The following is a 57,671-nucleotide window of genomic DNA, read 5'->3' on the forward strand; positions in this document are numbered from 1 at the left end:
TAATCTGAAAGCCTTCCCAGAAGGAAGATAGGAAAGTATTATTCGACATGAAAACGGTAGTTTGTGTAGGTTTTTGTTTGGCGACTAAACCATATCACTTACTACCGTTTTTGTTTTCAGTTCCCGCTAATCTGCGAAGAACCAAAAATAAGCGATTGAATGAGTCCAAAGCGCGTATTTTGGAGTGGTGGCAAACTGCCTGGCAGAGCGAGCAGGAGCAAACCCGCTTTTTTGATGAAGCGGTTATGTCACTACCAAACCTACCTCCACAATGTCGAAATTTTGAGGATGTTTTTGAAGCAATGGGTTTACAGGTAAAGGGAGTTAAGAGCCGGTTACTTGTCAGGGAGTGGTAGGTTGAAAAGGTTAAAGCAACCAATAACATCTGATATAGGAAATGCCACACAACCCTCCCACTTCCCGAGCAGGTGTTAAACTTCATAATACTTTCAGTTTATCCTGCCGGGAGTCTGTAATGTTGGCTACAGTGCAACGAATAACTACTTCAATATTAGTTACATTCAGGAAAGCTCGTAACTATATCAAGCTATTAGCGATTTCAATCTCGATAGTGTTTGGTCCACAATCACTTGCCGCAAAGCCTCCACTTTCCGTGGCAATTTCAGTCGATATGCCTCCCTATGTCATTAACCAGGCGATAAGCGGCTTGCAGGTCGATATCATCAAGCTGGCACTGGGTGGCTATGATGTTCGTTTTATGCAGATGCCGTTTGGTGAGATCCAGACTGCGGTTCAGAAAGGGATTGCAGACGTTGGTGTTGGTGTTCTGGAGGATGATAGCGGGGTATTCTACTCGGATCATTTCATTACTTTTGCCAATGTTGCCGTGAGTAAAAAGGCCAGTAGCAAAAAGATTGAACAGGTGGCTGACTTGAAGGGGCACCTAGTGTTGACCTGGCAGAATGCCTACTTGGAGTTAGGCGATGCTTTCGAGCAACTGTATTCACCCCAGTCGCCGGAGCGGGAGAATTATATCGAGGTTGCCGATCAGGCAGATCAGGTCCGAATTTTCTGGCAGGGCAATAACCGTATCGCAGTGATTGATAGGAGTATATTTACCTACTTCACCAAAGCGCTGGGGTACGCAGCGGATGATGTGACGTTTCATTATGTGTTCCCGTCCGTAACGAGCTTTCAGGCCAGTTTTAAGGAAGCCAAGATACGTGATAGCTTCAACCAGGCATTAGGCAAACTGTGTCAAAGCGGAGAGTATAATAAACTGCTGACTCGTTATGACGTGAAGCTGAAAAGTACGGTGTGTGAGAACGAACGCTCTAGTGAGTAAGCACGAGGCAAGAAGGTTCGAGCAGGTACTCAAGGCCGAACCTTCAGAATGTCTTTTCTATCTATCGGCGTCGAGGGTGCTTGCGTGACGATCTGGCTTTATAGGCAGATGCCGCCTTTGCCTGAGAAAGTAAAATGGATTCGACAGTCAGCTCCATAGGTTCTCTTGGCACAATACCGACGGGAAAAGTACGCTTGCGAGGTGGTAGTTCACGCTCTTCTGCGGTTGGCTTAGGCATTCGCTTGAAACGGGATAAATAAAACGCTTCTAATTTTTCACGTGCCCATTCTGTTTTACGAAGAAATTTCAGGCTGCCAGCAATGGTCGGGTTGGTATGGAAACAGTTAAAACGCATTGCTGTGTCGAGGATCTCCCAGCCGTAATGACCGACAAGCTCGGTCAGTAACGTTTCTAGTTTAAGGCCGTGGAGCGGGTTGTTTTGCTGTTCTTCTAGCATTGCTGTTCCTATGACAGATGTATATGGCGGGATCGGCGCACATTATACTGTTTACTAATGCTAAATAGATAGTGTTGTTTGTGGCGAGCTAAATGCGCGAGCGCTTGAATGGCCTTTTGGTTAGGCCATTCAATGCAATGAAGAATAAAGGCTACTCATATTATTTATACGTCGCCTCAAGTTGTTGCTGTGCAATTTCAAGTTGAGTCAATAGCATTGAAGCATCGCTGATTCTGTTGTTGCTGATCGCTTTGCGAATTCTGTTCTGGTAACTCTTAACCCGGCTAATACACTGCTGACGCGAAAACGCGTCTCGTAGTCCGCTTGCTTGATCCATTAGTACTTGAGCCATAACCACCTCGCTGAGTAACGTTGAAAAATGCATAGTGCTAACTGTTAATGGTGATAGTTAATCACTTTTTGAGGCGCCGAATTTCAGGGAAATGTCAAAACTGACTGTTTTCAATGTAAAGAAATGTATTTTGCAATTGCATACTGATGCATTTCTGAAGTAATGATTACGAGTGGTTACAAGGAAGAATGCCGTTCGTCTTAGAGAAATATAGCCATGCATTGAGGGTGGTTATGTAAATTGACGTAAACTAATTTGAAGCTAAGTAAAGTCGCTTATATAGCTGCAGGAAGTGGGTATTATGTATTTCATAGATACTGGCAATAATTGATTTCCACCTTCCTACTAGAAGCTACCGCTATGTTGAAATTTACACTGATACTTGTACTGCTTTGGTCTCCGGCCTTGTTGATGGGCTATGAAGAAATGGGAGACATCTTTTTTTGGCGCCACCAGTTAACAATGCTGTCGGGCATGATTGGGCTCGGTTATATGAGCTTTGCCGTACTGATTGCGGCAAGGTTTGATTGGGTTGAACGTCGGTTGAATGGGTTAGATAAAGGTTATGCGTTGCATAAAAAGTTGGGTATAGGTGCGACGGTAGCTTTAGTGTTGCACTGGCTTTGTGTCCAAAGTGCCAAGTGGCTTGTACAAGCAGGACTGCTGGCAAGGCCCGGAAGAGGCAGACCTGAAATCGACGGGGTGAACTGGCACCATATCGCCAGTGAAATAGGAGAAATCGCGTTCTATGTCTTCTTGCTCTTTAGTCTTATCAGCCTGGTTCAGGCTATTAGTTATAAACGGTTTAAATTTACCCATAAAATAGGTGGCTTGCTGGTCATCGCAGGCGTTATTCATACCGCTTTGCTGCTTGACTGGAATAGCCAGTCGATAGCGATGAATATCGCTATTGCCGGGGTTGCCGTTGTTGGTGTTTGGTGTAGCTATTTATCGTTAACCGGAAAGATTGGCGCGAGTAATAAATCACCTGGAGAGGTGGAGTCAGTTGAGCGATTTAATAATGATACGGAAAGCCCTGGCGTCATTCGGCTGGCAATTAAATTAGATTCATCCATTGAGTATCAAGAAGGTCAATTTGCTTATTTGAACTTTCATGATGGTGAAGCGCCGCATCCATTCTCAATTCTTAATTACAATGAGGAAACCCAACTCATTGAGTTTGGTATTAAAGACTTAGGCGATTATACCCATCAAATGGTCAATCAATTAACTGTGGGCCAAAAGGTGACGGTTGAAGGGGGGTATGGGTGTTTTCAGATACCGGAGAAAGCAATGCAAGTTTGGATTGGAGCCGGTATAGGCATTGTTCCGTTTATTTCCAGACTGTATTGGCTGGCACGAAAAGCTAATCAGGAAAATAGTCAGTATAAAAAAATTCATCTTTTCTACTGTGTCAATTCGAGAAAGGAAGCGTTCTTTGAAAAAGAGATTCTCTTAATTTTAAGAGGCTTAGATTTCATTGAGCTTGAAGTGCTTGATGCTGATAAAGGAGAGTTCCTTAGTGTAGAGGCTATCCTGGACAGAACGAATAGCAATACGTTTGATGTTAGCTTTTGTGGGCCCACGGCATTTGGTGAGAGATTGAGTACGGGGTTAGCTGTCGCAGGGATTGGACCCGAGCACTTTCATTCCGAGATCTTTAAAATGCGCTAACGTGTGTTGTGGGTATATACCCAAACCGTCTTAAGGCGGTTTGGGTTTTCTGGCATTGGCTTACGCAGAAGGCATCAGCAGCTGGCCAAGATAGCGAACAACATGGGCTGCATCTTGAGCGGCGCTGTTTACCTTGGCAATGATCGCCTGGGCACGCTCATCATCGTCTTTCAGGCTCGCCTTTACTTTCTCGTTCATGGCTTCGGCCATTTCTAGCTTCTGCTTGCAGTCTTGAAATAGTGCTGAAAGGAAGGTTAGTTCTACTTCGCCGCCCTCGGCAAACACCTTAGCCGCAATGCTATAGACAGTGTGAAACTTCGTCGCCATGTCTTTCTTGTTTTCCTGGCCTTCTTTTGCCCAGTCTGCCGCCCAACCTTTGAAGATAACTGCGATTTGTGGGTTCGGAGCGATGTTTACTTGTTGCATTGGGTGTATGTCCTTGGGGATTGGAAGAAAGGGAATAGTAAATGAGTGAAAGGGGAGTTTAAAGCCATAACATTTACTCACGTGCCCGGCTGGACAAAAAGTAAACGTTTATGGCTTTGGCTGGCAATTGCTATTTAAAACTGGAAATAAATAAAGGCAGCCTGATCGGAGCCAAGAGCCGCCATCAGGTAAATGAACACTACGGTGACAGCGGCATAGCCGTATTCCGGGATCCGGACGGCAGATTTCATTAGCTGATCACGCCAGCGAATTGGCGTGAAGTGAAGTAAAGCTGCTAACAGAAGGGCTACGCCCGCAACAGGAGCTATTGGCATGCCCGTACTTGTGGCACTGACGATTGTCTGAAGATAGTGCCAGCTGGCTTCAAGATCATCGGCTCTGAACAACAGACGGGTCAGGGTGATGATGGTGAAAATTTGTAGGATCCGAATAACCAGCGACACACCACGAAATACAACGGGAGGCAGGCCTTGTTGTGCTCTCATGCGGCTGCGATAGTGTTCGATGCCGACAAGGCTGCCGTGGATCAGCCCATATATGACGAAGTTCCAACCTGCGCCATGCCAGATCCCGATGGCGACAAACACAATCAGTAAGTTGAAATAGATATTGCTCCAGCGCCAGTTTTTGATGGCTTCGTACAAGTAATCTCGAAAGAACGAGGACATGGTGATGTGCCAGCGTTGCCAGAAATTGGCCACACTGGTTGCCATGTAGGGGCGATTGAAGTTGATGGGTAGTTTGAAGCCCATCATTTTAGCTACCCCGATGGCAATATCGGTATAACCGCTGAGATCCATATAGACCTGAAAACTGTAGGCAAACAGTGCTATGACAAGAAAGAGTGAGGAAAAGCCTGATGGATTGCCAAAGGCCGGATCCACGATGTGCAGTGCGAGTATGTCGGCAATCATTATTTTCTTGATAAGCCCACGGATGATCAGGGTTAACCCTTCCATCATATCCTGGCCACACAGCTTTTGGCTCGATTCAAGCTGGGGCATAAAGTAGGAGGCCCGGACGATAGGGCCTGAGAGCAGCTGCGGGAAGAACGCCATAAACAGGGCGAAATCTTTGAGGGAACTGGGTTTTGCTAATCGCTGCTGATAGAGATCAAGTGGATAGGTTATAGCCTGGAACGTCATGAATGAGATGCCAATCGGCAAGATAACGTCGACAAACGGACTTCGACCGGATAGCCCGAAAAGCTGAAGAAAATCGTACAGGGATTCGATGAAAAAGTTGCTGTACTTGAAGTAGAACAGAATCAGCAGGCTACTGCTAATGGCACCCGCCAGCGCGACTTTCTTAATCATTTTTTGCTGGTGGTGCATAATCATATGCCCAGCTAGATAGTTGATCCCGGTAAGGAGCAATAGCAGAGCTGAAAAACGCCAGTCAAACGTCATGTAGAAGTAACAGCTGATGATGAGCAGAAAGCTTTTTTTGTGCTCGTTCTGGCGCTGCAGTGCCGCGCAGCCGATCAGTGCAAAGAGCGCAAAAATGAAATAGGACAGGGAGGTAATTGCCATATTAACGCTCCACCAACTGGCTTGCTAATTTGTCATTCAGTGTCTTCGCCACATACTGTTCACCCTTGTAGGTAAAATGCCCGCCATCAACAAAATACTGACTGCCTCCGGGCATCAATTCTGCGAGATCGACAAAGGGTGTATTGTATTGCCGGGCAACGGATCGGATTTGATCGTTATAGATCTCCCCGACGCGGATAATGCCATTCAGGTCCAGGCAGTGATAATAATACAACGAGGTCGCGGCCAGGCTTTCCTGTTGCTCTTTGGCAACGTTGATATAGGAGCGGGCAACCGTAACCAGAACAGGCTTGATCCCTTGCGCGATGATGCTTTTAACAAGGGACTCTATTCTGTTGCGATAATCAGTGGGGTTGATGGTTTCCGGATCGAGTGAGCTAACGCTGGTGGCCTTCGGCGTTCTGAGAAAGATGGTGTTCTTCTGGATCATGTCTTTGCTCATCAGCCAATTAGGTAGTGTCGGGTAGCCCAGCGGCTGTAATACGTTCGGTGACTGAGCCAATTGGTTACTGTTGTTTGCCCCTTTTTTGGGGCACAGCATCGTTATATCGTTAAACCCCGGGTAGATAATAATTGCCGAGGGCGATAGCTTGTAGACAATGTTTTCAGTAATCAGGTGGGTTTCGCTTAGTGAACTGCCTTCTATCCCGGCATTGATAATATTCACCGGGCGATGCTGGTATTTATCTTTAATTGCGCTTGCCAGTAGTTGAGAGAAAGTCTGTTCATTGGATTTGGCATAGATGCCAGCAACCGTTGAGGCACCGACAACGGCATAACGGATTTCGTCAGGCAGGCGCTCCGGGGGGATTTCGGGGCTACGTAAACCATATGAGTTAATAACCATGCGGTCTTGTTGTGTGTTTGTATCTTTGATGACGAGGTTCGGGCGGTAGGTACGCGTATGAAGTTTGTCGTCGACCACAATGGCACTGTTATCTGTTAATAACGATAGGACGTTGCGTCCGGTTTTAATATAGGTGCGGATATGCAGAAAGATCTCGCCGAACAACAGGATACCGATGATGAAACAGATCGTCAGCCAGGCTCGGGGCTGGCGCTGTTCTGCTATCGGTGTTGTCTGGAGTGGAGATTGGCCGATCTCACGAAAATCTTCCAGCTCACTGACGGTCATAGCTTCCCAGTTGTCGGGAAGGTGCCCTAGATATCTTTCAATTGCGACAGATACCGCAACGTAGCACAGTGAGTCACCGCCCAGGCTTAGGAAGCTATCACCTTCCCGGATGTCATCGTTACCGAGGATGTCACTATACGCCTGATAGAGATTGTCATAATGCTTGTTGTTGCCTGTGGCTGGTTCAATAAGGGATGTTAGTGAGCGATTGTCGACTTTACCTGAAGGGAGAAGTGGATATTCGTCCATCTCTTTGACAATGAAAGCGTTCGTGCCAAGTTGATAGCGGTTGGTCAGCACATTGATGATTGCCGAGCTGGAATGCTTCTGTAACGTCGCGATCAGCAGTGCTGAGTCATTGCCGACAACGACGGTAGAGAAGCCTGACTTTTGCAGGAAGAGCTCAACCTCGTCAAGACTGATACGCAAGCCGTAAAGCTTACAGAATCGGTTCATTCGACCAACAATACGGTAAAGACCTGCAGCATTTCGGCAAGCCAGATCACCTGTTCGCAATAGCTCAAGCTCGTTGCCTTTGGTTAAATCGCAAGGGCTGGTGGCATAACCCATCATGACATTGGGGCCTTGATAGACCAACTCTCCGCTTTGCTCGGGGCCGTGAATTTCCTTTTCTTGCTCATCGATAAGTGAAAAGTGCCCGCCCGGTATGGCTATGCCGATACAGTCCCGGTTTTGCTTAAGCTCATGAGGCGGCACATAGGCCATGCGTGGTGAAGCTTCAGTCTGGCCATACATCACAATCAGGCGTTTGCGTTGCTGCTCGCCCCAGCCGAGATATTGAGTGATGATATTTGTTGAAAGCCGTCCTCCCGCCTGGGCGATATATTGCAGTGATGGAAATTGTTTGTCTCTGAACCGGATTCTCTCCAGTAACTCGAATGTATAGGGGACGCCATAAAGGCTGGTTGCTTGTTCTTCATGGAAGAACGCCCAGAATTCCGGTTCGGAAACAGAACGTTCTGTTAACAATAAAGTAGCGCCAACAGCAAGGTGAGAGTTAATAACAGACATACCGAATGAGTAATGAAAAGGCAGTGTGGTAATGGTTGTCTGTCTGGTGTCCAGCTCTAGGTATTGGGCTATCGAACGGGCATTCGCTTCTATGTTTTCTTGTGAAAGTCGAACCAGCTTGGCACTGCCGGTGGTACCGGATGTCGATAACAGGACGCATAGATCAGGGTGAAGCTGCGCTTGCTTGTACTTAGGGTTTTTCTCAAGTGTCCAGCTACCAATAGGAGTTTGTCGGTAGACGGCAAATGGATTGAAGGTGTCGAGTATGTTGGTGTCTTTTTCTGTCGAGCCAGCGGCAACCAATATGACCGGGTGGCGTGCCCGTAATGCGCCTAGATAGGCGATTAATGGGTGTAACTCATTCAGCGTTTCGACGATGAGCAATTGTCGGTGTGAACCTAAGCTGTCAGCGAAGGCATCAACCTGGTCGGCCAGTTCGCCATAACTCAGTGTTAAGCCTGTGTCTGTGACGATAGCGGGAAGATCGCCATAGTGCCTTAACGTATCTACGAACAAATTGCGTCCTTTCACTGCTGAGTAGCATTAATTTGTCATAGCCTAAGCATAGGACAAGATGCTAATAATTCACGGTAAAAAGGGAATCGGCCAATATGCTGCCATTACGTAAGGGGTGAAATAGCATTAACCTGATGCAATAGTAGTATTTTTTTGACCTAGGTTTGATTTAGGTATGGTTTTACTTAATCTTTTTTGCAAGCTACCCTGTAACGGACTACTGTTATTATAACCAGTGTGTTTGGAGGTGCTTATGATTGAAGTTAACTTCGAACTGGCAAAACATGCCTATGGCAAGGTTTTAAAGTATCCATATGGCGGAGAGTTAGCGCCGTATGAATATATGTCGTTAAGGGTATTTCGCTGGGATTTAGGTCGTGCCGGGATGCCTATCGACAGGGCGTTTGATTTACGCCTGATTGCTGCCGGATACCGCACTATCGCGACTAAGCCAGCAAGGGCCCACCGTCCACTACCGCCTTGTGTACTCGAAAAAATGAGTGAGAGCTGGAAAAGAGATCATGGTTATTGCAAGACTTGAAATAAAAAGGGCTTTCGAACAGAAAGCCCTTGGGAAGTTAGCGTCTTACTTGATGCGCTTGAAAGTCACGACTTGATAGTCGAGCGGTGTAAGCGCCGGCCGCTCATTGGCAATGAAGTCGATAACTGACTGGGCGTCGGTATTACAACGGACGTTATCTGCCTTGCAGTCCGGTCCCTGGGTCTTGTAGCGAACTTTATATTTTCCACCAACGTCCTCGATATTCTTCACTGTAAAGCCTGTTAGCTTGCCGTCGACATAGGCAAGATCAACGCGGCCTGAGCTGTTTTTCTGTGCCTTGAATAGCGGTGTCCAGCCGTCATTACCTGCTGCGTTGTAGTTGTTGATTGCAACGTTGTAGGTTTTGTTGTCATCAAGTGCTGTCCAGGTTGGGTTTTCAGCTGGTCCCGTCATTACTTCAACATAATCCAGCTTACCAGCCTGGTTAGCGATGGTTTCTGAGTATTGATAGCGAATATGGCCGCCGTACGGGAACTTGCCGGCATGTGAACCTTCAGGCAAGGTAGCGGAAATAGCGCCTTCGATGAGAGCTTTGATATCAGCCCCCTTCACCGGCAGCACTGACATGAAGTTTGAGAATGGTAGCATTTCGAGTGAGACGTTGCCTTCACGGTATTCACCAGCTTCGATATTGGTACGGATACCACCAGCCCCGATGAGGGCAAAGTCGACTCTCATCCCGGTGACTTGCTGAACTTCTGCGGTATTCGCCCAGTAGTACTGCCCTTCGGCAATAATTGCAGCAACATCCGAGCCGTGTTTGTCTGTTCCACGATCACCCGGGCGGCGCTCGTGGGTAATTTCTTCAGTAACCTGAGCAATCACGTTTCCGTACGCCTGGTCGACGGCTGGCTTGTACTTGCTGTCTATCAGACCACGCATCGCCGGTTCTTCCTCGGTGATGGTGATATTGTCTTCGTCATCGATGAAATCAACCACTTTGGCTGTATCAGCCTTATTGAACTGGCTTTCCGTTTCTCGGGTCGGGGAGTGGAAGTATTCGTCATTGCTCAGTAGGGTATTGAGACCGTTACAGGCTGTTACTTCGCCATTGGTATCGAAACTAACAGCAAGTCGGCCAATTGCCTGCGCATATTGGCCGGCCTGAACCACACAGGTTTGGCTCTGGCCATTGGGGTTTTGTACCATCTGCGCATAGACACCATTGTGGTCATGGCCGAGATTGGTGAAATCGCCAAGGAGTGTGTGCGAGTGACCGCCGACAATTAGATCGATACCGTTTACTTTCGATGCGATCTCCAGATCAACGGCATTACCAATGTGGGTGAGGGCAACAATGTTATTGACTCCCTTTTCTTTAAGCATATCGACAGTGGCCTGAGAGGATTCAACCATGTCATGGAATATCACCTTACCGGTATTCGGTGCCAGGTTAGGCATGTCGTCAAGGGCGATACCGAATACTGCAACCAGGTCTTTATCCCGAGGCAGATTATCCAGATCATTGATCACTGCTTTGCTGTTTCCGTCGAAAGCGAAGACAACAAAAGGTTTAAGGTTTGTTTGATCTTTTAGATCGGCATCGTGGCTGGTATCGATATTAGCGGCAACAACCGGGAAGTTGATATCACTGATGAACTGGTTGAGCTTGGCATTGTTCAGGTCGAACTCGTGGTTGCCCAGTGCCATAGCATCCAGGCCCATTTTGCTTAGAAGCTCGGCATTCATAGCCCCTTCGTTGAGCTTGAAATAGGCACTACCTTGCCATGCATCGCCGCCGTGCAGGAATAGAAAACTGTTGTCTTGTTGTTTGGCAGCCTGTTTGTATTCTTCAGCCATCGTCTGCAGGCGAGGGAAGCCACCAAACTCGTTATAAACCAGTGTTTCGTCGGCTTTGAAGCTGGATTTAACCGGATCGAAATTTGAATGCGTGTCGTTGATATGGGCAACGGTCAGCGTGAAGGCATTGTCCGGTTGGTTAGATTCTGATTGGTTCGTGGTTTGTGCACAGCCGGTCAGTGCCAGCGTGACAGATAATGCGACGAGAGGCTTAGAAAAGGTCATATAACTACCTAAAAAGTAAAACTCAGATAAAAAAATGCCCCGCAAATGGCGAGGCGGGCGCAATATAGCCAAGATTATTAGTATGAGCAATGACGAAATACATACAGTTGCATTATGAATAAGGCGAAGGTTATGACAACGTTTGCGTAGCTAACTGATAATTAATAGGTTGTCGGAAGAAAAGCCATCAACGGGCAGCAAACTTAATAAAACTCTGCTGATTTAACTGTCGGGAATTTAACCGCCTTGCTGAGTGGTTATTGCTCGTTAGTTCTGTGCGAGGATTTTGCTTGCGATGGAAATGGAGCCAAAAAGAAGTATGCCAAGGGTGGCTTTATACTAAACCATAACCATCATCACATTCTGTGACTGCGGTTTACTTTTGATTGCACATTTAGTGACGTAGCCAGTACAAATAAATTATTGATAACAATCACTTTTCAGCAGTTTTCCCTCGACGTATATTCCCGTTAATTATATTGAAAATACCATTAGCAAAGAGATCAGCATTATTACTGAAAATATTAATAATGCGTGACTAGCTGTCCGGTACCATTTAAAGGAAGAACCATGACGGGAAAGAAACCATTACAGCATTTGATGTTGGGGATTGCTGTGCCTAGCTTACTGGCAATAAGTTGCTCGGCCTTTGCAGAGGTCGAACATATTCGCTATCAGAACAGCGAAAGCTACCGATTGGAAGCCGCCCAGATATTCAGAATGCGCAAAGCAATTCCTGAGGTGAACCTGCGCAAAGCTCTGAAGCCGATGATTGGTAAGACATATTATAGTCAGCAAGCCTTTCTTTTATCGCTCACTGAGAAACTCGGTGATGATGTTGTCGCACAGCATCAAACGAGAATTCTCGATAAGGCCCGCCAACCGGTACGTGATTTAGCTATCGATGTGCTTGATGATGATGTTCTTCATATCGCCTTTAAAGCGCAGTCTAAAGATCAGGCGCTACCTTCCACCGAGTTAATTAAGCTTGATGAATTTAGCGGACCGTCGGCACTAAACCGTATCCAAGGTGGTTTTGAAACGGCCAATTTGAAGGTAGGTGTTGATCCGCAAACCCTCTGCATGACGGTTACATCGAAAGCAAAAGGCCTGCTTAGCGAGATTTGTCCTGAGAAGAGCAATAGCTTTACCCTCAATTCAGAAGGTGATTATCAGCTAAACGGGCTGGGACAGGAATTTCATGATCCTGGTGAGCTTAATGCTAACTGGCTTGGGTTTAAGCGCCAGGGCGGCAATAAGATGGAAGGCTACCAGGGCGGTGGTACTGGTAACACCCAGTTTCCTGTGTTGTATGCATTGAACTCCAAGCAGCAGAATTACGCGTTGTACCTGGATACGGTGTACTCAGCGAGCTGGGATTTCACCAAAGCACCTTGGAAAGTATCACAGCTTGAAGGTGAGCCGAGCTTTTTGTTCATGGCTGGTGATGATTTGCCTGATCTCAGACAGCAATATATGGCGTTGGTGGGGAACCCGCTTGTACCGCCGCGTAAGCTGTTTGGGATGTGGCTGTCGGAATATGGTTTTGATAACTGGCAGGAGCTTGATGATAAATTAAGTACGCTAAAGCAGCAGGACTTTCCTATCGACGGTGTGGTCATGGATCTGCAGTGGTTCGGTAACGTCGAAGCATTTAGCGCAACCAGTCCGATGGGAACGCTGACCTGGGATCTCGAACACTTCCCGGCACCTGAGCAGAAAATTAAGGCCCTCAAAAAGCAGGGCGTTGGCATGATGCTGATAGAAGAGTCCTATGTCAGCGATGGTTTGGAAGAGCATGCAGACCTAGCCGAAAACGGCCACTTAGTGATGGGCCCACAATCCGATAAGCCTATTGACTCCGATCCCAATGGCTACGGTTATTGGTGGGGCAAAGGTGGCATGATCGACTGGACTAATCCAGAAGCGGGTGACCATTGGCACGACTGGAAACGTAAACCACTCATCGAGATGGGCGTGATTGGTCACTGGACTGACTTGGGTGAGCCTGAAATGTATAACCCGCTAAGCGTATATGCTGGTGGGAAAAAACAGAATGATGTCCACAATATTTATAATTACAAGTGGCTGGAAAGTATCTACAACGGCTATCAGCGCAATGAGACTGACGTTCGTCCGTTTATGATGTCGCGCTCAGGGGCGCCTGGTATTCAGCGCTTTGGGGCGACTATGTGGTCGGCGGATATTGGTACCAACCTCGAGAGCCTGGCCACTCAGTTCAGCATGCAGCCAAATATGGTGCTGTCTGGAATCGACTACTACAGTTCAGATATTGGTGGTTTCCACCGCCGTGCGCTCAGTGTTTTGCCTGAAGAGCAGGAAGCGGCTCTGGATGAAACCTATACACAGTGGTTCGCCTATAGTTCTTTGTTTGAGGTGCCTGTTCGCCCGCACACCGAAAACCTATGTAACTGTAAAGAAACGGCGCCGGATCGTGTTGGTGATCTTGCAAGTAACAAGGCCAGCATTAAGCTGCGCTACCAGTTAATTCCGTACCTCTACTCATTAGCTCACCGTGCCAATATTGCCGCAGAGCCGGTTTATCCGTCAATGGATTACTACTTCGGCGGCGATCCTATGGCCAAGAATCTTCCGGCCCAGAAGATGATGGGTAAAGACTTGCTGGGGGCTGCTATTGCGAAAAGAGGTCAAACAGCGACAGATGTCTACTTACCGAGTGGAACCTGGTTTGACTACCGCACTGGTAAACAAGTTGTCAGTAAAGGGGAGTGGTACAAACAGCTTCCTGTTATCGATAATGACGTGCTGAGCTTGCCACTATTCGCTCGCCAAGGTGCTATTATTCCGGTCAATGCACAGCAAGAAATGCCATTAACCAGTGATGTGCCGGTCGTTCTTGGAGCAAGAATTTACGGCAGCAATGGTGAATTTACGCTTTATGAAGATGATGGTGCCACCAATGCATACCTTAAGGGAGAGTTACGTAAAACAACTCTGAAAACAAAAGCGATGACCAATGGTGTTCAGTTGCTGATTTCATCTGAAGGTGAGTATGCAAATGCACCGGCGGCACGCCCGGTACATGTCGAATGGTTTGGTCTGGAAGGCCAGGTGAAGGCAGTGAAACTCAACGGCAAGCCGATGACTGGGTGGAAACAGCTAAAAGGCGGGGTAGTGATAGAAAGCGCTGCGTTGCCGGTAGAGAAGCAATTAACCGTTACGGTAGAGTTTGAGTAATCCTCAGTAACTCCGTCGAACAATAAAAGAAAAAGCCAGCATTTGCTGGCTTTTTGTTATTTCAAGCAGGAGAAAAATTATCTCACTGTATTATTTATTGTGCTGGTTTACTTAGTCGCTGAAGCCGCAACAGGCTCGGTACCTTCTGGGTGCCATGCACCATCCAGCTCGTCTAGCTCAGGGAACTTAGAACGGTCAAATTCAGGTGTCTTACCGGTTTTAAGCTGCTGCTCGTAGTCTTTAATCACTTTGATTGCTAGCTTAGACAGTAGTACCAGAGCAATGATATTGACAAGAGCCATCATGCCCATAGAGGCATCTGCAAGGTTCCATACTACCGGCAGGGAAGCGACAGAGCCGAACATTACCATAGCAAGAACAATCAGACGGAATACAAACAAGCCTTTTTTGGTATTACCGTTAAGGAACATGATGTTTGTTTCTGCATAGGTGTAGTTCGCAATGATAGACGAGAAGCAGAATAGCAGAATAGCTGCTGCCATAAAGTAAGTCGTCCAGCCACCAAGCTCATTGGTTAGCGCTTGTTGTAGTAGACCGATACCTGATGCGGCATCTGGCTGATCCATTACACCTGACAGCATGATCATCGCTGCAGAAGCTGTACAGATCACTAGTGTATCTGCAAATACGCCAAGCATTTGCACAAAGCCCTGAGACGCAGGGTGGTTAGGGTTTGGTGTTGCACTTGCTGCTACGTTAGCAGCAGAACCCATACCGGCTTCGTTTGAGAACAAACCACGTGCAATACCACTCTGCATCGCTTGTGCGATAGTGTATGCCACACCACCTGCCGCAGCTTCCTGCCAGCCAAATGCACTCTTAACAATCAGAGCGACTACTGCAGGAAGTTCAGTAATGTTCATCACAACAATAATCAGAGCGATTGCAAGATAACCAATTGCCATTACCGGCACAATACGAGCTGATGCAGCGGCTACTTTACGTAGGCCACCCATGATGAAGAATGCAGAGGCCGCGACAATGATCACGCCCATTACAGTTTCGTCAAAACCGAAAGAGTGGTTTAGGGCATCTGTAATCGTATTGGCTTGTACAGCGTTGAACACTAGACCAAATGCAATGATCAGGCACACCGAGAAAAGCGAACCCATCCAGCGCATACCCAGGCCTTTTTCCATGTAGTAAGCCGGGCCGCCACGGTATTGACCGTCAACGTCTTTGGTTTTGTAAATCTGAGCCAGTGTTGATTCGATAAATGCAGTCGACATACCGAACAAGGCAATAACCCACATCCAGAAGATAGCGCCTGGGCCACCTACCGTTAGGGCCACAGCGACACCGGCCATGTTACCCGTACCGACACGGGCTGCCATTGAAGTACAAAATACTTGGTACGAGCTGATGCCGTTATCAACATCTTTGCCGCTTTTAAGGACAGCAACAGCGTGCTTGAACTGGCGGATTTGAATGAAGCCTAGCCGTAAAGTGAAGTACACGCCTACTGCAACCAGTAGGTAAATAAGTAGCCAGCCCCATAAAACACCATTAACTTCGCCGATTACAGCCAGTAGGCCATCGTTTAGCGATGTTAACCAAGTTTCGTTAGTTACACTCATAAAATTTTCCTGTATATCAGGCTCAGCCAAGTAAAGCTGGCTGAGCGAACCGGAACGTCCATATATGTGACAGTTCTTGAATACGATTCTGGATTTATATTTTTTGTTGCTCACAAATGCATCAGTATCAGTAACTTGTTGCATTCACAATTGTGAAACATAGAATCGGATGTATTGCCCAAAGAAGGCGCTGCAAGTTAGCACGAAATTCTTTGAATGCAGTGTGATCTTGCTCACGCTTTTCAAATGAGATTTGTGGTCAGTAAGCTTACAGAATACCAGTCTGTAAAAATTATCCATTAAATTCATGTGGTTAGATTTGCGTGGCGATTATAATTATTTGTAATTATGTACACCGTTCAATATCATCAAAAGAGCGATTTAACCTAAATTTAACTTAATTTGTAGAAAATTTAACTGATTTGACGTCGCTGAATTTTAAGAAAAATTAACAACTGTTTGAATCTTGTACGAAAAACACATGGGCAAATCTCCAATTAGGAGCTTTGAGCAATTGAATAGCGAGTTAATAACTATTCTAATGAAGTTTTGAAAGGGAAGAATGAGCAGCTCCCGGGCTGGGAGCTGAACTAAAGAGGGGTAATAAAGCGAGAAAATTAGAAAGGGTGTGTTGTTAGCTTTATATAGGTGTAAATATCAGTGCATGTAAGCAGGCTTTTGCAGGTGTTGGTAATGTTCTTCGGCTGGCTGAAGAACTTGAACACTCTTTATCTCATCAATCTTTGTACACTTGTGACCACAAATACAGATATAGACATCATCTTCAGTGATAAGGAACTCATCAGACTGTCCGCACTTACTACAAGTTGGATTGATTTTCATTATTGTCTCCTCAACGTCTTACCTGGCTATAGTACTTTGATACAGATCAATTGCATATCATATGAAATTGAAAATTGGATTCATCGCAAGTTTTTGACCGTTAGCACATAACTTTCATTTGAAAATCACCCCAGTTTGGTGTTCGTGAAAAAGAGGGGGTAGTTTTCAGCGAGGTGGTTCGAGAGAAGGGTTATTTACAGGAAATAAAAAATGACCCTTTGGTCGGACATACTGGATTCGAACCAGCGACCCCTACTCCCCCAGAGTAGTGCGCTACCAAACTGCGCTAATGTCCGCCAAAAGGCCATTATATTCAGAATCTTACTAACGGCGATAAGGTTAACAACAAAGTCCGTTTAAAGCAAAATCAAAATATTGATCGGTATAACAGAAATAAGAAAAGGGGTGCTGTGGTTACAAGTTCGCCATCTTCCCTCTATTTATTACCTGCTTCCACTGTATATAGGTGATTGCCACTATATGGTCCGCTAGCTGGGTAAACACATAGCTTCCCCTATAGCGAGGTAAAGGAATAGAAGGTGAGGCAGAGGGTGATAAAAAGCTAACATGCCTGTATGAATTCTATGAAACAGTGCTAAATACAAAGTGTCACCTGAGCCAAATGAGGGGGGATTATCTGAAAATTATATTGCGTTATTGACCATTTGGCTCACTGTTGACGAAAGGGAATTGTTACTTTTATTAATAGTAGCTGTTGCTAAATGGCTGCTATTGAACCAAAATATCAATGTCACTCTGAGTAACGACTTCGCGATAGGGCATTTCGCTCGCGGAATTGATGTTTTTGTTTAAAATTGAGTTCACAAGATCGCTTTCTAGAGGTATTATTTGCCTGTTAAACTGTCTTGCGGGCCACATGTGCCGTCAATTTCCATTATAATTAGAGTGTGAATAGATATCGCAATCGTTACTGATGTTAATTGACAGACAGTTGCCGACCTCTACGATTCCTTTGAGGTTGTTTTCTTTTTTGAGCTGAAAGTATCAATTGCCCGGCTATTGCATATAGGCTAAATAAATCTTGTATTGGTTTTCCATACAGAAGCCTGAGTAATAACATGCTGGTATATGATTTAAGAGGTATGTTTCATGGATAGTTTTGCAGCTGCTGAAAAAGCACTGACCGCAATGTTAAAGAACGTTGATTCAACAACGGGTACGATTAAAGAAGAGCGTGTTGATTATCGTCAGATGTTAATTGATTTTGCTGATGAAGTGCCAGGACGCCAGAAAGCCGTTATTAAACGTATTCCACTTCAAAAAATTAATGATCTAATTGCAGTATTGCATGAGTTTAAAGACGAAGCGCGCCAAGTTCGTATGACTGAGATTCTGGCATTGATGGAAAAAGATGGCGTTCATCCAGAAGATTTGGTCGAAAAAGAAGAGTAATGCATAAATAGCATTATATCATTATCAAACTAAACACATAACCGCTCGATATTCGAGTGATGGATAGGTATGACATTCAGGCAGCGCATCATATGTGCTACTGAGTGATAGGATTCTTTTGTCTTAAAAATATAATTGCTTATTAACATAGTGATGCCATGCATTAAGAATCTCTACCTGGTTGGGGAGCATAAACTTTCTTTCGTTTGAATAATGCGATATTTATCATGAATACCATTGCCTTAAACAGAGGTGATCAATAAGCCTTTAGTATTGTTTTCTGAATTTTCAGCTCGAATGAGAAAGCATTGTTAAGCAGTTATTCAGTGTCGAATTTATGTGCCTTGCTTTGAATATGCCAAGTCGGTTCGCCTTGGCTATTGCTTGCCTGTATTCCATTTCTTTAGCTCGTTACCGAGTGAAGCACTATATCCAAGTCATTCTCACTGCAGCCTGTATTTTGAGATAGTTTGGGTATATTCAGTTGGCGCTTATTCTTTCTACTTTTCGTTTGGTATCATTTTCAAACTGAATACAATCAATCTGCAATAGGTAGATCTCGTGGGAATATTGATCAAAGCTGAACGGCTATATAAGTCATATCAGCAGCATCAGGCGCTACATAATGTTAGCTTTGAGCTCCATACTGGCCAGATATTTGGTTTATTGGGGCATAATGGCGCTGGAAAATCGACGTTAATCAAATCGCTGCTAGGGACACAGGCATTTGACGGAAAGTTATCCGTATTCGGTCTCCATCCGCAAAAGGATCGGGTAAAAGTGGTTAATGATCTGGCCTATATTTCTGACGTGGCGGTATTGCCTGATTGGATGACGGTAAAGCAGATCTTGAAATATATGGCGGGTGTTCATCCTTCATTTGAGCGACACATTGCTGAACAGTATTTGAATGACACCGATATTCACTTTTCGGCTAAAATCGCAAGCTTATCCAAGGGAATGAAAGTCCAGTTGCACCTGGCAATCGTGATGGCAACAAATGTCAGAGTTCTAATTCTTGATGAGCCAACGCTCGGCTTGGACTTGATGTACAGAGAAGTATTCTATCGCAGTTTAATGTCGTGGTTCAGGGATGGTGAACGGGCATTGATTATTGCGAGCCATGAAGTTGCGGAAATAGAACATTTGCTTACTGATGTTTTGGTACTGCGAAAAGGAAAAACGGTTCTTCAGGCAAAGGTCGATGAGCTTGAGTCTCGTTTTGCAAAGCTGACTGTTATCCCAGAAACATTGGATGCAGCTTTATCATTGGCTCCACTTTATCACAGGCCGGGAAGCAATAAGCATGAATTGATATTCGAAGCTACCGAACGATCAGAGCTTGAGTCTCTGGGTGAAGTATCGTCTGCAAGCCTGGCAGATATATTTATTGCTACTCAGCAGGAGGTCAGACTGTGAGAGCTCTACTACATCTGCTCGAAAAAGAGTTGATAGAATATCGTATCGTCGTAAAGTTACCGCTTTTTATCGCATTGTTTGCCATATTGAATTTTGCATTGCTAATGAGCGGTGACAACGTTAGTTTCTATATTCAATCTTCGGGAGCCGGGGAGTGGGTGCTAGGGACTGACTCGCTCGGTTTTGCCAGTTATGTCGGCAAACTCAATGAGGTTGTTGCCGGTTGTGTTTATATATTGCTTTTCCTGGTTTATGTTCCCAAAACTTTACGTAAAGAGCGTAATGAAGGCAGCTTAATGTTCTGGCGTGCCGTCCCCGTTTCTGATCATCTGGCCATTGCCGCAAAATTACTGTTTGCGCTTGTGATTATTCCACTCATTACATCCATGCTGCTGCTTTTTTCTGATGTACTTGTTTGGTTACTGGCGAAGCTATGGATGCCTATGGCTACGATGGTGTCTTTTGCGATAACTGTTCCTGACATGCTTTGGCACTGGTTTGGTTTTATCGGCAGGGTAACATTGATGAGCTTGTCTTTATTGCCGATAGCTTGCGTGTTGTTGGTTGTGTCTCAGCTGATATCTTACCCAATGGTTGCGGTTGTGGTGGCGGTAATAGCGATAAAAGTCATGTCCTATTTAGTATTCGGTACGAGTGAAATTGGTGATTTTTTGAGTGATATTTACTCACTGCCTCTGACTATCCTGACCGATGAGAATCCGTTAGATGCCTATCTGAGTTTAGGTATATTGACCCACTTAGCTCTGTTGCTGGTAAGTGCAGGATTATTTCACCTGTGTAGCAAACAGAGATCGACAGATGACAGTGCTTTCAGCATGTTGTTCAGTAGCCTGAGTCGGACGAAATAGACGGGTATAAAAACGGAGAGCAACGCTCTCCGTTTTTGATTACGGTATGTAGAAATGATTACGCAGCAACAATGTTCTTAAGGTAATCGACTTCGTTTTTATACTTTCTGACGTTGCGAGAAAGTGTTCCCTTTGGAACATCGAAGCGCTTCTCAGCTTCATAGCTGGACAAGCCGTCAAAGATCACCGCCTCAACAGCGATGCGCTGATTTTCTGATTTAAAAATCCGCTGAGCAATTATCTTATATTGGGTACGGTTCATTGTAATACTCACTAGGTATATTGCGTTCTCTGCATGAATACCGTGGCAGAGAATATGAAATACTTTATAAAAATGAGATTACCAGCCTAAACCCTAACAGAACCTTAATCGATTAGCCGAAGCCCTGTCGGTAATGCATCCCCGAATACTCGCTTGGTTTCAGCCTCTGTAAGTACTTTTACTTCCGAGACCATCTGAATCCAGCTATCCGGAGCCTTGCTTGCCTTTAGTTTGGCGATGACATCGGCACGGTTCTTATCGTCAATATCCAGAGCGCGGTCACCTGTCATTCTGCACATCATAACAGCGGCAAAAGCGATGTTTGGATCTTTGCGCCAGTCGTAATCCATAAGCTCGGGCAAACAGTAGGCGACATGCTGTGGCGTCAGCAGGTTATGCGCACTGCCATAAAACGGACTGCGGCTTGCGATACGCCCGATGGCCCACCAGTGCGCCTGAGAGTATTGGGCCTTTTGCAGACGTCCAAAGATCCACTCGATAAGCTGCAGCTTCTTCTCAAAAGGTAGATGCTCAAGTGTGGCTGCAAGGCGGACCATATCTTCATAGCTACGCTCTTGAAGCTCTTTGTTCAGCTTGCTGTTGCGTGTTGCGCCAGGATTTATGTATTTGGCGATATCCTTAAAAATCACCAGTTGCTGCTCTTGGCTAAGGCCACCGGCTATACGACGCCAGAATGTCCACCAGTCGCTCCACGTCTGCGTTTTGCTGTCAAACTGGAGCCCGTGCTGGTAGAGAGCCCAAACTTGTTCCATTCGCCAGTCATCGGATGGGTAGCCAAAGCCTGGTCGCATCGCAAAACCCGTCAGCTTGAGCCAGTTTCGTTCATGAATATCTGAACGACGACGGCGTTTCTTACTTTCAAGCAGGGCATTAGCCAGTTCGCGCAGACAAGGCGTTTCCCAGTTGTCGCGTTTACCCAGCATTTTTTCAAGATTGCTACGAAGGGTTTTGATAGGCTTATTATCGGCATTTTTGGTGCTGCCACCGTAAACATGCTTAATCGCGCTGATAGCATCATCCATACGAGCTGGCAGAATAGACTCCGCCATGGTGGCGTCATCGCTACCACGGTTAAGCTTGGCTAAATCCTTGCGGATAGCAAACTCTACTTTCCAGCGTTTGCTGTCATCGTTCACGCTGACACATTCGATCTGCAGGGTGCCTACTTCGGTCAGCTGACATGCCAGCGTGACTTCTTCACGATCCTTTTGGTTTGCCGCCAGCTCGGCACGATCACGATCGCTGTCCAGCGTTGCAATGAATGGGGGGAGGGTAACGAAGCTGTCAGAGTCGATAGCAAACAGTTCACCGGCTTCAGTGTGGCTGTCATCGGTTGATGAAACAAGGTTAAAGCGAACCGGTTCCCCAAGCGTCAGGGCAAACTTGCGATCGGTTAAGCGTACCTCTGTGCCTTCATCGATCCCTTTGGGCAGGATGCAGATCCCTTGTTTGCTTTTTTTCTTGTCTTCAAGCATCAGGAAGAAAGATCGTGCAGAACCACCACCGATCTTTAGTTGCGCGCCGTGTCGTGCTTTAGCGTACGCAACAGCTCCATAGGCAACCGCAAGGTCAGGATGAGGGTTTTGAAGCTCAGTGACGCTGTCACCTCTCCAGTGGGAGAAGGTCGAGAGTACACGCTCAGACAATAACGGGCTGTTGAACACTCCACCATTAAGCAATACAGCGGAAGGAATTGCTGGCAGGCTTGCCGCGAGATCTGCACCATTGTTTTCAAGAGCTTCACGGCAGACTGAGTCATGCAGGTCAATAAATTGAGCCAGGTGTTTGCTGATTGCCGGATCGGCCGCATAAGGCAGGCCGAACTCGACCACAGCTGCCTGGCGATGACTTGGCTGATCACTGTATTCCGTTTGTGGGAAGAAACCGTCGAGTGCTATGCTGTGAACTTCCTCTCGGGTTAGCTCGATACTTTTCGAGCCACCGATCAGGCGAGAGCCGCTACCCAGCAAGGTGACTTTGGCCGATTCAGGTGCATTGCCTGAAAGCAACTGTTCTTTGACCTTACGGGTTTGTTGGATAAGTTTTGATAAGCCGGCTGCGCTGAGCTTCTTAGCACCACCGTGAAGGCGCTGTTCGGCTTTGTGGGCAAGAGCTAAATCCAGGTTGTCACCGCCAAGCATAAGGTGGTCACCAACGCCGATACGGTCAAGGGTCAGCTTTTCATTTTCTGTGCTGACCTTGATAAGGCTGAGATCAGTGGTACCACCGCCAACATCACACACCATCAGTAGCGGAATATCTTTAAGCTGAGCTTCGGCAGTGTCTTTGTTTTTTGCGTACCAGTCATAACAGACGGCCTGAGGCTCTTCCAATAGCAAAATTTTCGGTAGACCAGCCATTGCAGCGGCCTCTAGTGTTAAAGCGCGTGCACCTTCATCGAAAGAGGCTGGAACCGTTACTACAACTTCCTGATCTGCAAGCTTGGCATCTTGGTGGTGATAGTCCCACGCCTGTCGAACATGGTTCAGGTAGCTGGCACTGGCCACGACTGGTGAGACTTTTTCGACACTACTATTTGAAGACCATGGAAGAATGGCCTCGCTGCGATCGACACCGGTGTGCGAAAGCCAACTCTTGGCACTGACCACCTGACGGCCTTCCACTTTGGCACCAAGTTCGCGGGCAAACTCTCCGATAATGGCGTTGCTGATATCGCCTTTAACCGGTTGGATATCCCATGGCAATACCAGCTCTGATGGACTTATTTCACCTTCAGCCGGGTGATAGCGAAATGATGGCAGCAGAGGTTTGCGGGCAACTTCACCCGGCGCAATAAGCTGGTCAATTTCGAAGATGCTGATTGGACTTGTTTCGAGTTCGTCGGTGATAGGGGTATAAGCGACAACAGTGTGGGTTGTACCTAAATCGATACCGACTAGATAACGAGGGGAAGACATTGGTTACTCCGTTAAAATTACGGCGCATCTAGGATGCGCCGTAACAGGGTAGGGATTACTTTTCGCGAACGTCGAATTCGACCTGCCATTTCTGGCCGCCATCGGTAGGGATGGCTTCAAGGCATAGCGTGCCAAGCTCGGTAACGCGGGACGCAAGACGTACAGGAACAACTTCGCCTGCAGTACGGCCGTCTGAAACTGGCAGTGTTACCTGAATCGCTGGTAGTTCTTCCAGCTCTTCTGGCTGCCACCAGTCAAGGTGAGTACCGGCCGGGTCTTCACGGCGCACCGTTGAACCGAAGAACTTGAACTGTACCGGCTGGCCGATGACCAGGCCAAACTCGCGGCTTGGAACGTCAGCGTGAGTACCTTCTTCCATACCGAATGGTGCGACACACAGTGCCTCCAGAGGCGGTTCCATACCTGGGATTGCCGGCATAGAGCTTTCGATACCCACGTAGTAGCTGCTTGCAATACCACCGCGGATTCGAACGCCTTTACCTTTACGTACTGAACCGTAGTAAGAAGCACCGCTTGCAACAGCCAGATCAAGGTCTAGGCCTTCAAGCAGTTTAGCTTCGTTACTGCCACCCGCCGTTAGCCAGCTGTTAATGATAGACAGCAGACGCTGAGAAAGCAGCTCTGACTTCAGTACACCGCCGTTAAACAAAATAGCCGTCGGACGGATGAAGTCTTCATGCAGCTGGTCGTATTTTTCAAACAGCTCGTCAACAGCTGAAGACTGGCGACTCAGGAAGCCGGCAACATGACGTGATACGGCTGCATCTTGTGCGTATGGCAGGCCCATCTGAGTTAGGGCGCCGCGCTGCATTTCAACAGGGTGCTCTTCAATGCTGTTCTGTGGGAAAAAGCCTTCTACCAGTGTCTGCTGGACTTCTTCTTGTGTCAGCTCAGTCTGCAGCGTGCCGCCAAGAAGCTTGGAGCCACGGCTTGGGACAACAATTGGTACTGCCTGTAGCTCTGCATCACTTAGCAGGGCTTCTTTGGCATCACGGCAAGCGTGAGTAATTGCCTGGATCTGCCACGGCTGAAGCTGTTTGCCTTCCTGAGCCAGCTTCATCTTCAAGCGGTAAGCCAGCGCCAGATCCATGTTGTCACCACCCAGAAGGATGTGATCACCAACCGCGACGCGGTTCAATGTCAGGTTACCTTCTTCTTCGGTTACCGCAACAAGTGAAAGGTCTGTGGTACCACCACCGATATCAACCACCAGAATCACATCACCGACAGACACTTGGTCGCGCCAGGTGTCATCGTTATTCTTCAGCCAGCTGTATACGGCTGCCTGTGGCTCTTCTAGCAGGGTCATATGCTTGAAGCCAACGCTACGTGCCGCTTCTGCTGTCAGTTCGCGGGCTGCAGGGTCGAAGGAGGCCGGAACCGTGATGGTGACATCCTGATCAAACAGCGGCATTTCAGGGTGCTGGTTGTTCCAGGCTTCTGCCAGATGTTCAAGGTAGTTACGAGTGGCATCGATAGGGGATGCCTTTGCAACTTCTTCAGGGCTGTTTAGCGGCAGGAAAGCATCACGACGGTTTACACCACCGTGGCATAGCCAGCTCTTAGCACTGGCGATAAGGCGGATTGGTGTTTTGCTGCCAAGCGTTCGTGCCATTGCACCGACAATTGCTTTTGGCTGCGCATTCCATGGCAGGGCGGTATCGCCTTCTGCGAGTTCAGACTCGTGAGCCTGATACATAAATGATGGCAGCTGATCTTTTTCTTCAACATTACCCGGTGTGGTAAGTTGGGCGATCGGCATGACGTTGACTTTTGCTTCTTCATCTTGCAGATCGACATAAGACAGTACGCAGTGAGTGGTACCTAAGTCGATACCAACGCTAAAACGATGTTCTTGTGTATCTTGCATTACAGTTCTACCTCAGCGGCGGCTACAATACTTGCATCATGACCGTCTGCCAGCTTAGGCAGTTTAACATCGGTCACTTTCCAGCCGCGATGGATAAGGGTTCCGGTGAAAGGTGCTTCGCCAATAACATTACCAGTTAGGCGCACTTCTGAGGCGTTGAAGCCTTGTGGCAGGGTAATGCGTGTCTCTTCGTCTTCAGAACGAACAGGGGCAAAGCTGAAGTATTCGTTTAGGACTTTCTGGCCACCTTCGTGAATAACACGAGCGGCAGCGCCGATTTCTGCATCAGCAAAACCTTTCAGGTCTTCCTGCATGAAATCAATAAAACGGGCTTCTTGCTGAAGCAAAGAAAGAAGCTGAAGGGCTGCATCCGGAGTCGCTGTTTTTAGCTTCGGCTCAACTTCAACAATTTTCTCGACGATCTTTTCAACTTCTACGATCTTCTCTACAGGTTTTTCAACCTCAACGATTTTCTCTACTTCGACTTCTTTCTCGACAACTTTCTCGACTTCAACTGGCTTGCCTTTTTTGGCGATATATAAAACCAGTAACACTAATACTAGACCGCCTAACCAAGCGTGCCCCATATCAATTGTTGTCGGCATTGCCGATAAATCCACAGTCATTTTAGAAAAATCAAAAGCCATATCCGTCTTCTCTTTACAGTGAAAAATCGATTCACTATGAACAATTTGGGCTGAATACTAACATACTCATCCTGCATTACATCTAGGGTGGACCTTTTTTTACTTCAAATTATGCAAGAATTGATGCCTTAGATTAATTTGCAACCAATCAAGGGTTTGACATAACTCTGTCATTGTATGTATACCAAGATGTTATTCTACAACGCCCATATTAATATTCATGAAATCTTTGATTGCTTCCTTTCATTTTTAGTCTATTTTTCACGACTTTGTCAGTATTCTGCTGATCCCGTGGCTAATTTTGTTCAATCAGACTGAGCCGAGGTTGGCTTCATGGGGGCGTTTTGCGTAATTATGCGCCAGAAGCGGTGTGTATTTGGTAACCTGAGCCAGTGGAAAATCATTACAATGTGTGTTTTGTCCGGTTATTGCTATGTATTTTGGGTACACTTGCGGTAGATTTAGATAATTGCTTTAACGAACCATCAGGCTGAACTATGTCATCAGATTATTACGGCACCAGTGCCGCTTATGCCCGCAAAGAACAAGGTTACCGTGAAAAAGCGCTGAAGCTTTACCCTTGGGTTTGTGGTCGTTGTACCAGAGAATTTGTTTACTCCAATCTTCGTGAACTGACGGTACACCATGTCGACCATGATCATACCAATAACCCGGAAGACGGCAGCAACTGGGAGTTGCTATGTCTGTTCTGCCATGATCACGAGCATGAAAAATATACCGAGCATGATCAGCAGACTGGCAGCGTGATCAAAGCGGGTGAAGATGATCACGAAGCGGCGACGTTTAATCCATTTGCTGATTTAAAAGCAATGATGGAGAAAAAGAAGTAGGTTCTTGTTCCCTCCTCCTATGAAGGGGAGGGCTAGGGGGGGGTTATGTTAACCCCCTCCCAGCCTCCCCCCTTGAAAAGAGGGAGGAGTAATCCAATCTAAGATCCCAACACTTTCAGTGGCAGCCCCAGCATGGCGTCGCCTGTGCCTGCGAAATACCAGATTATTCCAACCAATGCACCGACCAGCCCGACATACCACACGAAGGAAACGATTTGTCCATAGCGGTCAAGCGGGAGAAGGTGGCTATTGTGGCGATATTTCCATTCGATCAGGATCTCGATAGAGCCCATGATGAGCAGAAAGCCGAACAGTGCCAGCCCGAGCGAGTAACTTAGCATGATACCGCCGACAGCCGCCAAGGCGCATAAGCTGATGCCTACGATGCTGTTCATTGAAAAGCTGATACTCTTTAGTACATGTCCGCCATCAAGCGGCAAGATTGGCAACAGGTTAAACAGGTTTAGCAAGGCATTGAATACAGCCAGACCGGCAAAGAACATCTCGCCGGTTGCCCAGTAGGCCAGAGTGCAGATGAGAGACATAATAAGCCCAAAGAACGGGCCCATGATCGAAATCACCACATCTTGCCATCGCGTATTTATCTTTTCGTCACTCAGAGCCAGCCCGCCAAGAAAAGGTATCAGGTAAATACCTTTGGTTTTCATTCCAAAGTATTTCATTGCCCTGATATGGCCATATTCGTGAAAGACCAAACAGGCAACCAGTGCGAGGGCAAACTGGACAGAAAATAGCCAGGAGTAGGCCGCTAGACTGGCCGCAGCTAATACTCCTTTGATTACCTTGGCACTTTTCAGCAGCTTCATGCCCAGAGATGCTAAGCCGATTAAGCTAAATTTTCGCTCGGGAGCCGGCGGGGCTACCGGCGTCTGTTGCTCAATATCTTTGGTGTTTCTTGAACCGTCGGCAATGAGTTGTTCGTTGGCACACAGGCGATACTCAATTAAGAAAGGTTGCCAGCTCAATGATACCTCGACACGACATTGAATCACTTCTTCGCCATTACTCAGTTCGAACTGATGGACATGCTGATTGGTATGATCAGCATCGGCATTAATTTGGGATACCAGTGTATTATTCCAAAAAAGCTGCTGCCAGCCCGCCATCGACCCTTCCAGTCGCAATGGGCGGCCAAGAAAATCAATTGATAGTAGTTCCAAGGAAAATTCCGTTTGTGCAGAGTAACAATAGATCCGGGATTATGCTTTCCCACAACAGACACGTAAAGAGGATAAACACACTTGGTTACGTGTTATGTGAAGGGCAAGCTAATTAGGAGGATCATGTCTTAGGGATAATCGAGGACCAGTTTTATCTCTGTCAGATTATCGATAATCCATTGTTTGTTAATCGCTCCCCAATCACTGATTTTATAGTGGCCGCTGCGGTTACGTTCCCCCTTGGTTTGGACGAAGGTACAGATGATATCCAAGTCAGCAAGGCTTTTAATGGTGTCCTGGGCTGTTCGTCTCGGCATGCCGGTGTACTCGAGAATACCGGGTACTGTCGAGATGCCGCTGTCAATCAGGTGAGCAAGATACAGGCGGCGATAAAAACTGCTTTTCGTTTTGCTGGTAGCCATAAACGTTACATAAATCCTTTTTATTTTATCCTCATCTTCGAGAGTAACACTAAAGGGGGGCTGGCAACAGCCAGCAACTGTGCGTATTACCGGACTTCACTGCCTCTTCAATAGTTTCCGATACGATGTCTGTTTTTCTTACCATTTTTATGACGCCTCCTACTGCCATCAGAGTTATCAATTTCTCAGAAGCTGACTAGAGTTAACTTATCGAAATAGTCTTGGAGTAGGCGGATGGAAGATGAGAATCAACGCCGAGCTGAGCTCAAAGCTTTCCTGTTTATTACCGTAATCATGTTTCCAATCCTTGCTGTAGCCGTTGTCGGTGGCTATGGCTTTTTGGTGTGGTTTTTACAGGTACTTACAGGTTAATTACCAGTTAAAACAGGCCGCGTTGTAGAGATGGCCGAAAGTGAAGTATGCAGAGAGGTCGTAATGAAATGTTCACGACGGAAGTTTATTAAAGCGCAGGCAGCAGCATCCGCAGCAGCCGCCATTGGAATGACGATCCCGGTGAAGGCCAGTAATGTGGTGACGGATGCATCTAAGACTCAGTTGAAATGGCAAAAAGCACCGTGCCGCTTTTGTGGAACGGGGTGTTCGGTGAACGTCGGGGTGAAGGATGACAAGGTTGTTGCGACCCATGGCGACATCAAGTCACCGGTAAACCGTGGCCTGAACTGCGTGAAGGGTTATTTCCTCTCTAAGATTATGTACGGCGATGATCGTCTGACTCAGCCGATGCTGCGTATGAAAGGCGGCAAGTATGACAAGAATGGTGAGTTCACGCCGGTGAGTTGGGATCAGGCCTTTGATATTATGGCCGAGAAATGGAAAGCGACGCTGAAAGAGAAGGGACCGGAAGGGATCGGAATGTTTGGCTCGGGGCAGTGGACGGTTTATGAAGGCTATGCCGCATCGAAACTGATGAAAGCGGGATTCCGTTCCAATAACATTGAACCTAATGCCAGGCACTGTATGGCGTCTGCCGTTGTTGGCTTTATCAGGACGTTTGGTATTGATGAGCCGATGGGGTGTTATGACGATATCGAAGCAGCTGACGCCTTCGTCCTCTGGGGCTCTAATATGGCGGAGATGCACCCCATTTTGTGGACCCGGGTGACTGACCGACGTTTGTCGAGCCCGCATGTGAAAGTCTCGGTTCTATCGACGTTTGAGCATCGTAGTTTCGAGCTGGCAGACATCCCTATTGTTTTTACTCCTCAGTCTGATCTTGCCATCCTTAACTTTATCGCCAACTACATCATTACCAACAACAAGGTAAACCAAGACTTTGTCAGCAAGCATGTTAACTTCCGCCGGGGGGCGACAGATATCGGTTACGGACTGCGCCCCGAGCACCCACTGCAACAAAAAGCGAAGAACCCGGACAGCGGCGCCTCTGATCCCATGACATTTGACGAATTTAAAGAGTTTGTTTCGGAGTATACGGTAGAAAAAGCCAGTAAACTCTCTGGTGTGAAACCGGATAAGCTTATTGAGTTGGCAGAGTTGTATGCAAACCCCGATACCAAAGTGGTGTCATTCTGGACCATGGGTTTCAATCAGCATACGCGCGGGGTGTGGTGTAATAACTTGGTCTATAACATTCACCTGCTGACCGGGAAAATTTCCACTCCCGGTAACAGTCCATTTTCATTAACCGGTCAGCCATCGGCTTGTGGTACTGCCCGTGAGGTAGGTACTTTCGCCCACCGCTTGCCTGCCGATTTGGTGGTCGCCAACCCAGATCATCGTAAAACAGCGGAAAAGATCTGGAAACTTCCAGAAGGGACTATCCCGGGTAAAGTTGGTGCCCACGCGGTATTGCAAAACCGTCTATTACGCGACGGAAAGATCAATGCTTATTGGATCCAGGTGAACAATAATCTTCAGGCGGCGGCCAATATCAACGAGGAGACCCTGCCTGGTTATCGCAATCCGGATAATTTTATTGTTGTTTCCGAGGCGTATCCAACGGTGACAGCTCAGGCTGCCGATCTGATCTTGCCCACTGCGATGTGGGTCGAGAAAGAAGGTGCGTATGGTAATGCAGAGCGTCGAACTCAGCTGTGGTATCAAATGGTCAAAGCGCCCGGCGAATCCAAGTCAGATCTCTGGCAGTTGATGGAGTTCTCAAAACGTTTCAAAACCGAGGAAGTATGGCCGAAAGAACTGCTTGATGCGAACCCGGGCTTTAAGGGTAAAACGTTATTTGATGTGTTGTTCATCAATGGCCAGGTCAACAAGTTCCCGCTGTCCGATCTGCCGGAGGGGCAGATTAATGATGAAGCGACAGAATATGGCTTCTATGTCCAGAAAGGGTTGTTCGAGGAATATGCCGAGTTCGGCCGTGGCCATGGGCATGATCTGGCACCGTTTGAGATGTATCACCAGTCTCGCGGGTTACGTTGGCCGGTTGTCGACGGCAAGGAGACATTGTGGCGGTACCGTGAAGGAGCGGATCCGTATGTGAAAAAAGGAGCGGGCTTTGAGTTTTACGGCAAGCCTGACGGTAAAGCGATCATCTTTGCTCTTCCTTTTGAACCGGCGGCTGAAGCGCCGGATAAAGACTATGATCTCTGGCTTGTTACCGGTCGGGTGCTAGAGCACTGGCACTCCGGTTCTATGACGCAACGGGTTCCAGAGTTATTTAAGTCTTATCCGAATGCACAAGTCTTTATGCATCCTGAGGATGCGAAATCCCGCGGATTACGGCGCGGCGATGCGGTCAAGGTTGTTTCCCGGCGCGGTGAAATCATCACGCGAGTGGAAACCCGGGGCCGTAATAAGCCGCCGAAAGGTTTGGTGTTTGTACCCTGGTTTGATGCCAGTCAGCTCATTAATAAGGTGACGTTGGATGCAACCGATCCGCTGTCCAAGCAGACTGACTTCAAGAAGTGCGCAGTTAAAATAATGAAAGCATAGGAGTCTGAATAATGAAGGGTTTAATTTCCGTACTTCTTTTGCTAACGGCCGCGTTGTCACTTTCTGCTGCGGTAGTGGTTGCGGCTACTGCGATTGTTGATGAGGAGTTGGCGACACTGCGTATGTCGGCGCTAGATACTCAGCCTGAGCCTCCGGTGATGAGCCATCCTCTCAATACTGACATTATTCCGAAGCGGAGTTATCCGATGCAGCCGCCGGTTATTCCGCACAAGATTGACAATTACCAAGTCGATCTGAATGTGAATAAGTGCATGTCTTGCCATGCTCGGAGCCGGGTAGAGGAAACGCAGGCCCGCATGATCAGTGTGACTCACTATATGGATCGTGATGGTAACTTCCTAGCAGAGCTTTCTCCGCGAAGGTACTTCTGTCAGCAGTGTCATGTGGTACAAACCGATGCGAAGCAACTGGTCGGTACTGATTTCACAGATCTTGACACCTTAATTGATCAAGAGCAGTGAGGAGGTAGCCAGCATGTGGAACTGGATAAAGAAATGGTGGCAGCTGGTTCGTTCTCCATCGAAATATTTCAGTCTTGGGTTTTTAACCCTGGGTGGATTTATTGCCGGGATCCTTTTCTGGGGTGCCTTCAACACAGGTATGGAATTTACGAATAGTGAGCCATTTTGTGTGAGCTGCCATAGAGATAATGTCTATCAGGAAATTCAAGGCACCATCCACTTTACCAACCGTACCGGTGTGCGGGCTATTTGCTCTGACTGTCATGTTCCCCATGACTGGACAGATAAAATGGCGCGTAAGATGCAAGCTTCAAAAGAGGTGTATGCCTGGGTTACCGGCGCAATTTCGACGTTAGATAAATTCAACGAAAGGCGACGACATATGGCTGACAGAGAGTGGGCGAGAATGAAGAAAAACGACTCACTGGAATGCCGGAACTGTCATGAATTTGTTTATATGGACTTTACCCGCCAGTCACAGCGAGCAGCCAATCAGCATTCGACGGCGTTAGCTGGTGGGGAGAAAACCTGTATTGACTGCCATAAAGGTATCGCCCATAAGCTGCCTGATATGCATGGCGTGGAAGGGTTTTAACTCTTCTGTCGTGATGTAGCCAAAGGGTAACAAGGTGCTTGTTACCCTTTTATCTTTCAACTTATACAGGCATCTTGAATACATTTGATTGGTGTAAAAATCGTCAAAAATGGCTGCATCTTTCCGTATTTTTTCTGAAAAGGTGACATCAGGTCAATAATCGTTATGAAAAGTAAATATCTCTATTACTTACTAACCAGAGGTAATAAAATGCTTTGCTTTTTATAGCATGGGTATCCATTGTTTTTACAGTGTGTACATAACAACAATTAGCACTGCGAACAATAAACGCTATGAGCAAATCTGAAGCACCAACTTTTAGTTATAAATTTCTCCTGCCTCGCTATTGGCCAACATTAATGATGGTATTGATCATGTACCTGCTTAGCTGGCTGCCATATTTTATCCAGTTTCGCCTGGGGCAATGGATTGGGCAGGGAGTTATGCGGGTTTTGCCGAAACGTCGCCAGACCATTGAGAAGAACCTTTCGCTTTGCTTTCCTGATATGCCAGAGCAGGAACGTAATCGCCTTGTTGAAATGAATATCAAGAATGCCGGGCTGGCGCTGTTTGAAACCGGAATGGCCTGGTTTTGGCCAGATCTGCGTGTTCGTCGCCACGTGACCCTTGAAGGCATGGAGCATATCTACAAGCTAGAAAGCCAAGGGAAGGGGATGTTGATGATGGCGGTTCACTCAATGAACCTGGAATTGGGGGCGCGTGCGTTTGGGATAACTAAAGCGGGGATGGGGGTTTACCGACCGAATAGCAATCCCTGTTTTGATTATTTCCAGTATCAAGGCCGCGCTCGCTCAAACCGCACCTTGATAGATCGCAGAGATGTAAAAGGGATGATCCATGCATTGCGTACCGGTAAAGTCGTATGGTATGCCCCGGATCATGATTATGGTCGCCGTCGTTCAACCTTTGCTCCGCTTTTTGCCGTTGAAAAAGCGTGTACGACAACAGGTACAAGTTTATTAGCTGATGCATCTGAATGTGCCGTGGTGCCGTTTACAATTGTCAGAAATACAGAATCCGGCCAATACACTCTGAAAATTCATGAGCCTTTGGAAGCTTTTCCTCATAAAGATGAACAGGCTGCGGCAGAGTACATCAACAAAGCCGTTGAGCGTTCCATCATGGAAGCTCCCGAGCAATATATGTGGCTTCACCGTCGCTTTAAGACTCGCCCGGAAGGAGAGACTTGTTTATATGCTAAATCATCGTCCTAGTGAGAGACTTTTTGCCTAAGTAGGCCTAACGTATCTATCTTTCCAGAAGCCCGCTCATGTGGGCTTTTCTTTCCTCGCCAAACATGTCATTCATTCCTCTTGGGTATTACTCGTTGCTATTTGTTCTCTGTAATGTTGTAAATTTACAGGGCTAACTATTGGATTTAAGTATAGTTTTCTTAATATAGCCTGTATGGATAGCTAGAAGTCTTGTTACAGTCTTGCATGATTGGTTACTAATTAATAAAATACGATGTTCGATAGGGGTAATCCCTTGCTTTTATTGACCATGATGAAGCCAGAATAATAACCATGGGAATGTTTTTCTAATATGAGTAATTTAACCGCGCCTACGTTTAAAAAAGCGTTTCTTCATCCACGCTATTGGCTAACGTTGACCATGATTGGTGTGATGTATCTAATCAGCTGGTTGCCGTATTTTATCCAGTTCCGCCTCGGCCAGGGGCTTGGGCGTCTGGCGATGGGGATAGTTAAAAAACGCCGTAAGACGATTGAACGTAATCTTGAACTTTGTTTTCCGGATATGCCTGCTGACGAACGCGAGACATTGACGCAAAAAAACATCGACAATACAGGTTTGGCCATGTTTGAGACGGGCATGGCTTGGTTTTGGCCTGATTTGCGCGTTGAGCGTCATGTGACGTATGAAGGTTTGGAGTACATTCATCAACTTGAAGAGCAGGGAAAGGGTGTTCTATTGATCGCGGTGCATTCGCTGAATCTTGAACTCGGCGCCCGGGCATTTGGTTTGAAGACTCCAGGCGTAGGTGTCTATCGACCAAATACGAATCCATGTTTTGATTATTTCCAGTTTAACGGCCGTATTCGCTCGAACAAATACATGGTTGATCGCCGGGATGTCAAAGGAATGCTGCGTGCATTGCGAAATGGTGAGCGCGTTTGGTATGCACCCGATCATGATTATGGTCGACGCCGTTCGACTTTTGCTCCGCTATTTGCGGTTGAAAAGGCTTGCACCACAACGGGTACGAGTTTGCTGGTGGATGCTTCGGATTGTGCCGTTGTGCCATTCGCGATGGTCCGCAATACGGATACGGGGCGTTATACACTTAAGGTCTTCCCACCGCTGGAAGAGTTTCCTCACAATGATCCTGATGCTGCCGCTGTTTATGTAAATAAGGCCATCGAGCGCTCAATTATGGAAGCACCGGAACAGTATATGTGGCTTCACCGCCGCTTTAAGACTCGCCCGGAAGGCGAAGAATCGCTTTACTAGTCTTGCCCAAGCGCAAATAAAAGAAAGTGTAGGGAAGAGCACGGCGCTCGCTTTCCCTACACTTTTTTTTGCCTGTGGCTCATTGATCCAATGAGCTAATCTTCAAATAAATTCGCTTTCCGGCTTTAGCCAACCAGCTTACCTTGCTGATAATCAGATATCGCCTGCTCAATCTCTTCCATGCTGTTCATCACAAAAGGACCATAGTGAACAACGGGCTCATCGATGGGCAACCCAGAAAGAAGCAAGATGCCAGTATCCTCTGTTGCTTTGATCGACAGACCTTCACCGCTTTCGAGAATAGCCAGCTGACCTGCCCGGGCTGTGACGCCGGCGATCTCAATAGCCCCTTTGTAAACATACAGCATGGCTTGAAAATCCGGGTTCAGGCAACTGTTGAATGATTCGCCGCTGGCTGCTCGCCAATCGGCAACCGTTGTCGGAACGCCGGTTTTTTGTAAAGGGCCGGTTAATGTCTCACCCTTGATGGTCAAATCGCCGGAGATCACACGGACCAGGCTATTATCGGAGAGTGATTTTTCTGTGATCACCTCAGGTTGGAAATCATGATACTGTGCCGGTTGCATTTTTTTGGTTGCTGGCAGGTTAATCCAAATCTGAAAACCATGCAGGTTGCCATCGGTCATCATGGGCATTTCACTGTGAATGACCCCTCGTCCGGCGGACATCCATTGCGCGCCGCCATCACGCAGTTCACCTGTGTTTCCCATATGATCTTTATGTTGAAAGTGACCTTGCAGCATATAGGTAAGGGTCTCGATGCCTCTGTGTTTTCAAGAGCTACAAAAAAATTTGTTCATATTATAGTGCTTGATCACGTTTACGCTGCTGCGCTAAATTTCGCTCTACGATGAGTAAAAATGACAATTCACATGGCAGAAAGTGATTAGAGCTGACTGTGCCTATAGAGAGCAGGAGTTAATGCTAATTCACCTGATCTCTATAAAATATAGTTGACTGTTATACCAATTGACCTTGCTGGTAGTCTTGTACGGCTTGTTCAATCTCTTCCATGCTATTCATTACAAACGGTCCGTAATGCACCACAGGCTCATTGATCGGGATGCCCGATAGTAACAGCACACCACTGTCTTCAGTGTTTGTGATGGCTAGTCCCTCACCGTAATCGAGTAATGCCAACTGTCCGGTTTTGACGGTTTTTCCTTCCACTTCAATTGTACCTTTGTAGACATAGAGCATCGCTTGGAAGTCGGGATTTAGGCAACTGGTAAATTTCGCCCCCTTGGTTGCTTGCCAGTCTGCGATTGTGGTTGGAACACCTGTTTGCTGCAATGGCCCTTTGATTGTATCGCCTTGAATGGTGAGATCACCTGAAATTAAGCGAACGAGGTTATTTTTGCCTAATACCTTTTCAGTGATCATCTCAGGCTGAAAGTCAGTGTATTGGGCTGGCTGCATCTTCTTGGCTGCTGGCAAGTTAACCCAGATTTGGAAGCCGTGTAGCGAGCCGTCAGTCATCATCGGCATTTCACTGTGGATGATACCTTTACCCGCAGACATCCATTGTGCGCCACCATCCCGTAATTCACCTACGTTGCCCATATGGTCTTTATGTTGGAAGTGGCCATTGAGCATATACGTCAGAGTTTCTATACCGCGATGGGGGTGATCTGGAAACCCACCAATGTAGTCATCAGGGCTAATCGATTTCAATTCATCGATCATTAAAAATGGTGAAAAGCTGGTGTTGTTAAATCCATGTACACGCTGGATTTTTACGCCATCACCATCAGATGATGGGTGAGATTGAATGATTTGTTTGATACGTCGGATTGCCATAGTCGCCTCCAAATTACTTTCTGTTCTGTAGTGTAGAAAACAACGTGCGATGCAAACAGGGGGCAAAAACGAACAGCTTGTTTGAAAAATTTGAATGACTATCAAGTAGGAGAAGCAGAGGGGGGGGGGAAATATGAAAGACCATCAATGATTAAGTATAGTTTTATATCGTTAGTATGGATAAAGCCTGTCAGTTTCATTGTATCAATGTGACTAGAGCTGACAGGTTGCTCTAACATGCTTCTGCCCTATTGTCTGATAGTGCTAAAGCTCATTCTCAGTCTGTTAATGCTGATTAGCGATACATTTTCTAATCTCTGCTCCCCTAGCGAGACACAACAAAAGGTCTGCCTATGGCTGACCTTTTATTGTGGTACATAGAACGGGTGTTATGTTCTATGGGGCATCATATTTTTCAAATTCACATTAGGGGCGGTGATAGAGAATGATCAAATTCTACTTTCACCGACACCAGGTGATTTTCATATCACATTGTTTTAAATCTAATTGATCTAAATCAATAATGTGTGTGTGAGGAACATCTAACGCATTTAGTGTCGATATGTGGTGTTGCAAGGTTGACTGAGGCACAATATAGTGTGTTTCTATTGGTTTCATAGCGGCAAGTGGCTTAGTGTTTGGTATTATGGAGTGGTGATGCATCAGATTAACTTTTACCCGGTAGGCAACGGCGATACATGTCAAATAATCTTGGACTCTGACAAGCGGATCCTTTTGGACTTTCGCCATCACGGTAACGGCGTAAAGGATGACTCCCCCGAGATTGACCTTAAAAATACGTTAAAAAACGAGCTGAAGGAGGCTAAGCGGAATAGTTTCGATGTTGTTGCATTTACTCATGCGGACGAGGATCACATCCAGGGTAGTACTGAATTTTTCGAACTCCTGCACGAAAAGCAATACCAGGGAGAAGGGCGAGTTAAAATCAATGAGTTATGGGTGCCAGCTGCAATGCTACTGGAGCGTACTGACAAGGATAAGCAAAAAGAAGAGTTTGTAATATTGCGCCAGGAAGCCAGGCATCGACTGAAGGAAAAGAAGGGAATCAAGGTTTTCTCAAAACCAGACGAGTTAACTAAATTAATAGAAAGCTGGGACATGTCCGTGGATGATGTAGCGCACTGCATTGTTGATGCGGGAACGCTTGTAGACACCTTCTCTTTAAAGGATGACGGTATAGAGTTTTTCGTTCATTCGCCATTTATCGCTCATCTCGACCAAGACGGCAAACAAATAAAAACCGTAAGAAACAAAGCCTCGCTAATTTTTAATATCCGCTTCCAACAAGGTCAAGAGCTATACGATTTCCTAGCCATTGGGGATTCAGAGTGGGAGGTATTGGAAGAAATTGTCGAAATTACCCAGTATCACCGTAACGACGACCGTCTGCGCTGGGATCTGCTAAATATACCTCACCACTGCAGCTACCTGGCGCTGTCAGACACAAAAGGTGATAACGAGACCGCTCCCAAGCCGAAAGTTGAAGAATTGCTTCTGCAAGGACAGCGGGATGCTTACATGATTTGCTCCAGTAATGCGTTTGGGCACGGAAAGGAGGCACTTGATCGAATACAGCCGCCACATCTACAGTCCCGTCACTGTTATGAAAAATACCTGAAGAAAGTTGGAGGTAGGCGCTTTATTGTAACCATGGAGGAGCCCAACTCCAAAGCGCCTGAACCAGTTACAATAGAGATAACACACTTCGGCCTGAGCCTGAAAAAAGCAGCAAGTGCTGCGTTGGCAGCTGCAGTAGCCTCGCCGGCACGGGCAGGTTAACTACTATGACTGCGTTCTATTCATTAGAGGGCAAGCGGGTTAAAGAACACGAAATGGGGCCCGGCTCCGTTTCGTTAATTCATGCCATCAATAAATCCGCATCTTGGGAACTGGTAGAGTTAATTAAACTCGGTGATGATAAGGCGATAGAATACGTCATAGCAGATATAACTTGTGACGAGGTTCCATCCCGCAATAAAGTAGGGATCCAATACAGTGAACGGATCGGGTTTAAGGTTACAGATCAGATCGTCCCGACCACGTATGCGCTGAGACAGAAATTTCCTATTCTGATTCACCAAAATGCCACGCCACCTGACTCACCAAGAGATCTGTGCCTGTACCTTGAACCGACGGATGTTGTCGAAAGTACGTGGACTGCGGAAAAGCACCTTAAACGTGTTAGCTGGTGGCTGATGCAGGCATCCAGAGGTGAACTGCATCCACAAGACCAGGCGCTCGAACCCTTATTCTTTCCAACACTAAGTTCAATAGTACTGCCTCCGGATTTCCAGCTAGAGTGCAATGCAGGACGCAAAATTTTTATTACTGCCTTTGAGCCGAACAGAGATACCGAAGTCCCCTGTGGCACTTATGTGGCACACTGGCAATCATGCAGGGGCACTAAGGTTAAGCTCAACACGATTGACATACGGCTGCCGCCGGCCACACACGGGATCGTCAATTATATGCCGTACACTTTCCGTGAGTTGGCTCTTTTTTGTGAAAAGAGAACTGATGCAAATCTTACGTCACTGGTTCGAGAGAAACTATCTGAATTAAAAGGTGATAGCCACCAAATGCACTGTCCAACCTGCATTATCTTGCGGTTTCCCATCCGTAGGGATGACAGTGCCAAGCCGGAGAAAAACCAGTTGATGGCTGTGCTTACACGCAGTGGAATCAGCGATCTGCTCAAACTATTTGAAGTATCTCTAAATGGTTTGCCCAATGTCAGCGCCTTGGCCGGTAACCTACGCCCTATGACAACATGTGACATTGAACTCCCGCTAGAGCCTGTTGAGTGCCTAATAAGACCGGACGAGCGGACCCGTCGAGCACAGTCAGGCATCCAAGAAGCGGGGGGCAATGGCCTGATTATCGGTGCCGGTGCGTTAGGTGGTGCTCTTGTAGATTTTTGGGCAAGGTGTGGCTGGGGGAAGTGGGTAGTTGTCGATGATGACTACTTTAGGCCGCACAATTTTACACGACATGTCGCACTTGACGTGCATGTTGGTCAATCGAAATCACAGGCTATGGCACAAATTGGGAATATCCATGCGGGTCATCTCTCAATGTTTAGTCACCTGCACCTCAATGCAACAGAATTTGCTGATCAAGACTTAAAAGGTGCGTACCGGACAGCAGATCTCGTTGTCGATGCTACAGCCTCAATTGCTTATCCTCGAAAGGTAAGTGGTCAGCGTCATGCACCTCGTCATCTCTCGGTATTTTTTACACCGGACGGCAGAGATGCGGTTATGTTAACCGAAGATAAACAGCGCCATATTCGTCTAAATGCCCTTGAAGCCCAGTACTACAGGTCAGTGATTAACGAAGATTGGGGCCGTGGGCACCTGGATACGCCAAAGTCGTTCCGTTCAGGTACTGGATGCAGGGATATTTCTGTGACGATGTCTCATTTCAGGGTGATGTCGCATGCTTCGTTGCTTGCCGAACACATTATGATGCAAGCAAAGGGAAATGAAGCTTCGATTTCTGTGTGGGTGAACGAACTTACATCTGGGAACAGAGTGAGGCAGTCAGTGCCTGTTTATAAAACAAAATCGTATGAAAGTGTACTGTCAGATTTTCGTGTAGTTTGGGACGAAGGGACTGAAAAAAAACTTCACGCATTGAGAACCAAACATTTACCAATGGAGACGGGCGGGATCATTGTTGGTTATCATGATCTCCCCACCAGGCATGTTTTTATCGTCGATGTATTGCCAGCCCCTTCGGATAGCCAACATCATAATACTTGGTTCAAGCGCGGGACAGAGGGTGTGGCTGAGATCGTGGAAGAAATTCAGCGACGAACCGCAGGGAATGTATCCTATCTTGGCGAGTGGCACAGCCATCCCCGGGGGAGTTCGTCGGAACTAAGTGGGCTGGATTCGATCCAGCTTGACCAAATTGCCTCAAGGCTAGCTGAAGATGGCTTACCCGCTTATTCCATGATTGTTAGCGATCGCAATATAAAAGTTTTTGAAAGGAGGCTTTAGGGTGACTGATAAGTTAAAAAAAGGGCTAGCCCTTTCTGGTGGTGGCTATCGTGCCACACTATTTTCTCTGGGGACATTGTGGCGATTTAACGAAGAGGGATTACTCACGTCATTAGATACCATTACCAGTGTATCAGGCGGGGCGATTGCCGCAGGATTTCTGCTCTACCAGTGGGACAAACTAAACTTCGAGGTGGTAGATGAAAAATTGGGCCGGCATAGGGCAACCAACTTTAAAGAAGTAGTCGCGGATCCCTTGCTAAAGTTTTGTCAACGCACCATTGACGTCCCGGCCATGGCTTTGGGCACCGTGAACCCCTCATCCACGGCGGGGAATGAACTAGCCAAATTTTACGATAAGCACTTGTTTAAAAATGTTAGATTACGAGATCTACCCCATAACCCAATGGCCCCGGAGTTTGTTTTTTACGGCACCAACTATGACACGGGAGTGAGTGTGCGTATTTCAAAAGACTATGTACGTGACTATCACCTGGGCAAGGCCACAGGGCATGACCTAAATTTGTCGCAAGCTGTGTGTATTTCCAGTTCATTTCCGCCATTTATGGCTCCGGTGAAGCTTTCTGGTGAGTCATGGGATTGGGGTGAGCCAATTTACAAAAAGCTCGATGATGAAATTATTGCCCGGTTGCGCAAGAAGCTGGTGCTCTGTGATGGCGGCCTATATGACAACATGGGTATCGAGATGCTCTGGAAGCATGGAGAAAACAAGGAATATGACGTTGTATTCAGTTGTGATGCAGGAGCTCCTTTCGAGATCCCACATCCAGAAGGTGCTGGTATTCTTGGCAAACTAAAAAAGTTGGTGAGCTGGCGCACTTGGTGGCATTCACAGTTTGGACGCATGACCGAGGTTATGATCGACCAACAACGTTCGCTCAGAAAGCGTACACTCATGCGGAACTATCTATCTGGCGAGTACAAAGGGGCGTACTGGAGCATTGAGACGGATTTAAGCGACTACAAGTGGATAGAGCCAATTATCACACAAAAGCAGCGGGGAGAATACGACAAGCTCAAGGAACTTGCAACCCGGCTAAGCGGATTCGGGGATGACAAACACCATCGCCTGATAAACTGGGGCTATTGTCAGGCTGATAGCGGGCTACGAGCATGGTATGAGAGGGATATGGCTGTAGGAACGCTTCCATTTCAGCTGTAGCGGTCATTGCCACAGCGAAAGGTTATCCCGAAGGGAATCGTGGCCACTGTGGTCGGAATAATTACCCCCGCTCAAGTCGCGAACAATTCAGAATAAAATTAATCCAATGATATGATATGGAGGTTCGCATTTCCAACCTCCAATCATTAAGTAATATCGTGATATGAGCAACGCTTGCAATGAAAGAGTCTATTTACATGGTCGACTATAGTGTCGGCCACATATGATGTGGATTAGTTTGGATTCAATCTGTCAGATCTGTAGCTACGATGTAATCAGTTCTGACAGATTGCTCTAAGTCGGCTCTGTCCAGCGACGTGTTAGCGTGGGCACGGGCCATGTTTCATACTCATTCTTACTAAGCTTTAGCTTCAATCAGGATAGTGGCAACTATCCTGATTGAAGGGTAACTATCTTACTTTCTTGCCAATTCGAAAAGTAACCGCTTCTTTTCTTCTTCACTCATTTTTTCAATCACACAAGCTAACTCTGCACTGAGTTGATCTTCGCAAAAAAAGTAGTTCAGTGGTACACCTAACTCTTCTGCCATGCGTTTCAGCGTGCTGATATCCGGTACATGACGGCCTTTTTCGTAGTGGTTCATACGTCCGCTAGCTGAGCTTGGTTCCATGCCTATTTTCACCCCTAAATCTTTCTGGGTGATTTTGGCTTTTTTACGCGCAGCTTTGAGCCTCTCTGGGATGGGGTTGGTGTTTTGCACTTAGACATTTCTAATCAACCTATAGATAACTTAGATTGTCTAAGTTTTACGGATTTTTGTATACTTAGCAATCCTAAGTTTTTGTGTTGGTGAAGTTGCCCATGGTTGCGAAGATGAAAATAAATCGCTTTATGTATAACCTATTGATTGAAAGGAAAGTGGATGGCTTTTCAGTAACAGAAGCGCGGGATGCGATACTTTCTTACGACAATGGTTCTGAAGATATCAATGAAGCAAGGAAGATGATTTATCGTCAGATTCTTTCATTCTTGGGTAAAGGCTGGTTGCGAGATACAGGAGAAGGACGTAACAGACGATATTGGGTTACCGATACCTTTAAGCAACTATCCGTCGAGCCTAGAAGTGATGGTAAAGGGGCTGGTCTAAAAGTGGAAACAGAACTTAAGCCAGCAACCAAAGAGACCATGGGGATTGACCAGTTATTTAGGGAGAAGAGCCAATATGAAGGAGAGCTATCCATTACGCTTGGTGAAGTGGAAGAGCTTCGGTCTTTGATTGAACGCTTCCCTGAAAAATCGCATGAATGGACACCTCTTCTTACTGAAGCGAAAGAGCGCTCGGCAACCTTGTTAGGTAGAATAAATGCGCTGGGTAAGGTGTTACAGCATGATGCAAAGGTTGCGAGCAAATGTTAAGGCGCTGGCAGCAGACCTGCGTTGAGGAGGCTGAGTATAAATATAACTCGGGAGGCTCACACTTCTTCTGTCAGGCAACACCAGGGGCAGGAAAAACAGTCTTTGCAGCGACTATAGCAAAACGTTTGTTAGATCAAAATCAGGTTGATCTGGTGCTTTGCTTCGCTCCATCCCGCATGGTTTGTGAGGCCATCCGGCATACCTTTTCCATAATCACTGGGAATGACTTTAGTGGTGGGTTCGGAGCCATTGGAGGTGTATATACCTACCAAACGTTGAGCTTTAAAAACGATGACTTTTGGCAACGCTTCCAGCGTTATCGTGTGTTTGTTGTCTTTGATGAAATCCATCATTGTGCGGCTGATGAGCATGGACGTTCAAACGTTTGGGGACAGCAGATTGTGGCGAACATTCAGAAATTGGCAACGTACTCCTTGGCACTATCTGGTACACCATGGCGTACCGATGCAGCGCCTATCGCTATGGCTGAGTACACCAACTTAGAAGGTGAACTCATTTGTGATTACCAATACGGTTTGCAACAAGCTGTTGATGATTCAGTGTGCCGTCGCCCTCGTATTGTGTTGGCAGACAGCGAGTACCTGTCAGTGAAAGAGGGAAGCAGTCAACGTTCTTTTTCATCGATTAAATCTCTACTATCAGACTCTACGGCAAGCTATCAATCAGTCATTCATAGTCCAAGAGCGATAGATTATTTGCTCACTGAAAGCTGTAAAAAATTGGCGGAGATACGCAAATCTATACCAAATGCAGGGGGATTAGTCGTTGCGGCCTCTGTAAGTCATGCGAAACAGATTAAGAAAGCATTAGCTGAGAAGCACGGTCAAAGTGTGGTGATAGTAACCTATCATCATGACAAGCCTTTACAGACTATTGAACAGTTCAAAAGTGCTAATACGCAATGGATAGTCAGTGTTGGGATGATTAGTGAGGGAACAGATATCCCGAGGTTACAAGTATGCTGTCATATGAGTGCAGTTAAAACAGAATTGTACTTTCGTCAGGTATTGGGTCGGATACTCAGGGTGAATGGGAGTGCTAATCAGGAAGCTTGGCTTTATACATTTGCCGAAGAAAACCTTGTCTCTTTCGCTGAACGAATTGAGCAAGATATCCCAGAGACCTGTCTTCACATTAGACCGCCTTCTGAAGAGGAACAAGAACACGAACCAACTTGTGAACGTGAAAATAAATCGCACCAAATTACATGTGGATTAGCTGAAGAGCGACTGTTAAATCTTGAGTGGTTGCCTAGGGAAAAAGCCTCTAACAGCCACACGGGAGGGGATTTAAACGATTTAGCCGAGCTTAAGATTGGGAGGTTTCGTCAGCGGGTGATAGAGGCGTTTTGTTGTGGACCATAGAACATGTTAAGACCGATTTCACCAAATTATGCTGTCTGTTAGACTCTTGAACGAGTGAATGACGATACACATAAGGCGACACCTGTGGCTCAGCATTGAATGTGAGGTTCATATTTTGGGTGGGGCAATTACCTCTACTAGAATTATGTTTAATTTTTAGCGCTTACATAGAAGGTGATATTTGGTGGAATACTATGAAAACAGAAAAGACGACAATTAACAGGGTGGCAACGTCTTCAACTGGATTTAAAGCCGCCGATAATATCTTGCATAACTGGGGATGTACGGCATCACAGACTCAGGATATCTTAAAAATACCAAATTCCACTTACTTTAAATACCGTGCAGATCCTCAGTCAGCATCCCTGACAGATGACCAACTGGAGCGGATAAGCTACATCCTGAGTATGCATTCTGCACTAAGGGTCGTGTTTGATAACCAGGACAACGTTCGTGATTTTATGTCGATGAAAAACCATAACCCTTACTTTGAAGGAAGAACCCCGCTTGAGGTAATTAGTTCCGGCCGTTTTGGGGATCTCTACGAAGTCTTCACCCGCATTGATGCACTACGAAGCGGCCAATGGGAGTGATGGGCTTTGAGTTATTTACAAATAGGAACTAAAGGCTACCGGTTGTTAGTAACTAGTAAAAATTTGCCGATTAAAGTGTCGCCATAATCATTTGTGGTGAGTGACAATCAATCCCAACATGCTATTTTGTATGGATATACAGTGGTAAATAAGGCGGGTTTGTAGTGGGGCTGGATATAGCTGAAAAGATGCTGGTGCAGACGAAGTGGCTGGCTATGCTGGTAACAGATGGCTATGAATATGAGCTGGATGTTTGTACGCCTCGTATAAAATCGCTTATTAAACAAATTGATGAGTTACTTGTGGGGCTAGAGCTAACACAAAGGAATCATCTCCACTATCTGGAGCCCCGCTGGCTGTCACTTTCCCGCGAAGAGAACTATTTGCAGCTGGTAGAGGCGTTTAATCAGTATGCTGACACCCATAACGGCATGTTCAGACACTGGAAGCCAGAATTGTTTCCAGAGCATGCACTTGTCAGTGTGATCCTTGCTAGGAACACCATTAATCCCTTTATTCATATCACATTTGATCAGCTTGAGTTGACCTTGGATTTAGACAGGGGCGTGCTGTATATCAGGATGCTTGATGCACTGCCTGCTGTACAGCGGAATGCTATCCTGGAGGGAATATTGGCGAGTGTCGTCAAGGTGTTGAAATCACCGATTGCACCAGAGTCGGTTCCGGAGCATGCTAGATATCGGACAATAATACTTGAGGACTTGCCGGAACGGCTTGCCAAAGAGGTCCATACGTTGTGGCAAGAGACTAGCGCCGAGGAGCGAGAGGCCTTTGGGGCGCCGGCGGAACCTGTTACCAGATTGTTGATGTCGCTGCGCGACTACCTATCGGCATGTCGGGATATTTACTTAAGCCTGGACTTTGACTGCCGGGGACTGGACTTGAAAGCTTGCTATCGGCGGTTTGCCGATGGCCGGGATGGTGGCATGCTGTCGTTGCCAGACGATGATCCAGAGGCGTTTCGCCACTTTGTTCTAGGTGACCAGCACTTGGGACAGCACCCCTTCGAAATCAAGTACGGTGTCAATTGCAAGTCAAATGGCTTGCACCTGACACCGCTATGGGAAAATGGGCAAGTGTCGCTGAAGTTGTATGCGTCACTAACAGGTCACTCCGAGCTGATGCTCGTAAAGGCGTATGCAGCCAATAAGTCAAAATGGCCACTGGTCGTGAAACAGAATAATTTTGAGGAAATCATTTCCGGCCGGGCATCAGTTGGAATTTGGCCCCAAACACATATAGCGGGTTTGATTTCTCCGGCTACGACTTATTTCAGCTTTTCTGAGACCTCTCCAGTGAGCTTTATATACAAAGACCAGCTTGAAGCCACTGGCTAATCGTCACCCCACTTCAGGATTTTATATTCACTTTACGCTTCGGGCATTTTTGAGGCTTTTTTTTACTTGGCTTTACGAGTTCTATTTGTATTTAAGTTGTTGATTTTGCTTGGTACGCATTGATGCGTACTGACGCGTACTTGGGGCAAATAGGGATATGATTACTTGGAGATTGTTGCTATTTTTAAAGGGATTAGACGCCTGTTACAGAATTTGTACTAACTAGGTTGAATCCCAAGTAAGATCCGATGGAATCCTAAGTAAAGTCCGGTGGATTCAACTTATGGTTGATTACGCTTGGTTTCCTCAAGCACTCACTGAGCTCCTCGTTAGATCTAGGTCTAAAACGAGCTTCTGCCCCTTTTCGTGTTGGAGAGCAATTCCACTAGTTGTACCTACCTCTCGGTTTGCAATAGTTTTGCTAATGACAGGCGCAATCGCAGCACCAATATGAAAATCGGTCGCAGTGTCAATCGTGGTGTGGCTAGGAGTTCAGGTTAAGGTAATCATATTGATGGAGATTGGTTCGATAGCTTATTCAATGATGACAGACGGTGATTGCGTGGGTCGAGTTCATCAACCCAGACGCACATAATGCTCCACTAGGTTCTAAGTAGCTAGTATGCCCTGCTCGTTTTTCACATAAACACACTCTTGCATACCCAGAACCTTTGAGCGGATGCGTATAAATATAACCTACTGACAATATAGATTTTTTTATGGTTTAATATGACGAATAACATTAACCGTATAAAAGCAGTTTCAATGACGATAGGTTTGTAGATGCATAAGCTAGATTTAACAAAAATGTTGAAATGGGAAACGGTTATATATCTCTCTCACGCTTTGTTTTTGTCAGTGATAATCAGTACAGGTGGGGTCATACAAGAGCTAATTGATGGCCTCCTTTTTGGTGTGCAAGCTAACCTAATTGACTCGATTTATGAAGGAGGTATCGCGTTAAATGAATACCACTTGTTTGATTGGGCCACATCTCCGCATCTCTTAACGCTAATTCTTCCATGCTACTTTGTTGTGTTAATGTCGTTAAAGCCTGATAGTGCAACAAGGAAAAACCTGACATTGATGGGTGGTTTGTATGTGTTGCTTTGCGTGTCAGATACGTTAATTAACTTATTTTATAAAGATGTTGATTTCGTCCCTCTATCGACGCACTATATTTATAATTTTTTTGGTGCATTAGCAATATTTTTATTTTATAAATTTATAGTGCTAGCTAATCGCAAACTACTTCTCAAAATTGATGCTGATAGCAAAGCACTGTTTAAGCTTATTGAACCAGCGATTATGGCAGCAGTATCGGTATTATACCTGACTCTACTATTCGTAACTCAATCCTCTACGATGGCTGTCTCACCTTCCCACATAAACATTACCATTGAGCCTCCGTTAGATTTTTTTTACTCGACTAAAAACAATAGCGACTCTGATAAACACAGAGGCTTTGATATTCCCATCGGGAAAAGTAGAATCAACGAGCTTGACTGGAAGTTGTTTAGTACAGACATGTCTGTCGATTATCTAATTGACAGTTCGGTAAGCACTGCACTTGAAGTAAGAGTTTTGAATGGGTGCGGTATAAATCCAACCATAAGTGAAATTGAGGAATACTTAGCTCTAACGCCTGCGATTACCATACCGAACATATCTAATACGTTATTGGAGTTTGATGACGGTCAAGTAGATATAAAGTTGCTTAGTGATGGTTTTGTAAATGAAGGTATATCTTTAGACAGTAGCAGCATAAAACAAGCATCCATTACGCTAGAAGACGATGAAGAAAAGTACCGTATTTCAAGATTTATAGCCTACGATGAAACTATTTCTCATAACTCATGGGAAGGAACTACCACCTACATCTTTTTCTTATCAGATTTTTTACAAGACAAAGAAAAACCTATGCGAACAGCAAGGATAGCTAGTAAAGAGTTTAATGCGAAATTCAATTTTTCTTTTGTAAATTTCAACTTAGATAAGCCTATTGACAACAGTTGTACAAGCCTTCCAATAAGCAAGAATGATAACTATGAAATAGAAGCACCGATTGGTGGATTGGCCCTAACTTTCATAAGTGATAACAATCGAACCCCCTTAATCTTTCGACAGGGTAAGCACAGCTCATCAATAGAAGGTGTCAGCGGTTGGGTATTCAAAGAGCATGTTGATGAAAAGCAACTTAAACGTACCATCGATAATGGCTTGTTAAGCTTTATTGCTGGAAGTGCCAAGATAACATCATTAAACGTAGACGGTAAACCTTACAGCGTACACGACAGACACAGCATAGCAATCCAGAAAGGTGAGATTGGTGCTTCGCATACAGATAATGGGACTATTCGGCTAGTGGGTAGTGCTGGGGTATTTTTCCTAGACAACAAGAGAGTTAACCAAAGCCGCTGGGAAAAGCTTGGAACTGAATACCAACTCGCGATATTAACAATAATTTTCTCAACTATTGCCTTTTGTGTAAATCAGTTCGTTAAGCACACACAAAACAATCAAACTAATACGAAAGAACAATCGAAGTGATTATTGAAGTGTATTAGTTTAGTTCAGATCTGACACTTTAGTTTGATATGAAGAGAGTTAACCACTTTGATTAAAGGTGTTTCATAGACTGGACTTTAAGCAGGAAAAATAATGGGGTTAGGTTTTTCCTTTTGTATGGCGAAGTTTTCTAAACTTAAAGTAATCCATTGATTACTAATTTAGTAAGGTCACTGACTCACTTTTGTCCAGAGGCGTGTCAGCATGATCGTCGCTGGCAATGATCGTCGCTGGCACGTTTGTGTCCCACAATGTGTCAGTAGGTTTTCCTTATACACAAGGTTTTCCTTATACACTTTTGCCCTACGACATTCTGGCGGTGTGAGTCTTCCAGAACCCTCCTGAGCAACAGGAATCACGCTTTTAAAACTGATTTTTACATGATGTATATGACACTCCCTTAATCCAGATTAAGGATTGTCATCTATATTGCCGGTAATATTTGCCATTGCTGATCGCACATAGCAAAAATGGACAAAATAGAACAGCCATTCGTAAGTACGGCTGTTTTTTTTTGTCCTTTATAAGGCTGATGAATAATACAAAACGATTTTTAAGAGGATTGGACTTGAGTACTTTGTTTGCAGAAACCCGTATTGGCAACATGACATTAAAAAACCGCTTTATTCGAAGCGCTACGTGGGAAAATATGGCGACAGACGAGGGCCATATGACGGATAAGTTATACGCCATCTACGAAGAACTCGCTAAAGGGGAAGTCGGTCTAATTGTAACGGGCTATGCAAATATTGTAGAAGAAGAGAAGCCAAATGCTGGCATGATGGGAATGTACAATGATTCCTTTATCGGTGAATACAAAACGCTCACCGAGTTGGTACACAGCAATGATTCTAAAATAGTCATGCAGCTAGCCTACGGTGGCACAAAAACCACTCACAATGTGGGTGAAAGGGTGATCTATGCGCCGAGTGAAGTGTGTGAAAAAGGCACACAAACATTAGGCAAAGCGATGACCAAGGATGAAATAGATTACATCGTTCAGGCATTTGCTCAAGCAAGTCGAAGAGCCCAAGAATCAGGGTTTGATGGGGTCGAAATACACGCGGCACATAGCTATTTAATCAATCAGTTCTTAAGCCCTTATTACAATCGAAGAGAAGATCAATATGGCGGCAGCCTAGATAATCGAATGAGATTGTTATTAGAGATCTATGCTGAAATAAGAAAACTTGTCGGTGATGAGTATCCGATATTAGTTAAATTGACGGCATCTGAGTTTTTTGAGGATGGCTTGACCTTTGATGAAACACGCATTGTTTGTAAGAAATTAGAAGCGATTGGCGTGGATGCAATCATCATCTCAGGCAATATCCATGGTAAGGCTAATACCGTGATTGGCGAGCATTTTGATGGATATACCATTCAACAAGAAGGCTATTTCCATGAATATGGGCATGTTATTAGTGAAGAGGTGAATGTTCCCGTTATTACCGTCGGCGGATTAACGGATATTGATGCGATAGAAGAGATTGCGAATAAAACCAATATTCAATACTTTGCTCTCTCAAGACCTTTGTTGTCTGAACCGCATTTAATTAAGCGCTGGAAAGAAGGCAACAGAGCGCCAGTTGATTGTGAAAGGTGCTCAAAATGTCGCACAAGACGTGGCAATTTCTGTGTTGTTAATAAGGAAAGAAAATCGCAATTAGCTAGCTTATAAAATAAGCAGCAATATATCTCTGTCCCGTACCGAGTCAGCAAATCATTGCTGACTCATTCTTGCCCCTTTTCTAGTTTCACTCTGCTTTACGTTGCGGAGTGCAAACGAAGGTTTGAGTTAATTTAGCTACTATTTAGAGTATTTGACTCTTGAAATGATTGAGCCTGATTTCACTGCCCGTAATGCGTACAGAAGATATTAATTCACGGTGAACACACGCGATCATTAAGGCGTAATTTACTTCACTAAATTGAATCGTTGTCGATTTAAGTGGCCAGTCATCGCCTAGTGAACTATCAGCCCATGTCAGAATTTTTTCTTGATGATGTGAGATTTGACTTATCACAAGGTTGAGCTTATCTCCATGACTGAGTGATTTCATGGCAAGCATTTCCTGTAACTTGTTTTCGTGTATCAACGTGGTTGCTTCTAAGCCAATGTCTTGAAGATGGTGTAGAGTAATATCATTTTTTCGAATTAAACCGTCGAGCGGTGTTACTTGATTGATAGTCACGCGGTAGGCTGGTAACCAGTACTTTGAATCAATGTCTTCGTTAATACATTCTTGGTAATTTGTTGCTACCACTAACTGATATGGCAGTTCAAGCATAGGCAGCAAAAAAGCGACATCTTGTTTATCTAAAGATAGATCATCGCATGCTGAGGGCTTAGAAAGAAAATAAGCAGAGTTGTACTTGATAAATTGATAAGAAATATTTAAGTGATCGTGCTCCTGCAGTTGATTAAATAAGTGAACAGAAGGGGCGATACGTTTGGCTTGAATAAGCATTTCCATTTTGGCTTCAGAAAGCGAAAGAAACTCTTCATCAGTATAAGAAACTTCCAACATAGTGACGTAATGAATGTAAGCACCTAGATCTATTAGCGTTGTATTAATAAAATCAAACACATTGTCTTGGAACTCCACTGGACAAGGTACAGACTTTTCAAGTGTTTCACGAACCGTCGCAGAGACCAGATAGTCTGATAGCCACTGCTCAGATACCATCTGGCCTTCCGACAGCATTGAATCAACAATCAAAGTGTGAATGTTATGCCAATTGATGACAACGCGACTAGAAGTTATGACTTGTAACCATACGTCTTTGGGCACTAGTTCCAGTGAAACAACGTTGAAATCCAGCGAACTTATAAGTTCAACTTTGGTTTCCTCGCTTATGTTTGCATTAAGCAATTCCACACACTCAGAATCTGGTATTAATTTAATGTCTTGGGAAAGGTACAGCGTTATTTTTGCAGCTAGATCGTTGTGGAAAAACTTATTGAACAAAGGGGTATCAGGTAGATGTTCATACGATATGGGCAAGGTTACAGCGCGATCCATTACCGCCGCGCACACAACTGGCAGCGTCTTGACATTTAAACTGACTATTTCGTGCTCTACAGCAAGCAGCAATAAAGAACGTAAGGAGGGAATATCCTCCAATGAGGATAATTGAATTCCGACTTTATACAAAGAGTTTAGCACTGGACTTGGGTCGCTAAATTGACTAACTGCTTCAATAACCATAGGCTCTAAATCAAATGCCTGCAGCAAGGTCGCATTGTCAGTTGTTGATTTACTTTCCAATTCGCGTACGTTAAGTAATTCACAGTAGAGTTCGAGTAATTCCAGTTTCGTTAATTCTCCGGGGCGGTTGGCAACATCGGTAATTACTGATGTCCAAAGTAGTTCCCTCCACTGGGGTAACACGCTTTTCATAAGATATAATCGCTCGCCACATTGCTCATGTTCTTGCAACTGCCTACGAATTATTTGGGCTAATAATTGACCACTGTAAGCGGACTCCAGAAGATAAGCCAGTAACCCATAATTTAACGCCGCAGGTGAATTTGCATCATTATCAGAAAGATAACTTACGATCTCCGCGTAGTCGGTAGCAACAAATGTCACATCAAATGGGCGTCGTTCTCGCAACGCTTGAATAAAGGCATAGTCGCGTTGAGTCAACTTACCTTCTAGGACGTGATTGAGGTACAAACCATAATGCTCATCAATCAACCCATCACGCAAGAACATCTCCAGCACAGGCATGGTATCAGGCACCCAATTGGCATCTGGAGCGCTGTCCATTGCCTCATGGAGTGGCCACGTAACCGATTTCGCTTCGCTGATGGCGGTTCGCAAGTTAGCCAGCTTAGCGCTGCGATCATGAGCCTGTTTTCGATGACGGTCTTCAATCGCTTGGCGACGCAGCTCTACAACTTTAGGATCCAATTCAGAGATTGCAAATTCACTTGCTTGAAGACGTGTTGCATATGAGTTCTTGTCATTATTGAGTGCATGAATAAGAATATTACCTCTTTGGTTCTGAAGACCTACAAGCATATCTATTGAATACAATGCAATAGATTCATTTTGTATTAGGTTTACGTTATTCAAGTTCCGCCTACTAATAAGAGCTCTTATCAGAGCGCCACGCAACACCCAGGCATACTCCTCTTCATCAAGCAGGAGTTCTTCATTGGAAGCTTTGTCTCTTGCCATCAATGTGCGATAAGACGCTTCCAACTCTGTAACCCGTTCGGTTCGGATGCGTTCCTTTTCCGCAATTGCCTTATCAATCGCGCTTACTTGATTAGTGTAGAGTTTGGCAAAGTCATCACTGTAAAAGTTCTTATAGATAATAAAAGCCAATAAGCGTTGTAAAGTCTTAGGATCTGTTGCCAACACGTGTCTATAAAAGTGAAACTCATTAACGATATTACGCAGGACACGCATATCGGGTACTGTAATTGCGACTTTCTTCAACAACGGAGCTAACGACGTTTGCAGGATGGGATCTGTAAACAGTGTTCGAAAGCGTTCATAGGCGTTGAAAGGTGACATAACAGGTACTAAGGGAACAATAGCGTCAAAAAATTTTGTGCGATCACTGCCTTTGAATACATCATCACGAATGGCATAAACAAACCTGACAGGGTGATGGATTTGATCGCATCGATTAATTAACCCATTCAGTTCTTTTAGGCTTTCAAAGACTCCTGGGCAGTCAAAACGGTCTAAATCTTCAATAACCAATACATCGCATTTCGTGGCAACAAAAAAACGCAATAATTCTTCGAGGTACAGACTAAATGACGTCGCACATTCTGACATTGGTTGCAGGTCTATATCACCATCTTTGGGGTTAATACGTGTAATACGATGACGAAGCAGATACCGACAGACGTCAGCTCCTACACAGACAGGCACCGCGGCCATAAAGACAGTAAGCAGTACATCAATGTTTAATAGCGAAGACGCCGAAAATACCGAAATCAACCATTGAAGCATCGCCGATTTTCCAACAATAATTGCCAACACAGCCACGCAAATCCAGGCTACCACTACAAATGATTGGAAATATGCTGATATACCTTGAAAATGTTTAAATATGGGGAAACTGAATCGCGATCCCCTGTGTTCAAGGTCACTACGTTGGTAGAGTACTTGTTTTGCAATAGCATGCTCAAGATTTTCGGTAGTGGCATTGTCTGATGGCAAATAGGTTCCCAACGAAACCAAGACTGTGTTGAGGTGAGGGCGTTCGCGAAAATAGGAGTGCAGAAGTGTTGATTTTCCACTACCGTAGGGGCCAGTAAGGGCCAGTTCACGAACTTTTGACGCACAATTATCAAGAAAGAAATCGAACTGTTCAAAGTAATGCTGATATTCTTCTGGTTTATCTTTGATCGTTGGCGTTAAACATAGCCTTTCATCGTCATATTCTTCTACAGGGGTTATGAGTCGGTCTAAGAAGTGAATTAAGCTTCGCAAGCCATATATTAGCTTGTTAATTACTGTCGTTTGGAAAGTCGCTAGTTCCATTCAGAGTGCCGCCAACCTAAAGATACACAACTGTCTAATATATCATACGGTTGATATTAAGGCGGAGAAATTCGGTACACCATCAATCTAGTTACTTCTACTTAAACTTCCCCATTATCGAAGACTTTGTTACAGGACAAGCAATACAAAAATTAATCTGAACAGGTGAAATTAAAGCTGATACTCTAACGCGAATTTGTCCAGGGGCGAGTTACAGCTGAAGCGCGTAACTCGCCTTTGCCCCAAAGTGAGTTGCGAACCTCCAACAATCATGTCAATTGCGTCTCCTTTGAGCCAGCATTTTTTTAATGCTAGTGGTGTGCTTAAAGATAATTTGAACTCGAAGTACCTTTTACGCTGTGTTTTGAGACAACGTTCCAAGTAAGACACTTAACACAAGATTAGACAACTGATTCCTTGTACTTATATTTCAAGGCTGCATACTTTGGTATTTGTGCATAATTTCATCATAAATCGCTTTGCACTCCCTAAAATCAGAAGTTATACCTGTAAAAGCATCGAAATATTTGGTGAAGTTCATTTTTGAGATAGGTTCATAAATATTGTACTTTATTGTCTCTGCTACATCAGAGCCGACTACTAGTGTTGCTGTAACCGTTATAGTGATAGTTGTTCTTGTGTCGACAATGAACTGTTTAACAGCATTTTCCATATTCAACATCTGTCCATTGCATTGGACGCTTCCAACCACAAGGTTACCACTTGTTTGTGCTTTTTTTTCAGATAGCATCGAAAAGGCAATTAAGTGACACCAATTCCATTTGTTTTCGTGAGGTCCAGTCACAATTAAATCACTACATTCAATTAAGGTATTAATGTGAGCATTGGCAGAGATGCCCATCACGTCATTTTGGCTTTTCGTTCTCTTCCGACTTCCTGGGATATTGTATTTTTCTATATCTTTAAATGATATTTTATGACTGTTTTTCTTGTATGTTGGTCCCAAAGCAAAGCCTCCATCTAGAAAACTTCGGGCCTCACTGCTTACTTTTAAGACGTCTAGCGGCGGCTTTTCCGCATGATAAATTACTGTACCATCGCTTGATTCATATTTTGAAGGATAGAGTGGGAAGTTCCGAAGGAAAATGCAAAATGGAACGTTAAATATTTTGCTTTCTGAGATTGATATTTCTAGTTCATCATAGTCTATGTTGCCGTACACAGACGTCACCTTGGCCGTTTTTGCATCATAAACGATGCCTAATGTTGAGTCGTAATTATAATCCTTCCATGGACGAAAATTTATAAAATTTAATCCCATTGTCTCGTTTCTCTTGTTGTATTTAATAAGCGTAGCATACCAAATAATAAGCTTAATAGAAGCGAGCTAATACATTAGGAAATGTAGTAGATTAGTAAAATAGAACGGTAGTTTGTGGTAATTTTAATCTCATAGTTTAAAAAATCGTAACCCACATTTGCACAGAGGCGTGCCTAGTGAATCGTGCTGGCACACCTTTGCCGCATAATTATTTCGAGTTAGGTTCCATTCATACGATGAATTCATCCGATTGGTATACCTTCAATATTCAGACTTTAGCGTCGCAGAACTTAAATGCTTCATCTGCTATCGAAAGACACTCTGAACACTCAGTGTAAGTCGGTTTATAGCCGTCATGAACGACGTCGTTTCTTAGATTCTTGAACCCAAGCAACTGATTCACTAAGCCATCAACTTCTTTATTAAACAAGTTCGGCAAAGCTTCTGTTATCACGTCATGAATGCGCCGATACTTTTTGATTTTGTAACCTTTAGCCCTGTAGACGTTTAGTAAGTTGTATAAAGCTAACTCAAGCGCAATGAAAGACTCCAATACAGCTGCGCTGTGGTTCTCTTGTTCATTCGCCATTTCATAAGCCCGCATCAGAGTTACACGCCAACTGGGAAAGTCACCAGTCGTAAGGTAATGGGCAATGTGACCAGTGCTTTTTTCACGATTGAAGTTAGGCAATTCATGATCTGCTAAGTTCGGAGGTTGCAAAGAAGTGAAGCGTCGTGCATCAGGCTCCCAATCATCGAACAGTTCTCGGATTCGTTGATCAGTGTCTTTCGCCAAGTGTTGTTCGTTGTACTTCTTAAACCCGGTAACAATATAGGGCTTAAAGCCTGCCATAAAGTCCACTTCCTTAATTGATGTGTCTAGCGTGGCGTAGCGGTATACCCTGATAAAGTGATTCAAAGCATTCAAAGCTTTACGCTCCAAAGCATCGGAAAGATCATCAGCTTCAACAGCAATACGAACAAGTGTTGTGATACTGGAGCTACTGAACTGTGTGTGTCCTTTACCGTCAGTATCCATCAACAAACTAACATCAATTGAACCATCAGCCCGATTAACAGCGTTGCAAATCTGGTTGTCACCTGTCTGTCGTGATGCTTCAAAGTCGTACTTGTAGCTAATTGAATTATCATGAGCAACCGTGATTATCCTGTCGTTCACAGATAAGGTATTGACGGAGCTCATCGGTTTACCAATGCCTACAACGAACCGATCTCCTTCAAAATCGAAAGGGGCTTCACCGGGCAAAACTCGAATATTGCCCGGATAAAAAAACTGAAATAGTGCACAACCTCTCAATTAAGCCTCCTACTGATCCAATTTACACGTATTGAGTGCAAACTCTGTATTACTGTTCATCATATATCGTGCAAAAACAATTGATTAAAAACAATCAAATTCTGATTGTTTTTAGAACAAGAGAAGTATTTTGACTG

The 57,671-nt window shown here is 45.4% G+C and carries 42 protein-coding genes, 1 tRNA gene and 2 pseudogenes; 24 read left to right on the forward strand and 21 right to left on the reverse strand.

Annotation, left to right across the window (positions count from 1 at the left end; all coding sequences use genetic code 11):
- Nucleotides 1-149 precede the first annotated feature (149 nt).
- Nucleotides 150-356: pseudogene (locus tag EIZ48_RS18560) on the forward strand (SAM-dependent methyltransferase); the annotation flags it as partial.
- Nucleotides 357-475: 119 nt separating this feature from the next.
- Complete coding sequence (locus tag EIZ48_RS18565) at nucleotides 476-1,306, forward strand: substrate-binding periplasmic protein (RefSeq protein ID WP_160654559.1); 831 nt, start codon at nucleotides 476-478, stop codon at nucleotides 1,304-1,306.
- Nucleotides 1,307-1,367: 61 nt separating this feature from the next.
- Here EIZ48_RS18565 and EIZ48_RS18570 read toward each other — a convergent pair whose 3' ends face one another.
- Nucleotides 1,368-1,763 carry a VF530 family DNA-binding protein gene (locus tag EIZ48_RS18570; protein ID WP_160654562.1) on the reverse strand — a complete coding sequence of 132 codons (396 nt, stop codon included), beginning with the start codon at nucleotides 1,761-1,763 and terminating at the stop codon, nucleotides 1,368-1,370.
- Between the two features lie 160 nt (nucleotides 1,764-1,923).
- Complete coding sequence (locus EIZ48_RS18575; protein WP_160654565.1) at nucleotides 1,924-2,115, reverse strand: hypothetical protein; 192 nt, start codon at nucleotides 2,113-2,115, stop codon at nucleotides 1,924-1,926.
- A 360-nt stretch (nucleotides 2,116-2,475) separates the two neighbouring features.
- On the opposite strand from EIZ48_RS18575, the gene EIZ48_RS18580 reads away from it, so the two are divergent.
- Complete coding sequence (locus EIZ48_RS18580; RefSeq protein ID WP_160654568.1) at nucleotides 2,476-3,789, forward strand: ferredoxin reductase family protein; 1,314 nt, start codon at nucleotides 2,476-2,478, stop codon at nucleotides 3,787-3,789.
- A 60-nt stretch (nucleotides 3,790-3,849) separates the two neighbouring features.
- Here EIZ48_RS18580 and EIZ48_RS18585 read toward each other — a convergent pair whose 3' ends face one another.
- The 3 genes from EIZ48_RS18585 to EIZ48_RS18595 all read right to left on the reverse strand — a co-directional run bounded on the left by EIZ48_RS18585 (nucleotide 3,850) and on the right by EIZ48_RS18595 (nucleotide 8,472).
- Nucleotides 3,850-4,215, reverse strand: a complete 366-nt coding sequence (locus tag EIZ48_RS18585) for a hypothetical protein (protein WP_160654571.1) — start codon at nucleotides 4,213-4,215, stop codon at nucleotides 3,850-3,852.
- A gap of 134 nt (nucleotides 4,216-4,349) precedes the next feature.
- Complete coding sequence (locus EIZ48_RS18590) at nucleotides 4,350-5,768, reverse strand: MBOAT family O-acyltransferase (RefSeq protein ID WP_160654574.1); 1,419 nt, start codon at nucleotides 5,766-5,768, stop codon at nucleotides 4,350-4,352.
- A gap of 1 nt (nucleotide 5,769) precedes the next feature.
- Complete coding sequence (locus tag EIZ48_RS18595; RefSeq protein WP_160654577.1) at nucleotides 5,770-8,472, reverse strand: AMP-binding protein; 2,703 nt, start codon at nucleotides 8,470-8,472, stop codon at nucleotides 5,770-5,772.
- Between the two features lie 253 nt (nucleotides 8,473-8,725).
- Between EIZ48_RS18595 and EIZ48_RS18600 the strand changes: the two genes are divergently transcribed.
- Nucleotides 8,726-9,013, forward strand: coding sequence for a hypothetical protein (locus tag EIZ48_RS18600; RefSeq protein WP_075762073.1), 288 nt, complete (start codon nucleotides 8,726-8,728; stop codon nucleotides 9,011-9,013).
- Nucleotides 9,014-9,058: 45 nt separating this feature from the next.
- Here EIZ48_RS18600 and EIZ48_RS18605 read toward each other — a convergent pair whose 3' ends face one another.
- Nucleotides 9,059-11,059: a bifunctional metallophosphatase/5'-nucleotidase gene (locus tag EIZ48_RS18605; RefSeq protein ID WP_160654580.1), complete on the reverse strand. Its 2,001-nt coding sequence runs from the start codon at nucleotides 11,057-11,059 to the stop codon at nucleotides 9,059-9,061.
- Between the two features lie 570 nt (nucleotides 11,060-11,629).
- Here EIZ48_RS18605 and EIZ48_RS18610 point away from each other — a divergent pair.
- A complete protein-coding gene (locus EIZ48_RS18610; protein ID WP_160654584.1) occupies nucleotides 11,630-14,278 on the forward strand; it encodes a TIM-barrel domain-containing protein in 2,649 nt (882 codons plus the stop codon).
- A 107-nt stretch (nucleotides 14,279-14,385) separates the two neighbouring features.
- Here the strand turns inward: EIZ48_RS18610 and EIZ48_RS18615 are convergent, their stop codons facing one another.
- The 3 genes from EIZ48_RS18615 to EIZ48_RS18625 form a co-directional block, all read right to left on the reverse strand.
- Nucleotides 14,386-15,876, reverse strand: a complete 1,491-nt coding sequence (locus EIZ48_RS18615) for an alanine/glycine:cation symporter family protein (RefSeq protein WP_160654587.1) — start codon at nucleotides 15,874-15,876, stop codon at nucleotides 14,386-14,388.
- Between the two features lie 657 nt (nucleotides 15,877-16,533).
- Entirely contained in the window at nucleotides 16,534-16,719 is a 186-nt protein-coding gene (locus tag EIZ48_RS18620; RefSeq protein WP_160654590.1) for a hypothetical protein, read from the reverse strand.
- 219 nt (nucleotides 16,720-16,938) lie between these two features.
- A tRNA-Pro gene (locus tag EIZ48_RS18625) sits at nucleotides 16,939-17,015 on the reverse strand.
- Between the two features lie 814 nt (nucleotides 17,016-17,829).
- Between EIZ48_RS18625 and EIZ48_RS18630 the strand changes: the two genes are divergently transcribed.
- The 3 genes from EIZ48_RS18630 (at nucleotide 17,830) to EIZ48_RS18640 (ending at nucleotide 20,420) form a co-directional block, all read left to right on the forward strand.
- Complete coding sequence (locus EIZ48_RS18630; RefSeq protein ID WP_075762069.1) at nucleotides 17,830-18,132, forward strand: hypothetical protein; 303 nt, start codon at nucleotides 17,830-17,832, stop codon at nucleotides 18,130-18,132.
- Nucleotides 18,133-18,693: 561 nt separating this feature from the next.
- A complete protein-coding gene (locus tag EIZ48_RS18635) occupies nucleotides 18,694-19,551 on the forward strand; it encodes an ATP-binding cassette domain-containing protein (RefSeq protein WP_160654593.1) in 858 nt (285 codons plus the stop codon).
- Nucleotides 19,548-20,420 (forward strand): ABC transporter, encoded by an 873-nt coding sequence (locus EIZ48_RS18640; protein WP_160654597.1) that lies wholly within the window; start codon nucleotides 19,548-19,550, stop codon nucleotides 20,418-20,420. Before EIZ48_RS18635 ends, EIZ48_RS18640 begins: the two co-directional genes overlap by 4 nt.
- A 58-nt stretch (nucleotides 20,421-20,478) precedes the next feature.
- Here EIZ48_RS18640 and EIZ48_RS18645 read toward each other — a convergent pair whose 3' ends face one another.
- The 4 genes from EIZ48_RS18645 to EIZ48_RS18660 form a co-directional block, all read right to left on the reverse strand.
- Nucleotides 20,479-20,682: a helix-turn-helix domain-containing protein gene (locus tag EIZ48_RS18645; protein ID WP_075762066.1), complete on the reverse strand. Its 204-nt coding sequence runs from the start codon at nucleotides 20,680-20,682 to the stop codon at nucleotides 20,479-20,481.
- A gap of 104 nt (nucleotides 20,683-20,786) precedes the next feature.
- A complete protein-coding gene (locus tag EIZ48_RS18650) occupies nucleotides 20,787-23,621 on the reverse strand; it encodes an Hsp70 family protein (RefSeq protein WP_160654598.1) in 2,835 nt (944 codons plus the stop codon).
- A 55-nt stretch (nucleotides 23,622-23,676) separates the two neighbouring features.
- Nucleotides 23,677-25,512 (reverse strand): Hsp70 family protein, encoded by a 1,836-nt coding sequence (locus tag EIZ48_RS18655; RefSeq protein WP_160654599.1) that lies wholly within the window; start codon nucleotides 25,510-25,512, stop codon nucleotides 23,677-23,679.
- Nucleotides 25,512-26,138, reverse strand: a complete 627-nt coding sequence (locus EIZ48_RS18660; protein WP_075762114.1) for a DUF2760 domain-containing protein — start codon at nucleotides 26,136-26,138, stop codon at nucleotides 25,512-25,514. Before EIZ48_RS18660 ends, EIZ48_RS18655 begins: the two co-directional genes overlap by 1 nt.
- 518 nt (nucleotides 26,139-26,656) lie before the next feature.
- Between EIZ48_RS18660 and EIZ48_RS18665 the strand changes: the two genes are divergently transcribed.
- The gene (locus tag EIZ48_RS18665; protein WP_075762063.1) at nucleotides 26,657-27,010 is read left to right on the forward strand and encodes a YajD family HNH nuclease; all 354 of its coding nucleotides are present in this window, start codon (nucleotides 26,657-26,659) and stop codon (nucleotides 27,008-27,010) included.
- A gap of 98 nt (nucleotides 27,011-27,108) precedes the next feature.
- On the opposite strand, the gene EIZ48_RS18670 is transcribed toward EIZ48_RS18665, so the two are convergent.
- Nucleotides 27,109-28,191 (reverse strand): site-2 protease family protein, encoded by a 1,083-nt coding sequence (locus EIZ48_RS18670; RefSeq protein WP_160654600.1) that lies wholly within the window; start codon nucleotides 28,189-28,191, stop codon nucleotides 27,109-27,111.
- 128 nt (nucleotides 28,192-28,319) lie between these two features.
- Entirely contained in the window at nucleotides 28,320-28,613 is a 294-nt protein-coding gene (locus EIZ48_RS18675; protein WP_160654601.1) for a winged helix-turn-helix domain-containing protein, read from the reverse strand.
- 234 nt (nucleotides 28,614-28,847) lie between these two features.
- Here EIZ48_RS18675 and EIZ48_RS18680 point away from each other — a divergent pair, with 234 nt between their 5' ends.
- From EIZ48_RS18680 to lpxL (EIZ48_RS18705), 6 genes are all read left to right on the forward strand, one after another.
- Nucleotides 28,848-28,985, forward strand: a complete 138-nt coding sequence (locus tag EIZ48_RS18680) for a periplasmic nitrate reductase, NapE protein (RefSeq protein ID WP_160654602.1) — start codon at nucleotides 28,848-28,850, stop codon at nucleotides 28,983-28,985.
- Nucleotides 28,986-29,048: 63 nt separating this feature from the next.
- Entirely contained in the window at nucleotides 29,049-31,541 is a 2,493-nt protein-coding gene (napA, locus tag EIZ48_RS18685; protein ID WP_160654604.1) for a nitrate reductase catalytic subunit NapA, read from the forward strand.
- Between the two features lie 11 nt (nucleotides 31,542-31,552).
- Nucleotides 31,553-32,023: a nitrate reductase cytochrome c-type subunit gene (locus EIZ48_RS18690; RefSeq protein WP_075762059.1), complete on the forward strand. Its 471-nt coding sequence runs from the start codon at nucleotides 31,553-31,555 to the stop codon at nucleotides 32,021-32,023.
- A 13-nt stretch (nucleotides 32,024-32,036) separates the two neighbouring features.
- On the forward strand, nucleotides 32,037-32,618 hold the full coding sequence (locus EIZ48_RS18695) for a NapC/NirT family cytochrome c (protein ID WP_160654606.1): 582 nt from the start codon (nucleotides 32,037-32,039) through the stop codon (nucleotides 32,616-32,618).
- Between the two features lie 293 nt (nucleotides 32,619-32,911).
- Nucleotides 32,912-33,853, forward strand: a complete 942-nt coding sequence (gene lpxL / locus EIZ48_RS18700) for an LpxL/LpxP family Kdo(2)-lipid IV(A) lauroyl/palmitoleoyl acyltransferase (RefSeq protein WP_160654608.1) — start codon at nucleotides 32,912-32,914, stop codon at nucleotides 33,851-33,853.
- Nucleotides 33,854-34,184: 331 nt separating this feature from the next.
- Entirely contained in the window at nucleotides 34,185-35,111 is a 927-nt protein-coding gene (gene lpxL / locus EIZ48_RS18705) for an LpxL/LpxP family Kdo(2)-lipid IV(A) lauroyl/palmitoleoyl acyltransferase (RefSeq protein ID WP_160654610.1), read from the forward strand.
- Nucleotides 35,112-35,236: 125 nt separating this feature from the next.
- Here lpxL (EIZ48_RS18705) and EIZ48_RS18710 read toward each other — a convergent pair.
- Nucleotides 35,237-35,902, reverse strand: a pseudogene (locus tag EIZ48_RS18710) (pirin family protein); the annotation flags it as partial.
- Nucleotides 35,903-36,092: 190 nt separating this feature from the next.
- Nucleotides 36,093-36,932 carry a pirin family protein gene (locus tag EIZ48_RS18715; RefSeq protein WP_160654612.1) on the reverse strand — a complete coding sequence of 280 codons (840 nt, stop codon included), beginning with the start codon at nucleotides 36,930-36,932 and terminating at the stop codon, nucleotides 36,093-36,095.
- Nucleotides 36,933-37,589: 657 nt separating this feature from the next.
- On the opposite strand from EIZ48_RS18715, the gene mblB reads away from it, so the two are divergent.
- Genes mblB through EIZ48_RS18730 form a run of 3 tightly spaced genes read left to right on the forward strand, consistent with a single transcriptional unit; the run spans nucleotide 37,590 to nucleotide 42,140 of the window.
- On the forward strand, nucleotides 37,590-38,732 hold the full coding sequence (gene mblB, locus EIZ48_RS18720) for an anti-phage 6A-MBL system MBL-fold protein (protein WP_192928638.1): 1,143 nt from the start codon (nucleotides 37,590-37,592) through the stop codon (nucleotides 38,730-38,732).
- Between the two features lie 5 nt (nucleotides 38,733-38,737).
- Nucleotides 38,738-40,957 carry an anti-phage 6A-MBL system cap2_3 protein gene (gene cap2-3 / locus EIZ48_RS18725; protein WP_160654616.1) on the forward strand — a complete coding sequence of 740 codons (2,220 nt, stop codon included), beginning with the start codon at nucleotides 38,738-38,740 and terminating at the stop codon, nucleotides 40,955-40,957.
- A 1-nt stretch (nucleotide 40,958) separates the two neighbouring features.
- Nucleotides 40,959-42,140 carry a patatin-like phospholipase family protein gene (locus EIZ48_RS18730; RefSeq protein WP_160654618.1) on the forward strand — a complete coding sequence of 394 codons (1,182 nt, stop codon included), beginning with the start codon at nucleotides 40,959-40,961 and terminating at the stop codon, nucleotides 42,138-42,140.
- Nucleotides 42,141-42,555: 415 nt separating this feature from the next.
- On the opposite strand, the gene EIZ48_RS18735 is transcribed toward EIZ48_RS18730, so the two are convergent.
- A complete protein-coding gene (locus EIZ48_RS18735; protein WP_160654620.1) occupies nucleotides 42,556-42,861 on the reverse strand; it encodes a helix-turn-helix domain-containing protein in 306 nt (101 codons plus the stop codon).
- 113 nt (nucleotides 42,862-42,974) lie between these two features.
- On the opposite strand from EIZ48_RS18735, the gene EIZ48_RS18740 reads away from it, so the two are divergent.
- From EIZ48_RS18740 to EIZ48_RS18765, 6 genes are all read left to right on the forward strand, one after another.
- A complete protein-coding gene (locus tag EIZ48_RS18740) occupies nucleotides 42,975-43,517 on the forward strand; it encodes a VspR family transcription factor (protein WP_240153020.1) in 543 nt (180 codons plus the stop codon).
- Nucleotides 43,511-44,902 (forward strand): DEAD/DEAH box helicase, encoded by a 1,392-nt coding sequence (locus EIZ48_RS18745; protein ID WP_160654624.1) that lies wholly within the window; start codon nucleotides 43,511-43,513, stop codon nucleotides 44,900-44,902. The genes EIZ48_RS18740 and EIZ48_RS18745 overlap by 7 nt, the downstream gene beginning before the upstream one ends.
- Before the next feature lie 194 nt (nucleotides 44,903-45,096).
- Nucleotides 45,097-45,495: an MbcA/ParS/Xre antitoxin family protein gene (locus tag EIZ48_RS18750; protein ID WP_160654627.1), complete on the forward strand. Its 399-nt coding sequence runs from the start codon at nucleotides 45,097-45,099 to the stop codon at nucleotides 45,493-45,495.
- 164 nt (nucleotides 45,496-45,659) lie between these two features.
- Nucleotides 45,660-46,853 (forward strand): hypothetical protein, encoded by a 1,194-nt coding sequence (locus EIZ48_RS18755; protein ID WP_160654630.1) that lies wholly within the window; start codon nucleotides 45,660-45,662, stop codon nucleotides 46,851-46,853.
- A 783-nt stretch (nucleotides 46,854-47,636) separates the two neighbouring features.
- Nucleotides 47,637-49,403, forward strand: a complete 1,767-nt coding sequence (locus EIZ48_RS18760) for a hypothetical protein (protein WP_160654633.1) — start codon at nucleotides 47,637-47,639, stop codon at nucleotides 49,401-49,403.
- Between the two features lie 586 nt (nucleotides 49,404-49,989).
- Nucleotides 49,990-51,102: an NADH:flavin oxidoreductase gene (locus tag EIZ48_RS18765; protein WP_160654636.1), complete on the forward strand. Its 1,113-nt coding sequence runs from the start codon at nucleotides 49,990-49,992 to the stop codon at nucleotides 51,100-51,102.
- A gap of 133 nt (nucleotides 51,103-51,235) precedes the next feature.
- Here the strand turns inward: EIZ48_RS18765 and EIZ48_RS18770 are convergent, their stop codons facing one another.
- The 3 genes from EIZ48_RS18770 to EIZ48_RS18780 all read right to left on the reverse strand — a co-directional run bounded on the left by EIZ48_RS18770 (nucleotide 51,236) and on the right by EIZ48_RS18780 (nucleotide 57,534).
- Nucleotides 51,236-54,934 (reverse strand): YobI family P-loop NTPase, encoded by a 3,699-nt coding sequence (locus tag EIZ48_RS18770; protein ID WP_160654639.1) that lies wholly within the window; start codon nucleotides 54,932-54,934, stop codon nucleotides 51,236-51,238.
- Nucleotides 54,935-55,364: 430 nt separating this feature from the next.
- Entirely contained in the window at nucleotides 55,365-56,216 is an 852-nt protein-coding gene (locus EIZ48_RS18775) for a hypothetical protein (RefSeq protein WP_160654642.1), read from the reverse strand.
- Nucleotides 56,217-56,484: 268 nt separating this feature from the next.
- A complete protein-coding gene (locus tag EIZ48_RS18780; RefSeq protein ID WP_160654645.1) occupies nucleotides 56,485-57,534 on the reverse strand; it encodes a hypothetical protein in 1,050 nt (349 codons plus the stop codon).
- Between the last annotated feature and the right edge of the window lie 137 nt (nucleotides 57,535-57,671).

The sequence above is a fragment of the Photobacterium alginatilyticum genome (assembly GCF_009910675.1).
Lineage (GTDB): Bacteria > Pseudomonadota > Gammaproteobacteria > Enterobacterales > Vibrionaceae > Photobacterium > Photobacterium alginatilyticum.

Excerpts from the sequence above, each read along its gene's own strand:
- EIZ48_RS18565 (WP_160654559.1), top strand. The coding sequence starts at position 476 with ATGTTGGCTACAGTGCAACGAATAACTACTTCAATATTAGTTACATTC.
- EIZ48_RS18570 (WP_160654562.1), bottom strand. The coding sequence starts at position 1,763 with ATGCTAGAAGAACAGCAAAACAACCCGCTCCACGGCCTTAAACTAGAA.
- EIZ48_RS18575 (WP_160654565.1), bottom strand. The coding sequence starts at position 2,115 with ATGGCTCAAGTACTAATGGATCAAGCAAGCGGACTACGAGACGCGTTT.
- EIZ48_RS18580 (WP_160654568.1), top strand. The coding sequence starts at position 2,476 with ATGTTGAAATTTACACTGATACTTGTACTGCTTTGGTCTCCGGCCTTG.
- EIZ48_RS18585 (WP_160654571.1), bottom strand. The coding sequence starts at position 4,215 with ATGCAACAAGTAAACATCGCTCCGAACCCACAAATCGCAGTTATCTTC.
- EIZ48_RS18590 (WP_160654574.1), bottom strand. The coding sequence starts at position 5,768 with ATGGCAATTACCTCCCTGTCCTATTTCATTTTTGCGCTCTTTGCACTG.
- EIZ48_RS18600 (WP_075762073.1), top strand. The coding sequence starts at position 8,726 with ATGATTGAAGTTAACTTCGAACTGGCAAAACATGCCTATGGCAAGGTT.
- EIZ48_RS18605 (WP_160654580.1), bottom strand. The coding sequence starts at position 11,059 with ATGACCTTTTCTAAGCCTCTCGTCGCATTATCTGTCACGCTGGCACTG.
- EIZ48_RS18610 (WP_160654584.1), top strand. The coding sequence starts at position 11,630 with ATGACGGGAAAGAAACCATTACAGCATTTGATGTTGGGGATTGCTGTG.
- EIZ48_RS18615 (WP_160654587.1), bottom strand. The coding sequence starts at position 15,876 with ATGAGTGTAACTAACGAAACTTGGTTAACATCGCTAAACGATGGCCTA.
- EIZ48_RS18620 (WP_160654590.1), bottom strand. The coding sequence starts at position 16,719 with ATGAAAATCAATCCAACTTGTAGTAAGTGCGGACAGTCTGATGAGTTC.
- EIZ48_RS18630 (WP_075762069.1), top strand. The coding sequence starts at position 17,830 with ATGGATAGTTTTGCAGCTGCTGAAAAAGCACTGACCGCAATGTTAAAG.
- EIZ48_RS18645 (WP_075762066.1), bottom strand. The coding sequence starts at position 20,682 with ATGAACCGTACCCAATATAAGATAATTGCTCAGCGGATTTTTAAATCA.
- EIZ48_RS18650 (WP_160654598.1), bottom strand. The coding sequence starts at position 23,621 with ATGTCTTCCCCTCGTTATCTAGTCGGTATCGATTTAGGTACAACCCAC.
- EIZ48_RS18655 (WP_160654599.1), bottom strand. The coding sequence starts at position 25,512 with ATGCAAGATACACAAGAACATCGTTTTAGCGTTGGTATCGACTTAGGT.
- EIZ48_RS18660 (WP_075762114.1), bottom strand. The coding sequence starts at position 26,138 with ATGACTGTGGATTTATCGGCAATGCCGACAACAATTGATATGGGGCAC.
- EIZ48_RS18665 (WP_075762063.1), top strand. The coding sequence starts at position 26,657 with ATGTCATCAGATTATTACGGCACCAGTGCCGCTTATGCCCGCAAAGAA.
- EIZ48_RS18675 (WP_160654601.1), bottom strand. The coding sequence starts at position 28,613 with ATGGCTACCAGCAAAACGAAAAGCAGTTTTTATCGCCGCCTGTATCTT.
- EIZ48_RS18680 (WP_160654602.1), top strand. The coding sequence starts at position 28,848 with ATGGAAGATGAGAATCAACGCCGAGCTGAGCTCAAAGCTTTCCTGTTT.
- napA (WP_160654604.1), top strand. The coding sequence starts at position 29,049 with ATGAAATGTTCACGACGGAAGTTTATTAAAGCGCAGGCAGCAGCATCC.
- EIZ48_RS18690 (WP_075762059.1), top strand. The coding sequence starts at position 31,553 with ATGAAGGGTTTAATTTCCGTACTTCTTTTGCTAACGGCCGCGTTGTCA.
- EIZ48_RS18695 (WP_160654606.1), top strand. The coding sequence starts at position 32,037 with ATGTGGAACTGGATAAAGAAATGGTGGCAGCTGGTTCGTTCTCCATCG.
- lpxL (WP_160654608.1), top strand. The coding sequence starts at position 32,912 with ATGAGCAAATCTGAAGCACCAACTTTTAGTTATAAATTTCTCCTGCCT.
- lpxL (WP_160654610.1), top strand. The coding sequence starts at position 34,185 with ATGAGTAATTTAACCGCGCCTACGTTTAAAAAAGCGTTTCTTCATCCA.
- EIZ48_RS18715 (WP_160654612.1), bottom strand. The coding sequence starts at position 36,932 with ATGGCAATCCGACGTATCAAACAAATCATTCAATCTCACCCATCATCT.
- mblB (WP_192928638.1), top strand. The coding sequence starts at position 37,590 with ATGCATCAGATTAACTTTTACCCGGTAGGCAACGGCGATACATGTCAA.
- cap2-3 (WP_160654616.1), top strand. The coding sequence starts at position 38,738 with ATGACTGCGTTCTATTCATTAGAGGGCAAGCGGGTTAAAGAACACGAA.
- EIZ48_RS18740 (WP_240153020.1), top strand. The coding sequence starts at position 42,975 with ATGAAAATAAATCGCTTTATGTATAACCTATTGATTGAAAGGAAAGTG.
- EIZ48_RS18745 (WP_160654624.1), top strand. The coding sequence starts at position 43,511 with ATGTTAAGGCGCTGGCAGCAGACCTGCGTTGAGGAGGCTGAGTATAAA.
- EIZ48_RS18750 (WP_160654627.1), top strand. The coding sequence starts at position 45,097 with ATGAAAACAGAAAAGACGACAATTAACAGGGTGGCAACGTCTTCAACT.
- EIZ48_RS18760 (WP_160654633.1), top strand. The coding sequence starts at position 47,637 with ATGCATAAGCTAGATTTAACAAAAATGTTGAAATGGGAAACGGTTATA.
- EIZ48_RS18770 (WP_160654639.1), bottom strand. The coding sequence starts at position 54,934 with ATGGAACTAGCGACTTTCCAAACGACAGTAATTAACAAGCTAATATAT.
- EIZ48_RS18775 (WP_160654642.1), bottom strand. The coding sequence starts at position 56,216 with ATGGGATTAAATTTTATAAATTTTCGTCCATGGAAGGATTATAATTAC.